Origin of the sequence: Corynebacterium sp. NML140438, assembly GCF_001875725.1 — a bacterium.
Taxonomy (GTDB): domain Bacteria; phylum Actinomycetota; class Actinomycetes; order Mycobacteriales; family Mycobacteriaceae; genus Corynebacterium.
Genome location: NZ_MLCQ01000017.1, coordinates 172,685 through 229,250 on the forward strand (window position 1 = coordinate 172,685; position 56,566 = coordinate 229,250).

55 protein-coding genes and 7 tRNA genes (1 of these 62 only partly in view) are annotated in these 56,566 nt (G+C 55.5%); 31 read left to right on the forward strand and 31 right to left on the reverse strand.

The window, feature by feature from the left end; genetic code table 11:
• The 15 genes from yajC to BJP08_RS03885 all read right to left on the reverse strand — a co-directional run.
• Nucleotides 1-94, reverse strand: partial view of a preprotein translocase subunit YajC gene (yajC, locus tag BJP08_RS03815; RefSeq protein WP_071568341.1) — the 5' end (the start) only. Its footprint begins 215 nt before the window's first position; the window shows 94 of its 309 coding nt (coding positions 1-94); its start codon is at nt 92-94; its stop codon lies beyond the left edge, outside the window.
• A 24-nt stretch (nt 95-118) separates the two neighbouring features.
• Nucleotides 119-1,198 carry a Holliday junction branch migration DNA helicase RuvB gene (gene ruvB / locus BJP08_RS03820; RefSeq protein ID WP_071568342.1) on the reverse strand — a complete coding sequence of 360 codons (1,080 nt, stop codon included), beginning with the start codon at nt 1,196-1,198 and terminating at the stop codon, nt 119-121.
• 9 nt (nt 1,199-1,207) lie between these two features.
• Nucleotides 1,208-1,819 (reverse strand): Holliday junction branch migration protein RuvA, encoded by a 612-nt coding sequence (ruvA, locus tag BJP08_RS03825; protein ID WP_071568343.1) that lies wholly within the window; start codon nt 1,817-1,819, stop codon nt 1,208-1,210.
• Between the two features lie 3 nt (nt 1,820-1,822).
• Nucleotides 1,823-2,353 carry a crossover junction endodeoxyribonuclease RuvC gene (ruvC, locus tag BJP08_RS03830; protein WP_143110004.1) on the reverse strand — a complete coding sequence of 177 codons (531 nt, stop codon included), beginning with the start codon at nt 2,351-2,353 and terminating at the stop codon, nt 1,823-1,825.
• A 107-nt stretch (nt 2,354-2,460) separates the two neighbouring features.
• Nucleotides 2,461-3,213 (reverse strand): YebC/PmpR family DNA-binding transcriptional regulator, encoded by a 753-nt coding sequence (locus BJP08_RS03835; RefSeq protein ID WP_071568345.1) that lies wholly within the window; start codon nt 3,211-3,213, stop codon nt 2,461-2,463.
• Nucleotides 3,214-3,316: 103 nt separating this feature from the next.
• Nucleotides 3,317-3,769 carry a hypothetical protein gene (locus tag BJP08_RS03840; protein WP_071568346.1) on the reverse strand — a complete coding sequence of 151 codons (453 nt, stop codon included), beginning with the start codon at nt 3,767-3,769 and terminating at the stop codon, nt 3,317-3,319.
• The gene (locus BJP08_RS03845) at nt 3,766-4,863 is read right to left on the reverse strand and encodes a glycosyltransferase family 4 protein (protein ID WP_071568347.1); all 1,098 of its coding nucleotides are present in this window, start codon (nt 4,861-4,863) and stop codon (nt 3,766-3,768) included. Before BJP08_RS03845 ends, BJP08_RS03840 begins: the two co-directional genes overlap by 4 nt.
• 7 nt (nt 4,864-4,870) lie before the next feature.
• Nucleotides 4,871-5,767 carry a phosphatidylinositol mannoside acyltransferase gene (locus BJP08_RS03850; RefSeq protein WP_071568348.1) on the reverse strand — a complete coding sequence of 299 codons (897 nt, stop codon included), beginning with the start codon at nt 5,765-5,767 and terminating at the stop codon, nt 4,871-4,873.
• A 7-nt stretch (nt 5,768-5,774) separates the two neighbouring features.
• Complete coding sequence (gene pgsA, locus BJP08_RS03855) at nt 5,775-6,428, reverse strand: phosphatidylinositol phosphate synthase (RefSeq protein WP_071568349.1); 654 nt, start codon at nt 6,426-6,428, stop codon at nt 5,775-5,777.
• Between the two features lie 4 nt (nt 6,429-6,432).
• Nucleotides 6,433-6,984 carry an HIT domain-containing protein gene (locus BJP08_RS03860; RefSeq protein WP_071568350.1) on the reverse strand — a complete coding sequence of 184 codons (552 nt, stop codon included), beginning with the start codon at nt 6,982-6,984 and terminating at the stop codon, nt 6,433-6,435.
• A gap of 20 nt (nt 6,985-7,004) precedes the next feature.
• The gene (thrS, locus tag BJP08_RS03865; RefSeq protein ID WP_071568351.1) at nt 7,005-9,074 is read right to left on the reverse strand and encodes a threonine--tRNA ligase; all 2,070 of its coding nucleotides are present in this window, start codon (nt 9,072-9,074) and stop codon (nt 7,005-7,007) included.
• Between the two features lie 127 nt (nt 9,075-9,201).
• Nucleotides 9,202-10,416, reverse strand: a complete 1,215-nt coding sequence (locus BJP08_RS03870) for a Dyp-type peroxidase (RefSeq protein ID WP_071568352.1) — start codon at nt 10,414-10,416, stop codon at nt 9,202-9,204.
• A gap of 15 nt (nt 10,417-10,431) precedes the next feature.
• Nucleotides 10,432-11,058 carry a copper chaperone PCu(A)C gene (locus BJP08_RS03875; protein WP_083428415.1) on the reverse strand — a complete coding sequence of 209 codons (627 nt, stop codon included), beginning with the start codon at nt 11,056-11,058 and terminating at the stop codon, nt 10,432-10,434.
• 54 nt (nt 11,059-11,112) lie between these two features.
• A complete protein-coding gene (locus BJP08_RS03880; RefSeq protein WP_071568354.1) occupies nt 11,113-11,685 on the reverse strand; it encodes a copper resistance CopC family protein in 573 nt (190 codons plus the stop codon).
• 148 nt (nt 11,686-11,833) lie between these two features.
• Nucleotides 11,834-11,905 (reverse strand) — tRNA-Val (locus BJP08_RS03885).
• A 210-nt stretch (nt 11,906-12,115) separates the two neighbouring features.
• Here BJP08_RS03885 and BJP08_RS03890 point away from each other — a divergent pair.
• The 9 genes from BJP08_RS03890 to msrB all read left to right on the forward strand — a co-directional run bounded on the left by BJP08_RS03890 (nt 12,116) and on the right by msrB (nt 15,038).
• A tRNA-Gly gene (locus tag BJP08_RS03890) sits at nt 12,116-12,191 on the forward strand.
• 18 nt (nt 12,192-12,209) lie between these two features.
• Nucleotides 12,210-12,281 (forward strand) — tRNA-Val (locus BJP08_RS03895).
• Nucleotides 12,282-12,312: 31 nt separating this feature from the next.
• Nucleotides 12,313-12,388: transfer RNA gene (locus BJP08_RS03900), tRNA-Gly, on the forward strand.
• Between the two features lie 29 nt (nt 12,389-12,417).
• Nucleotides 12,418-12,491: transfer RNA gene (locus BJP08_RS03905), tRNA-Cys, on the forward strand.
• Nucleotides 12,492-12,496: 5 nt separating this feature from the next.
• Nucleotides 12,497-12,568 (forward strand) — tRNA-Val (locus BJP08_RS03910).
• A 31-nt stretch (nt 12,569-12,599) separates the two neighbouring features.
• Nucleotides 12,600-12,675: transfer RNA gene (locus BJP08_RS03915), tRNA-Gly, on the forward strand.
• A 39-nt stretch (nt 12,676-12,714) separates the two neighbouring features.
• On the forward strand, nt 12,715-13,401 hold the full coding sequence (locus BJP08_RS03920) for a dihydrofolate reductase family protein (RefSeq protein ID WP_071568355.1): 687 nt from the start codon (nt 12,715-12,717) through the stop codon (nt 13,399-13,401).
• Between the two features lie 82 nt (nt 13,402-13,483).
• A complete protein-coding gene (locus BJP08_RS03925; RefSeq protein ID WP_255364752.1) occupies nt 13,484-14,680 on the forward strand; it encodes a glycosyltransferase family 87 protein in 1,197 nt (398 codons plus the stop codon).
• Complete coding sequence (gene msrB, locus BJP08_RS03930) at nt 14,619-15,038, forward strand: peptide-methionine (R)-S-oxide reductase MsrB (protein WP_071568357.1); 420 nt, start codon at nt 14,619-14,621, stop codon at nt 15,036-15,038. The genes BJP08_RS03925 and msrB overlap by 62 nt, the downstream gene beginning before the upstream one ends.
• Before the next feature lie 58 nt (nt 15,039-15,096).
• Here the strand turns inward: msrB and hemQ are convergent, their stop codons facing one another.
• On the reverse strand, nt 15,097-15,798 hold the full coding sequence (gene hemQ, locus BJP08_RS03935) for a hydrogen peroxide-dependent heme synthase (protein WP_071568358.1): 702 nt from the start codon (nt 15,796-15,798) through the stop codon (nt 15,097-15,099).
• Nucleotides 15,799-15,989: 191 nt separating this feature from the next.
• Between hemQ and BJP08_RS03940 the strand changes: the two genes are divergently transcribed.
• Complete coding sequence (locus BJP08_RS03940) at nt 15,990-16,565, forward strand: DUF3000 domain-containing protein (RefSeq protein WP_369816395.1); 576 nt, start codon at nt 15,990-15,992, stop codon at nt 16,563-16,565.
• 17 nt (nt 16,566-16,582) lie between these two features.
• The gene (locus BJP08_RS03945) at nt 16,583-17,779 is read left to right on the forward strand and encodes an HRDC domain-containing protein (RefSeq protein WP_071568360.1); all 1,197 of its coding nucleotides are present in this window, start codon (nt 16,583-16,585) and stop codon (nt 17,777-17,779) included.
• Between the two features lie 5 nt (nt 17,780-17,784).
• Here BJP08_RS03945 and dxs read toward each other — a convergent pair whose 3' ends face one another.
• From dxs to dut, 4 genes are all read right to left on the reverse strand, one after another.
• Nucleotides 17,785-19,716: a 1-deoxy-D-xylulose-5-phosphate synthase gene (dxs, locus tag BJP08_RS03950; RefSeq protein WP_071568361.1), complete on the reverse strand. Its 1,932-nt coding sequence runs from the start codon at nt 19,714-19,716 to the stop codon at nt 17,785-17,787.
• Between the two features lie 73 nt (nt 19,717-19,789).
• Nucleotides 19,790-21,043, reverse strand: coding sequence for a class I SAM-dependent RNA methyltransferase (locus tag BJP08_RS03955; RefSeq protein WP_071568362.1), 1,254 nt, complete (start codon nt 21,041-21,043; stop codon nt 19,790-19,792).
• Nucleotides 21,043-21,909, reverse strand: a complete 867-nt coding sequence (locus tag BJP08_RS03960; RefSeq protein ID WP_071568363.1) for a DUF3710 domain-containing protein — start codon at nt 21,907-21,909, stop codon at nt 21,043-21,045. Before BJP08_RS03960 ends, BJP08_RS03955 begins: the two co-directional genes overlap by 1 nt.
• An 84-nt stretch (nt 21,910-21,993) precedes the next feature.
• Nucleotides 21,994-22,467 (reverse strand): dUTP diphosphatase, encoded by a 474-nt coding sequence (gene dut, locus BJP08_RS03965; RefSeq protein WP_071568364.1) that lies wholly within the window; start codon nt 22,465-22,467, stop codon nt 21,994-21,996.
• A 98-nt stretch (nt 22,468-22,565) separates the two neighbouring features.
• Between dut and BJP08_RS03970 the strand changes: the two genes are divergently transcribed.
• Complete coding sequence (locus tag BJP08_RS03970) at nt 22,566-23,072, forward strand: DUF3093 domain-containing protein (RefSeq protein WP_071568365.1); 507 nt, start codon at nt 22,566-22,568, stop codon at nt 23,070-23,072.
• 28 nt (nt 23,073-23,100) lie between these two features.
• On the opposite strand, the gene BJP08_RS03975 is transcribed toward BJP08_RS03970, so the two are convergent.
• Nucleotides 23,101-23,394, reverse strand: a complete 294-nt coding sequence (locus BJP08_RS03975; protein WP_071568366.1) for a DUF4193 domain-containing protein — start codon at nt 23,392-23,394, stop codon at nt 23,101-23,103.
• 291 nt (nt 23,395-23,685) lie between these two features.
• Here BJP08_RS03975 and ppgK point away from each other — a divergent pair, with 291 nt between their 5' ends.
• Together ppgK and BJP08_RS03985 are read left to right on the forward strand one after the other, a co-directional pair.
• Nucleotides 23,686-24,468: a polyphosphate--glucose phosphotransferase gene (ppgK, locus tag BJP08_RS03980; RefSeq protein WP_071568589.1), complete on the forward strand. Its 783-nt coding sequence runs from the start codon at nt 23,686-23,688 to the stop codon at nt 24,466-24,468.
• A gap of 164 nt (nt 24,469-24,632) precedes the next feature.
• Nucleotides 24,633-26,090 carry an RNA polymerase sigma factor gene (locus BJP08_RS03985; RefSeq protein ID WP_071568367.1) on the forward strand — a complete coding sequence of 486 codons (1,458 nt, stop codon included), beginning with the start codon at nt 24,633-24,635 and terminating at the stop codon, nt 26,088-26,090.
• Nucleotides 26,091-26,154: 64 nt separating this feature from the next.
• Here BJP08_RS03985 and BJP08_RS03990 read toward each other — a convergent pair whose 3' ends face one another.
• The gene (locus BJP08_RS03990) at nt 26,155-27,867 is read right to left on the reverse strand and encodes a DEAD/DEAH box helicase (protein ID WP_143110021.1); all 1,713 of its coding nucleotides are present in this window, start codon (nt 27,865-27,867) and stop codon (nt 26,155-26,157) included.
• A 65-nt stretch (nt 27,868-27,932) separates the two neighbouring features.
• Nucleotides 27,933-28,187 (reverse strand): DUF3039 domain-containing protein, encoded by a 255-nt coding sequence (locus BJP08_RS03995; protein WP_071566389.1) that lies wholly within the window; start codon nt 28,185-28,187, stop codon nt 27,933-27,935.
• Nucleotides 28,188-28,238: 51 nt separating this feature from the next.
• On the opposite strand from BJP08_RS03995, the gene BJP08_RS04000 reads away from it, so the two are divergent.
• From BJP08_RS04000 to BJP08_RS04020, 5 genes are all read left to right on the forward strand, one after another.
• A complete protein-coding gene (locus BJP08_RS04000; protein ID WP_071568369.1) occupies nt 28,239-28,715 on the forward strand; it encodes a DUF3099 domain-containing protein in 477 nt (158 codons plus the stop codon).
• A gap of 5 nt (nt 28,716-28,720) precedes the next feature.
• Nucleotides 28,721-30,274 (forward strand): class I SAM-dependent methyltransferase, encoded by a 1,554-nt coding sequence (locus BJP08_RS04005; RefSeq protein ID WP_071568370.1) that lies wholly within the window; start codon nt 28,721-28,723, stop codon nt 30,272-30,274.
• Between the two features lie 2 nt (nt 30,275-30,276).
• Nucleotides 30,277-30,711, forward strand: a complete 435-nt coding sequence (dtd, locus tag BJP08_RS04010; RefSeq protein ID WP_071568371.1) for a D-aminoacyl-tRNA deacylase — start codon at nt 30,277-30,279, stop codon at nt 30,709-30,711.
• Nucleotides 30,712-30,803: 92 nt separating this feature from the next.
• Nucleotides 30,804-31,799 (forward strand): sigma-70 family RNA polymerase sigma factor, encoded by a 996-nt coding sequence (locus tag BJP08_RS04015; RefSeq protein WP_071568372.1) that lies wholly within the window; start codon nt 30,804-30,806, stop codon nt 31,797-31,799.
• A 135-nt stretch (nt 31,800-31,934) separates the two neighbouring features.
• Nucleotides 31,935-32,621 carry a metal-dependent transcriptional regulator gene (locus tag BJP08_RS04020; protein WP_071568373.1) on the forward strand — a complete coding sequence of 229 codons (687 nt, stop codon included), beginning with the start codon at nt 31,935-31,937 and terminating at the stop codon, nt 32,619-32,621.
• Between the two features lie 17 nt (nt 32,622-32,638).
• Here BJP08_RS04020 and BJP08_RS04025 read toward each other — a convergent pair whose 3' ends face one another.
• Nucleotides 32,639-33,796 (reverse strand): DUF4192 domain-containing protein, encoded by a 1,158-nt coding sequence (locus BJP08_RS04025; protein WP_071568374.1) that lies wholly within the window; start codon nt 33,794-33,796, stop codon nt 32,639-32,641.
• A gap of 135 nt (nt 33,797-33,931) precedes the next feature.
• Between BJP08_RS04025 and BJP08_RS04030 the strand changes: the two genes are divergently transcribed.
• Together BJP08_RS04030 and BJP08_RS04035 are read left to right on the forward strand one after the other, a co-directional pair.
• Nucleotides 33,932-34,972 carry a PAC2 family protein gene (locus tag BJP08_RS04030; protein WP_071568375.1) on the forward strand — a complete coding sequence of 347 codons (1,041 nt, stop codon included), beginning with the start codon at nt 33,932-33,934 and terminating at the stop codon, nt 34,970-34,972.
• A 15-nt stretch (nt 34,973-34,987) separates the two neighbouring features.
• On the forward strand, nt 34,988-37,552 hold the full coding sequence (locus tag BJP08_RS04035; protein ID WP_071568376.1) for an RNA helicase: 2,565 nt from the start codon (nt 34,988-34,990) through the stop codon (nt 37,550-37,552).
• A gap of 35 nt (nt 37,553-37,587) precedes the next feature.
• Here the strand turns inward: BJP08_RS04035 and BJP08_RS04040 are convergent, their stop codons facing one another.
• Both BJP08_RS04040 and BJP08_RS04045 read right to left on the reverse strand, forming a co-directional pair.
• Nucleotides 37,588-38,112 (reverse strand): carboxymuconolactone decarboxylase family protein, encoded by a 525-nt coding sequence (locus BJP08_RS04040; protein WP_071568377.1) that lies wholly within the window; start codon nt 38,110-38,112, stop codon nt 37,588-37,590.
• 76 nt (nt 38,113-38,188) lie between these two features.
• The gene (locus BJP08_RS04045; RefSeq protein WP_071568378.1) at nt 38,189-38,785 is read right to left on the reverse strand and encodes a peroxiredoxin; all 597 of its coding nucleotides are present in this window, start codon (nt 38,783-38,785) and stop codon (nt 38,189-38,191) included.
• Between the two features lie 136 nt (nt 38,786-38,921).
• Here BJP08_RS04045 and BJP08_RS04050 point away from each other — a divergent pair, with 136 nt between their 5' ends.
• Entirely contained in the window at nt 38,922-39,878 is a 957-nt protein-coding gene (locus BJP08_RS04050) for a hydrogen peroxide-inducible genes activator (protein ID WP_071568590.1), read from the forward strand.
• Nucleotides 39,879-39,893: 15 nt separating this feature from the next.
• Complete coding sequence (gene hrpA / locus BJP08_RS04055) at nt 39,894-43,799, forward strand: ATP-dependent RNA helicase HrpA (RefSeq protein ID WP_071568379.1); 3,906 nt, start codon at nt 39,894-39,896, stop codon at nt 43,797-43,799.
• Nucleotides 43,800-43,814: 15 nt separating this feature from the next.
• Here hrpA and nrdR read toward each other — a convergent pair whose 3' ends face one another.
• Both nrdR and BJP08_RS11385 read right to left on the reverse strand, forming a co-directional pair.
• On the reverse strand, nt 43,815-44,276 hold the full coding sequence (gene nrdR / locus BJP08_RS04060; RefSeq protein WP_071568380.1) for a transcriptional regulator NrdR: 462 nt from the start codon (nt 44,274-44,276) through the stop codon (nt 43,815-43,817).
• Nucleotides 44,277-44,324: 48 nt separating this feature from the next.
• Entirely contained in the window at nt 44,325-44,717 is a 393-nt protein-coding gene (locus BJP08_RS11385) for a hypothetical protein (protein WP_143110005.1), read from the reverse strand.
• A 204-nt stretch (nt 44,718-44,921) separates the two neighbouring features.
• Between BJP08_RS11385 and lexA the strand changes: the two genes are divergently transcribed.
• The 5 genes from lexA to BJP08_RS04090 all read left to right on the forward strand — a co-directional run bounded on the left by lexA (nt 44,922) and on the right by BJP08_RS04090 (nt 50,077).
• Complete coding sequence (gene lexA, locus BJP08_RS04070) at nt 44,922-45,605, forward strand: transcriptional repressor LexA (RefSeq protein ID WP_071568382.1); 684 nt, start codon at nt 44,922-44,924, stop codon at nt 45,603-45,605.
• Between the two features lie 139 nt (nt 45,606-45,744).
• Nucleotides 45,745-46,530, forward strand: a complete 786-nt coding sequence (locus BJP08_RS04075) for a DeoR/GlpR family DNA-binding transcription regulator (protein ID WP_071568383.1) — start codon at nt 45,745-45,747, stop codon at nt 46,528-46,530.
• Between the two features lie 158 nt (nt 46,531-46,688).
• Entirely contained in the window at nt 46,689-47,657 is a 969-nt protein-coding gene (locus tag BJP08_RS04080; protein WP_071568384.1) for a 1-phosphofructokinase family hexose kinase, read from the forward strand.
• 22 nt (nt 47,658-47,679) lie between these two features.
• The gene (locus BJP08_RS04085; protein WP_071568385.1) at nt 47,680-49,740 is read left to right on the forward strand and encodes a fructose-specific PTS transporter subunit EIIC; all 2,061 of its coding nucleotides are present in this window, start codon (nt 47,680-47,682) and stop codon (nt 49,738-49,740) included.
• 67 nt (nt 49,741-49,807) lie between these two features.
• Nucleotides 49,808-50,077 carry an HPr family phosphocarrier protein gene (locus BJP08_RS04090; protein ID WP_071566173.1) on the forward strand — a complete coding sequence of 90 codons (270 nt, stop codon included), beginning with the start codon at nt 49,808-49,810 and terminating at the stop codon, nt 50,075-50,077.
• 58 nt (nt 50,078-50,135) lie between these two features.
• On the opposite strand, the gene BJP08_RS04095 is transcribed toward BJP08_RS04090, so the two are convergent.
• Nucleotides 50,136-51,428, reverse strand: coding sequence for a uracil-xanthine permease family protein (locus BJP08_RS04095; protein WP_071568386.1), 1,293 nt, complete (start codon nt 51,426-51,428; stop codon nt 50,136-50,138).
• Nucleotides 51,429-51,490: 62 nt separating this feature from the next.
• Between BJP08_RS04095 and nagB the strand changes: the two genes are divergently transcribed.
• Nucleotides 51,491-52,252, forward strand: coding sequence for a glucosamine-6-phosphate deaminase (nagB, locus tag BJP08_RS04100; RefSeq protein ID WP_071568387.1), 762 nt, complete (start codon nt 51,491-51,493; stop codon nt 52,250-52,252).
• 28 nt (nt 52,253-52,280) lie between these two features.
• Here nagB and hflX read toward each other — a convergent pair whose 3' ends face one another.
• Entirely contained in the window at nt 52,281-53,801 is a 1,521-nt protein-coding gene (gene hflX, locus BJP08_RS04105) for a GTPase HflX (RefSeq protein ID WP_071568388.1), read from the reverse strand.
• Nucleotides 53,802-53,918: 117 nt separating this feature from the next.
• Between hflX and BJP08_RS04110 the strand changes: the two genes are divergently transcribed.
• Nucleotides 53,919-54,683 carry a hypothetical protein gene (locus tag BJP08_RS04110; RefSeq protein ID WP_071568389.1) on the forward strand — a complete coding sequence of 255 codons (765 nt, stop codon included), beginning with the start codon at nt 53,919-53,921 and terminating at the stop codon, nt 54,681-54,683.
• Nucleotides 54,684-54,699: 16 nt separating this feature from the next.
• Nucleotides 54,700-55,215 (forward strand): hypothetical protein, encoded by a 516-nt coding sequence (locus BJP08_RS04115; protein ID WP_071568390.1) that lies wholly within the window; start codon nt 54,700-54,702, stop codon nt 55,213-55,215.
• On the opposite strand, the gene miaA is transcribed toward BJP08_RS04115, so the two are convergent.
• Entirely contained in the window at nt 55,216-56,133 is a 918-nt protein-coding gene (gene miaA, locus BJP08_RS04120; protein WP_071568391.1) for a tRNA (adenosine(37)-N6)-dimethylallyltransferase MiaA, read from the reverse strand. It lies immediately after the preceding gene.
• Between the last annotated feature and the right edge of the window lie 433 nt (nt 56,134-56,566).

The window sequence follows — 56,566 nt, forward strand, 5'->3', positions numbered from 1 at the left end:
GGACCTGCTGTTGACGCTTCTTCTGGCTCCGCATCATTAACATAGACGGCAGCATGAACACCAATAGGACGAGCAAAATAAGGATAAATTCCATAGCTCCATCTTGGCATACTGACCACTACGAAGAAACGCCCACCTGCCCAAGCGCATCTGGTGGCGGATCAATTCCAAGGTGCTGCCATGCTGTCGCCGTCGCGACGCGGCCTCTTCCGGTCCGTGCCATCAGCCCGGCTCGAACGAGGTAGGGCTCGCACACTTCCTCAACGGTAGAAGGCTCCTCGCCCACAGCAATCGCAAGAGTGTTGACGCCAACGGGCCCGCCACCGTGACCTCGAATCAATGAATTCAGGACGGCTCTATCAAGCCTGTCAAGCCCCAATTCATCAACATCGAAAACTTCCAACGCTGAGCGGGCTGCTTGAATGTCTATCCTTCCGCTGCCGTGTACATCCGCCCAATCGCGAACTCGTCGCAACAGGCGATTGGCAATACGCGGTGTGCCACGTGAACGGGACGCGATTTCGACTGCTGCATCCCGATCAATCTCAACGTGCAGAATCTTCGCGGCCCGCTCCACGACGTGGCGGAGATCCGACACCTCATAAAATTCCATTTGCGCTGTAAACCCGAATCGGTCCCGCAATGGCCCCGTGAGCATACCTGCGCGAGTCGTTGCTCCCACCAGGGTAAACGGTGGGATTTCCAGCGGAATTGATGTTGCGCCAGGGCCTTTTCCAACAATTACATCAATGCGAAAGTCCTCCATCGCCATGTACAGCATTTCTTCCGCTGGTCGCGCAATGCGGTGAATCTCATCGATAAAGAGTACATCGCCCTCCATGAGGTTCGACAACATCGCGGCGAGGTCACCTGCTCGCTCAAGAGCTGGGCCTGACGTCATGCGCAGAGACGTCCCGAGCTCCTGCGCAATAATCATCGCCATCGTTGTCTTCCCCAATCCAGGAGGCCCCGACAACAGGATGTGGTCAGGCGTAACGTTTCGCTGGCTCGCCCCCGCAAGAACAAGGCTGAGCTGTTCGCGCACCTTCGGTTGACCAATGAATTCGTCAAGCGACTTCGGCCTGAGAGAGCGTTCGATATCATGCTCGTCGTTGTGCGCATTGGCACTGACAGGTGCCCCATCGGGGCGCGAAAGGTCATTGGGCAACTGAAATACAGTTTTTTCAACGTCAGACATACTTGCAACTTACTTCTTCGATAGCGTTCTCAGCGCTGCACGCAGCAGGCTTGATGGGTCCGTATCCGGCTGATCCGCGACCAACGACTCAACCACCGACCGCACACCACGTTCGGTAAAACCGAGCCCAATCAAAGCCTCTACGATCTGTTCGCTAACTCCTGAGGTCGAAGAAACTGGCGCACTCGAGCCCTGGTTTGACTCGCCGCCCATTTCAAACAGGCCGACGACCTTGTCCTTCAGCTCCAGCACTATTCGCTCCGCCATCTTCTTACCGACGCCAGGGATCGTTTGAATCTTTTTTGCATCTCCAGACGCAATGAGCTCCGCCAATTCCCCTGCTTGAAAGACAGCCAACGAAGCCATCGCAAGTTTTGGCCCTAAACCGCTGACCGTCTGAAGTTTGTGAAACATTGTTCTCGAGTCCTCGTCTGCGAACCCAAACAACGTCATGCCGTCATCACGAACTACAAGGGCCGTGACAACATCCGCGTGCTCCCCACGAGTGAGACGGCCAAGGGTTGGTGGCGTCGCTAAGAATCGGTACCCAACACCTCCGCAACCAATGACAGCATGATCGAGGCCGATCGAAAGTACTTCACCGTGGAGGGAGTCAATCATGTTCTAGCTCTTTCTGAGTGTTTCGTAGGCGGAAGCTCTTGCAAGTAGTGGCGCGCGCCAGCAATGACACACTGCGATCGCCAGCGCGTCGGCTGCGTCCGCCGGTTTCGGTGGCTCACTCAGGCCAAGGATACGTGTAATCATCGTAGTCATCTGTTTCTTATCAGCCCGACCGTTACCGGACACAGACTTCTTCACTTCCGATGGGGTATACATGTGCACAGGGATGTCGCGTTCGGCCGCAGCGAGGACCATCACCCCCACCGCATGTGCGGTGTGCATCACGGTTGAGACGTTACTGCGTTCGAAAATTCGCTCCATCGCAACAACATCAGGCTTGTACTCGTCCATCCACTCAGACACGGACCGCGAAATGCGCAGAAGGCGCTCGGTGAGGTCCACATCGGAAGGAGTACGAGCGACTCCAACCGCGATTGGAATGACCTGACGGCCTCGCCCGGCCTGTACAACCGAAAGTCCACAGCGAGTCAACCCCGGGTCAATCCCCATTACCCGTAAACCTTGAAGGTTCACCACGTGTCCTTTCACCGCAGACTGTACTGGCACATATGTTCTACCATAGTTTCGAAAAGAACCACCACTCGTCGCAACGAATGGTGGTCAAAACCGAAGCTGAACGCTTACAGATCGAGCTGCGCAGCTACCTCGTCCGAAATAGACATATTAGAGAAGACATTCTGAACGTCATCGGAGTCTTCGAGGGCATCGATGAGCTTGAGGTTCTTCTCCGCACCGGCAACATCCAGCTCAACTTCTACGTCGGCGCGGAAGTCCTGCTCCGAGCCTTCTACCTGGATTCCAGCTTCGACGAGTGCTTCTCGTACAGCTGAGAGATCTGTCGGCTGGCACGTAACCTCGAATTCCTCACCAAGGTCTTTGACCTCTTCTGCGCCTGCATCAAGCACAGCCATTAAAACATCGTCCTCAGTAAGGTCATTCTTTGCAACCGTGACGACGCCGACTCGGTTAAACATATAGCCGACAGAACCGGTTTCGCCTAGGTTGCCACCGTTCCTCGTCATCGCGGTGCGAACTTCAGTCGCTGCGCGGTTACGGTTATCCGTCAAACACTCAATCAACAGGGCGACGCCGTTGGGGCCATAGCCCTCGTACATCACCGATTCCCAGTTAGATCCACCGGCTTCTTCACCCGAACCACGCTTACGTGCGCGCTCGATGTTGTCATTAGGCACAGATGCCTTCTTCGCCTTCTTGATCATGTCATCGAGCGTCGGATTCGCAGCCGGGTCCCCGCCGCCAGTCCGTGCTGCCACCTCGATGTCCTTGATCATTTTCGCCCAAAGTTTGGAGCGCTTTGCGTCGTTAGCGGCTTTCTTATGCTTAGTAGTAGCCCACTTTGAGTGGCCAGACATCCGGTATCCCTTCGCTTAAATTGTATTAACCAGCAGTAATTGAACGTCAACCTACTATACGCCTGAACCACCTGAGCTGCAGAACCGCAACTTTTCCGCGGCGCTATAGCGAGAGAGAGGCATATGCAGGCAGTGCGGCTGTGCCGCCCAAACGCAGTAGGCGCACCGCTGGCCGCAAGCGTAGCGAGCGGACATCACTCACAGCATCGTTGTAAAATCTCAACGCGATTGCTACCCGAGTATCCACAGCATCTATGTCGTTGGAAGCATCCCCCGCTTGCTCCCCAACGCGCTTGCGCAGGTCTTGTTCAGCGCGCAGACGAGGTTCCACCTCGGTTGGTGTCAATCGCAGCGATTCGACGCCCCTGCATTCATCACGAAAGTCCGGATGCAGCACCGCGATGACTGCACAACGTTGATTTAAGGCAGCCTCTAATGCGTCACGGGAGCGATCAAGCCGGATGTGGAGGCGATGCAATCGTTGCGCCGTAAAATAAGCCCAGGCAAGCAGCAAGGTTATAAAAGCAGCAAGTAATGCCAACGCAGTAGTTATCATGCGAGCGTCACCTTTTCACCGACGGATACAGCTTCGTACACTGCCAGGATCTGCGCGGTGACAGTCGACCAATCGTACTGTGCTGCTCGGCGCTGTCCGCGCCTCCCCAATTCCAAACGTGCATCTGGGTCATCGACCAACGCCTGTAATGCTTTCGTAAGTTCGGTAACATTGCCAGATGGAAAAAGGATTCCTGCTGGCTCAGGGTCCTCAGCATCACACACCAACGAAAATGCCTCGAGATCACTGGCGACTACCGCACATCCAGCAGCCATTGCCTCTACCAGAACAATGCCGAATGATTCGCCGCCAGTATTCGGCGCAACGAAGATATCCGCGGCCCCAAGAAGCCTGGCCTTCTCTACTTCGCTCACACGACCAACGAAATTCACACCTGGGATTTCTTTCGGCTCACCTCCACCAATGACGGTGAGCTCGACTCGCCCTTTGAGATTGGAGAACGCTTCAAGGAGCAGTGGTAGTCCTTTCCGAGGCTCGTCGATACGCCCCAAGAAAGCAACCCGAACTGGTTCTTCACTGTTCTCACGCGCAGGTTGTCGAGCCACCACGAACTTCCGAGTATCGACCCCATTTGGAATAACAATTGGATCGACGCCAATTTGCTCGACCTGCCATCGACGAGCAAGCTCACTGACCGCAATTCCTCCGCGGATCTTCTCCAAATACTTGCGCAAAAAAGGCAACGCTACCCGTAGCGCCCGAGATCCCGTCGTGGATGTATGGTAGGTTGCCACGATCGGTCCCGAAGCCAGCACGAGAGCTGCAAGTGAATAGCTCGGAGAATTTGGCTCGTGAATATGCAACACATCGAAGTTGCCGTCACGTACGAACGCGCGAGTGTTCTTTATAACTTTCCTGCCGAACGACAGGCGAGCGACAGAACCGTTGTAAGGGATAGGGATCGAACGTCCACCCTTCTTCACAAACGTAGGTAGTGGCGCGTCTTCACGAGCAGGGCCAAGGACTTCAACTTCGTGCCCTTGCTGCAGGAGCGCCTGCGCGAGGTCAAGGATATGTGCTTGAACACCACCAGGTTCGTCAAAGGAATACGGACATACGATGCCGACTTTCACTCCTGCCCTACTTTCTCTTTCGGTCCGCAATCCAAAACGGTTGGAGCACATGCCAATCTTCGGGATAGTCCGCGATGCATCGCTCGAACCAAGTCGCAAGCTGCTCTACTCTGCCGGCAACCGAGTCTGCGATAATCGGTGCAGAAACACGAGTTACCCAACCATTTGCGCTGCCAGGGCCTTCATAAGCGCTGTGGACTCCAAGCAAGGTCGCGCCAGTTCGCTCCGCTAAGACTGCCACGCCGGCAGGCATCGTCGTCCGCTCGCCGAAAAAGTCAACGGGCACCCCGTGTCCACCGAGGTCCCGATCCGCGAGCAAACAGACAACCCCTCCCGTATCAAGGACATCTTCGAGCAACTCTAACGGTGGTTTCGACGCCCCCTTAGAGGGAATGACGTCGACACCCAAACCCTGCCGAAAATCTACAAATGCTTCGTACAGCTTTTCTGGTTTGAGGCGTTCGGCGACCGTAGAAAATCGACCGTACCGATGAGCTAACCATGCGCCTGCTAAATCCCAGTTTCCTGAATGAGGAAGGGCGAGAATTACGCCCCCACCGCGCTCAATCGCTGCATCCAGGTGTGCAATCCCCTGTATCGAAGCGGCGTAATTTTCGTAAAAGCCTTCGTCGGAAACAACTTTCTGCAAACAGAAAACCTCAAGCCAATACCGCATGTAAGACCGCATTGAGTTTCTCACTAGCGAACGCGTGACGTTCTCGGGCCCGACCACACGCGAAAGGTTCTTCCTGAGCTGCTCAGGCTGCTTGCCGCTACGTGTATAAACGTCTGCGAACAGCATCATCAAGCGGTACGTCAGCGGGTACGGCAGTAGGGACAGCAGCTTCCACCCCAGCCAGTAGCAACGAAAGACGCACTCATTCTTCAATGTTTGTATGCGCATCGCGGTCCTAACTGGCGTCGAAGGTCTTTGCCCCTGCCGGCGCTGCGATCCGTCGTTTCGCCGCAGGATCCTTGGCCGCGATAACAAGGCGCTGTGCAACGGTATAGGCCGAACCGAAGAACAGCAGCCAGAGACCGCATTCAATTGCGTATGGCACCCCAAATCCTTCCAGCCCCAACGCGACAAGCCCGATGAGCAGGCGCTCTGGCCGCTCAACAAGCCCGCCTACGATCTTGATGCCACCAGCCTCTGCACGCGCCTTCACATAACTGATCACCTGCGAAAACACGAGAACTGCAAGACATACAGCAACGTGCGCTGGGGAGGCTTGATCGACGTACACGAGCCAGAACGCGATGGCGCCGAAGAGCGCACCGTCGGTAATCCTGTCGCAACTCGCGTCAAGCGTGGCTCCGAACGCGGTCCCTCCGCCGCGAAGACGCGCCATTGTCCCGTCGACCATGTCGAACGCCGCAAAAAGACCACTCAAAATAGCCGCCCAGACGAGGTGGTCAGTTGGTATGAGCACGATCGCGACCAGAACGGTAAGCAACGTGCCCCCGAGCGTCGTCCAATTCGGAGTCAACCCCACCTTGAGGAGCGTGGCTGCCAGTGGCTCCACAACAACGGCTGCAGGTTTACGCCCATGTACGCTAAGCATCTACTTACTCCTCCCCGGTTTGCTCGGCAGCTACTTTTCTCCAACCTTCGGCAAGCAGCTCTCGCGTGTCTCGTAACAGTTGCGGAAGCACCTTCGTGCCGTTAATTATCGTCATGAAATTTGAGTCACCGGCCCAGCGTGGCACCACATGCATGTGCAAGTGGTCACCAATCGAACCGCCAGAAGCACGGCCGAGATTCAGTCCGACGTTAATTGCTTCAGGGTTCGAAACAGCTTTAAGGGTTTTTACCGCGAGTGTAAGAAACTGCATCAGCTCTGCAGACTCGTCTGGTGTAAGCGCTTCGAGCTCTGCCACCTTGCGGTAAGGCACCACCAAAATGTGCCCAGCATTGTACGGGTAAAGGTTGAGGACTGCATAGACAGTCTTTCCCCTCGCCACAATGAGGCCATCTTTATCATCCATCAAAGGGATCTGGACGAAGGGATCAGATGACCCCTTCTCATCGCGTGGCGTTGACGCGATGTACTTCGAACGGTACGGCGCCCAAAGACGCTGAAGTCTGTCTGGAGTACCTACTCCGATGTCCTCATACATGTTTGAGCGCCTCTCCCCTTCTAGTGCGCGCCCTGGCGCTGTTCCACCAACTCTTTTGTTGGGTGCTCATTGAACTTCTCGTTGACCCAGTTGGTGATCAACGCAACGGCTTCATCAACACCGACGCCGTTGATCTGAGTACCGTCGAGGAAGCGGAAGCTCACCGCGTTCGCTTCTACATCGCGAGCACCGGCCAGCAACATGAACGGCACCTTGTGAGTGGTGTGCGTCCTGATCTTCTTCTGCATCCGGTCGTCCGAGTGGTCGACCTCAGCGCGAATCCCACGCGCCCGCAGCTGCTGGATGACGCCATCGAGGTGTCCAGCGAAATCGTCAGCGACAGGGATACCTACAACCTGGTGAGGTGCGAGCCACGCTGGGAATGCGCCAGCATAATGCTCGAGCAGCACGCCAAAGAACCGCTCGATCGATCCGAATAGTGCACGGTGGATCATCACTGGGCGCTTCTTACTTCCGTCAGGAGCGGTGTATTCGAGGTCGAACCGCTCTGGCAAGTTGAAGTCCAGCTGCACGGTCGACATCTGCCAGGTACGCCCGATCGCGTCGCGCGCCTGAACCGAAATCTTCGGGCCGTAGAAAGCTGCGCCAGCTGGGTCCGGTACGAGCTCGAGCCCAGATTTCGTAGCAACTGATTCGAGGATGCTCGTGGAACGCTCCCAGATCTCATCGTCACCGATGTATTTTTCGGGATCCTTGGTGGACAGCTCCAAGTAGAAATCATCGAGGCCGTAGTCCCTGAGCAATGAGATGATGAACTCCAGTACGCTCGTCAGCTCGTCCTCAAGTTGTTCCTCAGTGCAGTAAATGTGCGCATCGTCCTGGGTGAACCCGCGAGCGCGCGTCAGCCCGTGGACCACACCGGACTTTTCATAGCGGTAGACGGTACCGAACTCGAAGAGTCGCAGCGGCAGCTCACGATAAGAACGACCACGTGAGTCGAAAATAAGATTGTGCATCGGGCAGTTCATCGGCTTGACGTAGTAGTCCACCGCCTGCTTGGTCACATTGCCTTCGTCGTCAGTTTCACCGTCGAGCTGCATCGGCGGGTACATGCCATCCGCATACCAGTCCAAGTGGCCGGATTTTTCAAACAGCTCGCCCTTAGTCAAGTGTGGTGTGTTGACGAAGGAGTAGCCTGCCTCGAGGTGACGCTGACGGGAGTGCTCTTCCATCACCATACGGATGATTCCGCCGTCCGGGTGGAACACTGGCAGGCCGGACCCAACTTCCTCCGGGAAGGAAAACAGGTCAAGCTCATTGCCCAACCGGCGGTGGTCACGCTTCTCCGCCTCAGCGAGCATCAGCATGTGCTCATCGAGCTTTTCCTTTGACTCCCAAGCCGTACCGTAAATGCGTTGCAGACCCGCGTTGTTTTGGTTGCCACGCCAATATGCAGCTGATGAACGAGTCAGCGCGAACGCCGGGATGTACTTCGTAGTAGGAACGTGCGGTCCGCGGCACAGGTCACGCCACTCAACCTCGTTCGTCCGAGGATTCACGTTGTCGTAGTGGGTGAGCTCACCATGGCCAACCTCGGTCGCTTCATCCGAGTCAGGATCAACGTTTCCCTTGTCCTGTACGAGCTCCAGCTTGTACGGCTCGTCGGCAAGATCCTCTGCCGCTGCCTCTGCTGTTGGGTAGACCCCACGAACGAACTTCTGCCCCTGCTTGATGATCTTTTTCATACGACGCTCAAGAAGCTTTAAGTCTTCAGGAGTAAACGGTTCTGCCGCATCGAAGTCGTAATAGAATCCACCATCGATAGCTGGGCCGATGCCCAGCTTCGTCCCTGGGAACTCAATTTGTACAGCCTGCGCCAACACGTGAGCACACGAGTGGCGAATCACAGACCTGCCCAACTCAGTGTTCGCAGCAACAGGTGTGACGGTGGTATCCACATCCGGAGTGAATGACAGATCTTTGAGTTCTCCGGCCGCAGATTGCACACAGACAATCGCCTCCGGCCCCTTGTTCGGCAGCGCAAGCTCACGCATCGCGACACCGGCAGGAGTGTTTGCCGGGACTGTGAAGGCCTGACCTGCGTTGTGAGTTTGGTCGTTATTCGTCATGTTCGTGCGCTCCTTTGCGCTTCGTTGGGGTACGTCATACCTGGACGCACCCAGCTGGATTCGTACTAGCTCGCCGGAGCCTTAAAAACTCAGGACGGCAAACATGGCAAAAATCATACCGCTTCCACTACGCAAGTAGTGACTCGGCCCAATAACCCAGCGATCCATCTTCCAGCTGTGTACCCGGCGGGATCCAGTACACCGCAGAGCCGATATGCGTGATCCACTCGTTGAGACGATCCGCCTCATCGAGCCGTTCGAGCACCGGGGTGAACTGTGTATCTGGGTTTTCCTGGAAGGCTATGAAGACGAGCCCTGCATTGGAAAGCTGGTCCTGACCTGGTTCTGGTGGGAGGTTGTAGTTGTATGGGCGTCGCTTGAACTTCTGTTCGGGGTGCCCTTCAGGTGCCATAGACCGAGCGACATGCGAGTTTCTGTCCACCCTGGGCAACCCATACTCGTCCCGAGCTTCCAAGTCTACCGGGGTAAACTCTTCGCCCCCTGATAGAGGCGCGCCGTTATCCAGCCGACGCCCGACGGCCTCTTCACGAGATGTCCGGTCGAGCATTTCCCAAGTGTCAAGGTTCATCGCTATACGACGAACCACCATCGAAGTCCCACCTTCAAAACCTGCGGGACCGTCGGCCCATACTTGCTCATCGTATTCCTCATCAGTATGTGGATTGACTGTTCCGTCGATCTGCCCGAAGAGGTTGCGCGGCGTAGTGCCCTCGCGATGAACCGCGGGATTATTCATGAACCCCTGCTGGACCCACGCAATGGATACATAATCGACGCCCGCCCGCACCATATGACGCATTGCCCAGGCACACATCAGAGGATCATCCGAACAAATTTGAAGAACCAGGTCGGTCTGGCCCCATTCCGGGCCAAGTCGGTCGCGCGAAAGGGTCGGTATTTCGTGCAACCAGGCTGGCTTTTGCGCGGGGGCAGCAATATCGAAAAACTTCTCGCCCAGTCCTACCGTGATGGTGAGGTTCGCAGGGTGTTCCGTCATTTCCGGTTCAAGGCTTGCCAGCGGGTTCTCGCCGGCAGTCAACGCTCTGGCGTCCTCAGTCCACAACCGCATCAAACGCGCAATCGCAGGCTTATCGACGCCATCTTTAAAATTGAACCCAATCAGGTTCAATGAGGCCTGTTGGGGCGTCGAAATGCCTGCCTGATGTGCGCCGTCGAACGGGACTAGCGCGGTTGCAAGATCTGGCGCAGGTTCTTGCTGAGCACTCCCCGCAGCATCGCCTTGATCTGCGCACGATGCGGCCGCGCCAGCGGCGGCAACACCCAGCGTCCCGGCGAGAAAATGACGGCGGTTGACAGACATTCGACGATCCTTCATTTAGTGATTATGACCTTCTTGCATGGAACCATGCTGGTGGCCCTGAAGCTCTCCATGCTCACCGTAGTCTTCATCACCGGGAAGCATCGAACGTACTGCGACGCCAGGAATGTCTTCCGTAGTTCCGTCGGCGAACTCGAGCATCACGTCGACCACATCGCCTGCAGGAATTGCAGGTTCAAAGTCCATAATCATGAAGTGATCTCCGCCAGGCTTGAGCTCGTAAGTCCCCCCGGCGGGGATCTCGACGCCACCTTCCTTCTCACGCATGACTCCGTCTACGACCTCGTGGATTTCGTAGGTGGCGTCACCAAGTGACGTGGAGAACCCAACGATATGGATGTCCTTATCCGACACGTTGTGCAACGTGCCGAAGAATCCAGTCATGGATTTGCCGTCTTCCGCGCTTGCCTCAGCTTTGGCACGGATGGCCGCAGATTCAACGCGGATATCGCCATCGCCCTGGAGTTTTTCACTGTCTACAGGAGTGGTGGTGCTGGAAGCGACGGTCGTCGTCTCAGCAGCACTTGGCGTCGCAGTCGACGGGTTCTCCTGCGACGGCGAACAGGCGGCCACAGTGAAGGCAGCAATTCCGAGAGCGGAAGCTGCTGCGATTCGGATATTCATCATCATTCTCCCTATAAGTTGTTCAAGCGTTCAAGCTGTGTGGAAACTACTGGTTTATTCTCGTTCTGATTTACCGCGGCGCAACAAGAAGACTGCCGAGACTGCACCCACCAATAAGACACATGCACCCACGCCTACCCAGGTTGCCGAGGTGAAAGAGGAACCGTTTTCTTGGTTTTCCGTACCAGAATACGAATCACCTTCGCCGACAACTTCCGCCCCCTCGGGCATGTAGGTAAACGTCGTCATTCCTTTCGTAGCGTGCCCATCTGATGAAACGATCTGGAACCCAATTCGATACTCACCGGGAACCTCATCAGCAGCGGCGTGCACTGCTCCAGGAAGCTCCAAGGACACGAAACGGCCGTCAAGCGTTGGTTCCCCCGTGAATAGAATCTCGTTGTCGGACACCCGAGACAGCGCGAACGTGTTAAAACCATCCTGCGGCTGCCCTGAAAACTCAAGCGTCAAGACACCCGGAAAGTCCGTAACAACAGACCCATTTGCAGGGTCTCCACCAATTACAGCGTCATGCGCTTCAGCCGTTCCCGCCAAAGCTGAAGCTGCGCTTACGGCGCCAAGAGCGATCAGCGTCGCTTGCAGCGCCTTTCGCCATGCTTTGGCCATTACGAACCCTCCTGCAAAATCAGCCGACAGAAACCAGTACAACATTAGTCGTAACGAACTTCGGTTTAGTTCCCGGATGTACCGAGCTTACAGGCTTAAGCCTCGGCAGAGGAGAAAAGACAAAATGCCCGCTACCGCGGGCATTGAGTGGTCCTAGCTGGGATCGAACCAGCGACCTTTCCGGTGTGAACGGAACGCTCTTCCACTGAGCCATAGGACCGGACGCGAACTACTTTACACCCCCAGCCCTACTGCGACGAATCCGCAGGACAGTGTCAGTTTCGCGTCCTGCGCCAAAACAACATGACTGCGCCGACTGTCTCGCCCACTACACGTCCAGAGACCGCCCATATCCTGGCGATTTGAAAAACTTAAAGCCACCCGATAATGTTTGTTCTCGCACAACGGAGGCTAAGCTTCCGAAGAGCATGCGGATGTAGCGCAGTTGGTAGCGCATCACCTTGCCAAGGTGAGGGTCGCGAGTTCGAGTCTCGTCATCCGCTCCAAGTGTCTTAGCACACTCCGCGCGATTAGCTCAGCGGTAGAGCACTACCTCGACACGGTAGGGGTCACTGGTTCGATCCCAGTATCGCGCACAGAGCGGCACAGCTCTTTCAAAATGTGCATGCGGATGTAGCGCAGTTGGTAGCGCATCACCTTGCCAAGGTGAGGGTCGCGAGTTCGAGTCTCGTCATCCGCTCCAAGTACTTTCAGTACTTCGGAGGTACCCACGGTGGATTGGTCGAGTGGTTAGGCAACGGTCTGCAAAACCGTGTACACGGGTTCGATTCCCGTATCCACCTCCAACCTCGCGCGATTAGCTCAGCGGTAGAGCACTACCTCGACACGGTAGGGGTCACTGGTTCGATCCCAGTATCGCGCACAGAGCGGCACAGCTCTTTCAAAATGTGCATGCGGATGTAGCGCAGTTGGTAGCGCATCACCTTGCCAAGGTGAGGGTCGCGAGTTCGAGTCTCGTCATCCGCTCCACTTAGCCCGCGCACTGTGCGTGGGCTACACTTTTCAGCCATGTCAAGCTCTTTCTCGCTCCGCGAAGCCCTCGGCCCTCCTACCCCGCTGCCATTCGAAGTTCGCGCGATCATGATCACGTCCTTATTTGGAGCCTTTTCCAGGGACGGCACATCCAGCGCCCTTGGCAACGACAACGACTCCCAACTCTTGGGTACACTCCGTGATTGGTCCGACGTTGTATTGGTCACCGCAGGGACTGTTCGCATGGAGCATTACGGGAAGACTAACTCGCAACTTGCGATCGTCTCCCACTCACTAGAGCTAGACCTCACTTCAGCAGTCTTTTTTGGCACTGCACCAATTATCTTCACCGACCGCACCGCTCACATCTCGTCGCTTCGCCAAAATCGCATCACCAATCTACGTAAGGCAGGCGCCCACGTGATCGAGGTTCCCGACACAAAACCACACACCCTGATTAGTGCTCTCAAAGATTTAGGGTTCACTCGGGTGAGTTGTGAAGGTGGTCCCAGTCTGTATGCGAGTCTGCTATCGGAAGATCTTATCGACGTTATCCACCTCACCATCACACCTACCGTGTCGAGCTGTGATGCCACCTTCGGACTTAAGCTGGAGTCGGATACCCCTTGGACCAAACGCTTTAAGCTAGAATCCGCGCTCGCTGACTCCGACGGCACTCTGTTTTGCCGCTACCGCAAAAAAGCCACTGACGTCGGTGCTTAAACGGTACAGTATGGGCGTGCATTCTTTTTGGACAAGTCCCGCTCTTGCATCGAATCGGAGTTCGGGCATGACCCTACACTTAATGAATCGAGCCACCTGGCCACTGGCGCTTCTGCTCATCATCCACCGCGTTGCTGTTCTTGCAAGGCAGGGCTCCCAGACTGACGACTTCACCACCGTGTGGGCAGCCACCCGGCGCTTTGTCGAGCGCGTCCCCGTCTACAACGAGGTGTACCATCACGTCGACCCTCACTATCTTTACAATCCTGGAGCAACGCTGCTGCTCTCCCCCTTGGGACTGTTTAGTGACGCCACGCTCATCCGCTCACTTTTTATTCTTGCGAACGCAGCCGCCATACTTGTAGCGCTTGCGCTCCTTACGAGACTCAGCGGCAAGTCGCTTACCCACCCGCTATTGCCCATCAGCATTGCGCTGAGCTTCTGCACTGAATCGGTTGTCAACACCCTCGTTTTTTCCAACATCAATGGTGTTTTGCTGTTCCTCTTCACTGTTTTCCTCTACAGCTACACCAAAAAGCGCTTTGTGCTCGCCGGCATGTGCCTGGGCGTTGCGATCCTCGTCAAGCCGATGTTCGCTCCCTTGATTGTGCTGCCACTGATGCAGTTATGCTGGCGTTGTGTCCTGCCAAGTGTTGTAACTCCGGTGTTGTTCAACCTCGTCGCTTGGCCGCTCACTCCGGGCGCTCGCAACTATATTGACGTGGTCGTCCCGTACCTGGCTATAACCCGCGACTACGCAAATTCATCATTGGCCGGATTCACGACATATTTTGGGCTTCCAGCACGGTTCTACGATGCACTGTTTATTGTCTTTGGCACCGCTGTTGCAATCGCGGTGCTTGGACTCGCACGCTGGCGATGGTCAGACGAGTACTTGTGGCTCACGATGAGTTCCACGGTGTTACTCGCGGGAGTGTGCTTACTCTCTTCACTCGGCCAGGCCTACTACTCAATGATGCTTTTCCCTGCAGCGTTTACCGTGCTAGCTCCACGAAGCCCTATGCACACCAGCGGTCCCTGGATCGGGCTTATGCTTTGCCTCGCACCGCTACAATGGACAACACTTCAAAACCCACTTATCGGCAGGTGGATCACCACGTTCCTCCCCACGTTGGGGTGGGCGTTGTTCATCGTAACAACGGCGACCTGGGTGCTTACCACGCTGCTGATTGCACAGAAAGGCGAACACAACACTCATGACAGAGAATCGTTTTCAGAAGATAACGGACGCGGAGTGGAAAGCTCGCCTCACCCCTGAAGAGTTCCGCGTACTCCGGCAAGCAGGAACTGAAGCACCTGGCGTTGGAGAGTACACCGATCACTTCGCAGAGGGCATCTACGTCTGTCGCGCTTGCGGCGCGGAATTGTTTCGTTCCAGCACCAAGTTCGATGCCCACTGCGGCTGGCCAGCGTTCTACGCCCCCGAGGGCGAAGCCGCCGTCATCAAGCGTGCGGATCACTCCCTCGGAATGGAGCGTACTGAAGTGCTCTGTGCGCAATGCCGCTCACACCTTGGGCACGTATTTGAAGGCGAGGGATTCAATACACCGACTGATCAGCGCTACTGCATCAATTCGATCGCGCTGAAGTTCGACGACTCTAACAACGCCAACTAAAACAACTCCCCCAGCGCCCAGAGGTGCTGAGGGAGTTCGTTCAGGCGCGAGCTACCGGCTACGGCAGTACCTTGATGACGTCGGCGATGCTCGCGACGCGGCGACCCGTCTGGAACGGGATTTCCTCACGAACGTGGAGGCGCGCCTCTGTGTAGCGCATCGTCTTCATAAGCGATTCAATGCGCTCTAGCGTGTCCGCCTCGAACGAAAGCATCCATTCATAATCTCCGAGAACGAATGCTTCGACGGTGTTCGCGCGGACATCTGCGTAGTCACGAGCAGCCATGCCGTGCTCCATCAGAATCCGGCGACGTTTCTCGGCTTCCATCACGTACCAGTCGTAAGAGCGGACAAATGGGTACACCGTGATCCAATCCTTCGGCTCCTCCCCCATGATGAAGCTCGGAAGGTGGGACTTGTTGAACTCCGCAGGGCGGTGAATACCGTTACCAAGCCAGGAAACTTCCAACAGCTGACCGAACGCAGTGTCACGGCGGAATCGTGCAAGCGCATCTTGGATGTACTCAAATTCTTCCGCGTGCCACCAGATCATGAAGTCTGCATCAGCTCGGATCCCGGTGTTGTCGTAGATACCACGCACGACAACCTTGCCTTCTTCCTTGAGCTGGTCAAAGAACTTTTCTGCCTCCGCGATGATGTCGTCGCGTTCGGTGCCCAATGCACCGGGAATCGCGCGAAAGACTGCATACTGCAGGTAGCGCTGGGTTGCGTTCAACTTTTCGTAATCAAGCTTCGCCATTTAAAACTCTCCTTTAGCGATTCACTGTACGTCTGTCGTGACAAAATATGCCCCAACCACCGAGATACTACATACCTCCAACGAAAGTACTAGTTCAGTCTACACTTCGAGACGCGGAACGAATCGATTCTTCCAACATACGGCGCGCCTCACCCTCCATGAGCTCCAACATTATTAGCTTGGTGAACGTGATGAACCCGGATACCACCTCCCAAAGTGAGAGCGCGTCGACTCCAGCTGAGTTCACCGCTGCCGTCGAATCAATGCATAGGGCTCAATTGCGCCCGGAAATCTCCATTGGCGCTATTCGACCACCCCAGCGTCCAGCGCCCTACAGTCATGCCGTAGGCCTCGAGGTTATCCAGACCAAACCTGACCAAGGCGACGCCTTCGGGCGACTGATCCTGCTTCATTCCCCCGATGCCGAAGAAGCCTGGGAAGGCTCTATGCGGCTCGTCGCTTACATCCAAGCAGATATGGACGACGTCGTCGCGGCTGATCCGCTCCTGCCAGATGTCGCATGGCAGTGGCTCAACGAGTCACTAGACGGAAACAACGCAGGGTTCACAAACCTTGGCGGCACCGTCACGTCCACGGCGTCCGTTCGCTTCGGTGAGATTGGCGGTCCTCCACGCGCGTACCAGCTGGAAATGCGAGCCTCCTGGACCGCCGACGGCCTCGACCTGTCATCACACGTTGAGGCTTTTGCGAATGTTCTCAGTTTGGTGGCTGGCTTACCACCCGAAGGTGTGCGGACCATTTCGTAGCATTAGTATGTTTACGCATGGAAACAAATCTGTCCTACACCTTTGTGGACCGGCCCTCCCAGTTTGCTGGAGTCGCTGATCGCCTCGCTAACGGACTCGGCCCGTTCTGTATTGATACTGAGCGCGCTGGCGCATACCGCTATGACGACCGAGCTTTCCTCGTCCAGATCTATCGCAAAGATGCAGGGACGTTCCTCATTGCCCCTGAGCACCACAGGGAGGAATTCCAGCATTATTTCGCACCAGTCTGTAACAACCAGGAATGGGTGATTCACGCAGCGAGAGAGGACCTTCCCTGCCTCGCACAGCTAGGTCTACGGCCGTACACGATATTTGATACTGAGCTCGCTGCTCGTTTTGCTGGATATCGCGCGAGCAACCTGGGAGTTTTAGTTGAGGATATCTGCCAGATCTCGCTGCCGAAACAACATGGCAACGCTGACTGGTCGCAAACACCGCTTTCCCCCTCGATGCTCGACTACGCAGCACAGGACGTTGTCTACCTGCCTCACCTTGAACAGGCGTTAGTGCATCTCCTCGATATGCAGGGCAAACTGGAGTATGCAAACCAGGAATTCGCACATCTTGTCAACACCCGTTCGGATCCCGACGCAATGCAGCATTCTTGGCTTAATACTCCTTATCTCTCAGACAAGTTGTCGGATCTAGAACTGACCCTCACCAAATGGTTATGGGACGCACGTGACTGCTTTGCTTATGACCACGACATTGCCCCGGGTTTGGTGCTCCCGACAAAACTACTCGTACCGATGGCAAAGCATTGTCCAACGACAGTGAATGAGCTTTTGGAGTTCAACCGCTCATTAGAATCTTTAACAGACTTCCCCTATTTTTGGTTGGAAACCATCAATGACGCGCTCATATCGCCACTGGAGACCTCCCTCAGGGAGCAAGTGCGCCAACCAACTCCAAAGAGTATGTGGGAATGGACACAGCACAATCAAACCGCTTGGCGTATCCGTCAAAATATCAACAAGCGCGTCATAGAACTCTCCGAGTACCTCGGGATCCGCAAGGATCTTGTTTTGACAAACAAGGTCCTGAACAAAACGCTCTGGACAGCGTTTCACGAGCGTCTCGACTGGCCAATGGAATACACCCGTCCACTGTTGCATAAGATGGGGCTGCGTGAATGGCAGATTGACTTCCTAGCGCCTATTTTCGTAGCAGAGCAACCGGAACGACGCCGCTAAGTACCTTATTGATCGCGGTCCTCAAGCCCCTTGAGCCATCCACGAATCTTTTCGGTCGCCGAGGACTCGTCCATACCGTACTCTTCAAACACCTCTTCACGGGAAGCGTGCTCTGGGAAAACTTGAGGAAACGCAATGTGCCGCAACGGTGTATCGATCTCAGCGTAGGAGAGGGCCTCAGCGACCGCTGAGCCAACTCCGCCATGGATGATTCCGTCTTCATACACGACGACGAGATCCGCCTCGACAGCTCTCTCAAGGACATCTGGAGAAACCGGCATCACCCACCGAGGATCGACAACGCTCACCCGGACATTGTCCGCCTCGAGATTCTTGGCAACACGCAGCGCAGACTCCGCAAATACACCTACGGCCACAATCAGCACATCAATAGTTGCATCATCTTCTCCACAATCCAATGTGGACTCGAAGAGTACATCTACGCCGCCAGGCAGGCGTTTGAGTGCCGGCACGTCTTCACCCACACTGCCCTTCGGAAAACGGACAACGGTTGGGCCGTCTTGAACGCTCAGCGCCTCCCTGAAAAGCTCCCGCAGTCGCTGAGGGTCACGCGGAGCCGCGACACGAATGTTCGGAATAATCGACGTTAGTGCCATATCCCACACACCGTTATGGCTCGCCCCGTCCGATCCGGTCACACCTGCCCTATCCAGCACAACGGTCATCGGCTGTTTGATGAGCGCCGCATCCATCAACAGCTGGTCAAACGCTCGATTCAAGAAGGTCGAGTAGACGGCAACAACCGGATGCAGCCCCCCGAGCGCAAGCCCGCTAGCAGAAGCAATCGCGTGCTGCTCCGCAATACCGACATCAAAAAAACGTTCCGGAAATTCTTCAGCAAACGGCGCAAGTCCGGTGGGCCCTGCCATCGCAGCTGTGATGGCAACAATGTCTTCCCTCGTTCTACCGGCGTCGAGAAGCTCCTCCGTGAAAATCGAAGTCCAACCCGGCTTCGATTTCTTCAGAGATTCCCCTGTCACAGGATCGATGGCTCCGGTGGAGTGCATCTGGTCAGCAACATTGTTCACCGCAGGTGCAAAACCATGCCCCTTTTCAGTCACAACGTGCACGATCAGCGGGCCTTCGTAGGTTTTCGCGTACTCAAAAGCGCTAAGCAGAGCTGTAAGATCGTGGCCCTCTACTGGTCCTACGTACTTCATTCCTAGCTCAGGGAACATCTCCGTCGGAATGACTTGAGCTTTGACGCCTTCTTTCAGCGCGTGCAATGCCTCAAAGGTCCGCTCGCCGACCCAACCCATCGATTTCAGCGTCTTCTTGCCGGACTCCATGACATCGTCATAGCCCGGCTTCATACGTAATGCCGCAAGTTGATCACGCAGACGCGTTAGGTTATTCGCAAAACCACCAATCGTCGGAGAATACGAACGACCGTTGTCATTGACAACGATAACGACATTGCGCTCGGCAGCAGCAATGTTGTTGAGCGCTTCCCAGCACATACCACCGGTGAGCGCTCCATCCCCGACAACCGCAATGACGTTTTCATCGCCCTTGCCTTGGATGTGCTTCGCTTTTGCCAATCCATCGGCGATTGATAGAGATGCGCTTGCATGCGAAGACTCGGTCCAGTCATGCTCCGATTCCGAACGCGAAGTGTAGCCGGACAATCCGCCCTTTTGACGCAAGGTATCAAACTGGTGAGCACGGCCAGTCAATATCTTATGCACATACGACTGGTGGGAAGTATCGAAGACCACTGGTTCCGTCGGCGAGTCGAAAATATAATGCAGCGCAATAGTAAGCTCCACAACGCCAAGGTTTGGCCCCAAATGCCCACCTGTTGCTGAAACTTTCTCAATCAAAAGCTGGCGTACTTCGTCGGCAAGATCTGATAGTTCCCCAGGCGTCAACGTCTTTAAATCCGCTGGCGAATTGAGTTCGTCTATCAGTCCCACGGTCCTCTACTTCTCCTTTAGAACAAGCAATAATTGACGCCAGTTTACACCCTGTATAGCCTGCACCCCATTCCTATTGGAGATGCACAGGCTCCAGGCAGGCAAGGGTTTCAAAGTGGTGTGTCCCCGGGAACGCATCAATGGCTTTCAACTCGGATACGCGGTAGCCGTAAGTTCCCCAGCTCGCTAAATCTCGAGCAAAGGTCGCAGGGTCACAACCAATATGGATGATCCGCTGCGGGCGCGTCGCAGCGATGTCTCGTACTACTCCATCCCCTGCACCGGTTCGTGGAGGATCAAGCACAACGAGTCCCGCAGGAGGCAACGACGCAATCCCCGTTTCAACACGTGCGTTTACCTTGGTGACATCGAGCGATTCGAGTGCCGGCTGGGGATGCGCCATCGCCGACTTCGAATAATCAACAGATGTGACCGGTCCTCCGCCTAGCGCTTCAGACATTGAAGGGACAAAGAGTCCAACTCCGCCGTATAGATCCCATCCGGCAGCCCGCTGATACGGTTGTCCAGCTATTGCCCATGAACGCACCTGCTCCGTATAGGCCACAGCCGCATTGCTGTGAGCTTGCCAAAACGCGGTCGCGGGGAACTCAAACCTGCCGTTGCCAACAATTTCGACAACATTGCCGGAACCTTCAACTGTTCGGTGAATGCGCTCAACCCGCCGTCCACGTTGGACTTTGCGAGATTCAACCACGTGACGATTTCCAAGAGCATCTATAACGACGATGACCTCAGATCCTGGAGTGAACCTCTGCGCTCCGTCGCCAACGATTCCTTCAAACAATGCCGGTATCGCTTGCGTACAACGCTCGGAAACGACCTCATTAGAACGTGCTTTCCTGAAACCAGCTCGTCCTTGGGTATCGGTGCCAAGACGGATACGAGTCCGCCAACCCGTAGTCGGCTCTAGAGCTTCGACGGTCACCGAGGAAACATCGACGCCATCGAGTACACCCGAGGGCCCCGCGATTTTGTCAAGCTGACCAACCAGCACTTCTTGCTTTGCTTTCCGCTGTGCAGTCAACCGCATATGGGAAAAATCGCAACAACCTGCACCTGCCCTGGCTGCTGGACACTCAACCTCCACTCGATCTGGTGAAGTGGTCTCGAGGTGCACCAACTCGGCTCGGGCCCAACGCTTCTTCACTTTTAGCAGCTTGACGGTTGCTGTTTCGCCCGGCAATGCGCCCTGCACGAAGACAACGCGACCATCTTGCGCTTTGGCAATCGCTTCCCCACCATGAGCGAAAGCATGGAAAGTTACTTCAATGCTGTCACCCGGTTTCAGTACTGGTTGGTCACTCATCAATTGTTTTTATTCGCTTCGTTGTTCTGCGCGATGATTTGCTTCAACGCGTCACTCAGGGCATTTGGGTTTCCGGCCTGTGGACTCTGCTGCGACTCTTGAGCGGCACGCTCCTGAACCGCCTGTTGTACCTGACGAGCCAACTGTGCAGGCAACACGACTGGCAAGGAGTTGCCGGCCAAGATTGGATCTGGTCCACGGTAGACGAAGCTGCGAGCGACGACCTCGCGCCCGAGCTCTGCCAGCTCGTCTTCCATACCTGTTGGGGCAGCCAGCGTAACACGGTAGAGCCAACGTGGCGCTTCTACACCAATGATTCGGATGACGCCGTTTGCCCCGGTGCCTACGATTTCGGTGCCCCACGGGCCCTCTTCAAACGTAACTGGCATGTCTTCGCTCCGCATGCCTTCAGCGATTTCTGCTGCAGATTCGGCCCACAAACCGCCGTTTCGTGGCGCAGCGAACGCAACAGGTGTGATCCGGCCATGCCGAGTCACAATGTGGACCATCTTGGGACCGTTTTCCCCCATCTCGACCTGCACCTGAGAATCCTTGGGCAGTGGGATCTGCATCGAACCAAGGTTCAGGTTCACCTGGGAAAAGTCCGAAAAGTCAAAGTCTTCAATGGCGACACTATCTCCGTCAAACGGACCTGTCGATCCGCTCACTGGGTCGTAGTCAGTAAGTGTGCCACTTGACGATGGAGCCTGTGCAGGTTCGACAGGGGCCGCTGCTTCCTCGACCTGTGACTCTGCACCTGTAACAGTGCTCTCGTGGACATCGTCGGCTGCTACCTCCGGCTGTACTGCGGGAGAGGCCTCCTTCTGTTGTTCCTTCTTCTTTTTCCCAAATGGCCACCATGCCATGGATGATCACCTTCCGTGTGGATTTGTGTAGCTAAAACGTTTCCTCGACTGCGGTTTACTCTAGTACGGATCTCGTTGCCGCTCTTATGAGAGTCCCGTCGACCCATAACCTTGGGCGCCTCGCTGCGTATCGTCAAGATCTGTAACTTCGACGAATTCGACCAACTCGACTTTCTGGACCACAAGTTGAGCAATCCGCATTCCACGCTCGACCGTGAAGGGAGTTTCACGATCAGTATTCAGAAGACAAATCTTCAACTCTCCGCGGTATTGGGCATCGATCGTGCCTGGGGTGTTCACGATCGAAATACCGTACTTCGCAGCGAGGCCTGACCGCGGGTGAATAAGCCCTACAGTGCCCATTGGAAGCGCGATAGCGATTCCCGTACCGATCAGCGCGCGCTCCCCAGGAGCAAGCGTGCAGGTCTCAGCGGCATAAAGATCTGCCCCAGCGTCACCAGCGTGTGCACGCCGGGGCAGAGGCATTTCTGGATCGAGCAGCTTTACTGAAATAGGTTCAAGTGAAGTCACTTCATACACCTTACGGGATTCTGTCATGTGCGGAGTTTCGGGACATTGTCCACACTTAGGCATATCGCCTAAAGTGTTTCAGTAACGTGTTGGGGAGTACATCGATTTGGCGAGTTGAAGAGGGCATGGAAAACAACAACAGCGCATCGAAAACCAGTAGTTCCAAGGTCTTGTACCGGGAGCGTCAATGGGTGCCTTGGTATTGGTGGATCATCGGCTTGGCTTTTACCCTGCTCATCGGGGCCCAACTTAAGCTGAACAGGAATATTTGGTGGTTCATCATCCCCGTCCTCGTCATCGGAAGCCTCGTATTCTGGTTCCTGACATGGCTTTCTAAAACGACGATCGCAGTCGAGCAGGATAGCGATGGCACACGGTGGCTAGTAGTTGACGACGCCAATCTACCCAACAACGTTGTCAGTAGATCTATGGTCGTACCTGCTTCAGCAAAGCGCAATGCATTGGGGCGTCAGTTGGACCCTGCAGCGTTTCTGGTCTCCCACGGCTGGGTAAAAGAGCACATTTTGCTTGTCTTGGACGACCCCCAGGACCCAACACCTTATTGGCTTATTGCTGCAAAAGAACCTGAAAAGGTTCTCGGAGTTTTCCTACCAGAGCAGCGCCCTGCCTAGAGCGCTGCTTCGACGTCGACTTTGGCCCTTATTCACAGTCGAGGCAAATCTTTTGCCCGTCCTCAGTTTCGTAGGCCAGGCGGTTCTTCTTCTGCACCAGGTAGCACGAAGCGCAGGTGAATTCATTTTCCTGGCGAGGCTTGACCTCAACGTTGAGCTCCTCCCCTGACAGATCCTGCAGTGGCGGTTCAAACGGCTCCACAATTTCGCCATCATCGTCCATGCTGCTGCCAGCCACCTCTGCGGCTTTCAGGCCTTCAAGGGAATCAGTCTCAAGCTCATCCTCTGCGCGCTTACGCGGTGCATCATAATCGGTCGCCATGGTGGTGGTGCCTCCAGGGGTAGTGAAATTCAGCGTAGCCGCGACCCGTTTTGGATATGTATTTCCTGTAGCAGGCCCCAGCCTATTAATAGGTTTGGAGCCGAATAATAAAGCACTCGACGCTGTATGTCATATTACGAGGTCAATACGCTAATTGGAGCTTTATCCTGCACGTACATCTTAAGGAAAGACGACAGTTTTTGGGCCGCGACGCCCCAACGTAAGCAAAAGCCGAAACGGAGCGACGAGTTCAGCATGCGCAATGAGCACACCTTTTGTATGCTCATTGTTATGACTACAACAAGTACAAATGATTGTGCCAACGAGCACTACGGCATGGGAGTTGATGTCGGAGGCTCCGGCATAAAAGGCGCCATCGTCGATCTCCAGACCGGTGAATTCGTCGGCGACAGGATTAAAATCGCAACGCCGCAGCCGGCAACCCCTGAGTCAGTAGCTTCTACCGTGGCTGAGATCGTGCGTCTCCATGAGTGGGACGGCCCAGTCGGGGTGACTTTGCCGTCAGTGATTCAGCACCAGATCGCGAAAAGTGCTGCCAATATTGATCCGTCCTGGATCGACACCGACGTTCACGAGCTATTCGGGCAGCACCTCCCCGACCGCGCGGTCACCGTTCTTAACGACGCAGACGCCGCTGGACTCGCCGAAGTTGCGTTCGGCAACGAGCGCGCACGTAGCGGCTCAGTCATCTTCTTGACGTTCGGTACAGGTATCGGATCAGCATTCCTTGTAGACGGCCACCTCTTCCCTAACACGGAAATCGGACACTTGACCGTCAATAAGAAAGAGGCGGAACATATTGCATCGTCTGCAGTGAAGCAACGCGAAGACCTCAGCTTTAAAAAGTGGGCGAAGCGCGTCGATAAGGTACTGCACGAATATGAGCGACTCTTTAACCCAGAGTGCTTTGTTGTCGGTGGCGGTATCTCCAGAAAGTCAGACAAGTGGATTCCGCTCTTGACCGTCGAGACTCCTGTTGTCGTCGCTACACTCCGCAACCGCGCAGGTATCGTTGGAGCTGCGATGGCAGCTTCGGAGCACCTAGCACCGTAGAATTCGCAAACCGACGCCTATCGGGAAACGGCTTGACATTGCTGTTAAGATAGGCGTTCTGAAAATTCAGCACAGTTTGCGTACGCTAGGAAAGCAGGCCGGCAGGAGCTGGTCTGCTTTCACCAGAGTGGCTTCCCGTCAACCCTTGTTGTAAGGAGGCTACGGTGTCCGCACAAGCATCAACCAGTTCACAAGGCGAAAGGGCGTACGTGGTAGCCAGCGAAGCTTCAGGCAAAAACTCCGTCAACGATGCAGCAGAGAGCACCTCTGGCGGCGTAATTGACGGCTCAGCGACCGCCAAAAAAGCCGCCAAAAAAGCGGTGAAGAAAACCGCTAAAAAGACTGCTAAGAAGACTGCAAAGAAAACGACTCGCAAGACTGCAAAGAAGACGGCCAAGAAAGCAAAGAAGTCGGTCAGGAAGACCGCTGCGAAGAAGGCTGTATCTCCAGAGACTGATGAGGTCACATCTGACGGCTCCACCTCGGAAGAAATAGATGAATCCTTGGAGGATTCCGGCCAGGAGCAAGAGTTCGACCCACTGACTGCCGAAGATGACGACGAAGAGTTTGACGAGCACCTCGGCGATGAAGACGAGGACGACGACGAGAACGACGGCTCTTCGGTCTGGGACATTGAGGAATCTGCTGCCCTTCGCCAAGCCCGCAAGGATGCGCAACTCACTGCTTCAGCGGACTCCGTGCGCGCATACTTGAAGCAGATCGGCAAAGTGGCGCTTCTCGATGCTGAACAGGAAGTGTCGCTCGCTAAGCGCATTGAGGCTGGGCTGTACGCACAGCACCGTCTCGACGAAATGGCCCGCGCGGCAGAAGAGGGCGACAAAGAGGCACGGCTCACCCCTGCTGTGAAGCGCGACTTCCGCGCCGTCGCACGCGATGGACGGAAGGCGAAGAACCACCTGCTTGAGGCTAACCTTCGTCTCGTTGTCTCATTGGCAAAGCGCTACACCGGGCGCGGAATGGCGTTTTTGGACCTCATCCAAGAAGGCAACCTTGGCCTGATTCGTGCAGTTGAGAAGTTCGATTACTCCAAGGGCTATAAGTTCTCCACCTACGCAACGTGGTGGATTCGTCAGGCCATTACACGCGCGATGGCGGACCAGGCCCGCACGATTCGTATTCCGGTCCACATGGTCGAGGTCATCAACAAGCTCGGCCGCATCCAGCGTGAGCTTCTGCAGGACCTCGGACGCGAACCGACGCCACTCGAACTGGCGAAAGAAATGGACATCACCGAGGAGAAGGTACTGGAAATCCAGCAGTACGCCCGTGAGCCAATTTCGTTGGACCAGACAATTGGCGACGAAGGTGACAGCCAGCTCGGCGACTTCATCGAGGACTCCGAGGCCGTCGTGGCCGTTGACGCGGTTTCGTTCACCCTACTGCAGGACCAGTTGCAGGACGTACTTCACACTCTTTCTGAACGTGAAGCCGGCGTCGTGCGTCTCCGGTTCGGCTTGACGGACGGTATGCCACGCACATTGGATGAGATCGGCCAGGTCTACGGTGTGACGCGCGAACGTATTCGCCAGATCGAATCGAAGACGATGTCGAAACTTCGCCACCCATCTCGTTCGCAGGTGCTGCGTGACTACCTCGACTAGGAAACGTCGCGACGAAGCAACGAACCCGGTAGGAGACCAGCTCTCTCCTACCGGGTTTTAGCTTTTACCAATCACGCAGATATGCAATGCGCGCGCGAAGCTGCTCCGCATTGCAAAGCGCCGTCGGAGGGCCACCACACGCCTTGCGCGCTTCTGTATGAATCGCGCCATGCGGGCGCCCGGTCTTTCCCGCAACGATTGCAACGCGAGCGTTGAGTTCCTTTCTCAACTGCGGTATCTCGTCGGCAGCCACCGATCCGTCTTCACTGCTCCCCGGCGCGACTGCACGGGTGGCTGCCCCAGATGGAGTGGGGCGCTCCCCGAGCACTTCTGCGCGTTCGCGGGCTTCGCGCTCCGCTGCCTTTCTTGCCTTTTCTTCGGCTTCGCGGGCGTCGAGTTGATCGCTCTGCCGTTTGCGAAGCAGCGTTTTGACTTGCTCTTCGTCGAGTAGGCCCGGAAGGCCGAGGAAGTCTTGTTCCTCGGCTGATCCGGCCAAGGTTGGTGTGCCGTAGGTGGAGCCGTCGAAAATTAGTGAATCGAGCTCTGCGGAGGCGCCGATGGCCTCGTAGGAGGGGTTGTCGTCTGGTTCGTTTTGCACTTGGTTTGCTTGTGCGAGCAGTTCGTCGGACCATCCTGACTCTCGATGGGGTTTGCCCAAGACATGGTCGCGTGACACTTCCATTTCTTCTGCAAGACGGAGAAGGACTGGCACGGAGGGCAAGAAAACTGATGCTGATTCGCCTGGCATTCGAGAGCGGACGAATCGTCCAATTGCCTGGGCAAAAAACAGCGGTGTCGAGGCTGATGTCGCGTAGACGCCAACTGCCAATCGGGGGACGTCGACGCCTTCGGAGACCATCCTGACTGCGACCATCCATTCGTCGGTGGAGGCAGAGAACTCGTCGATTCGGTCGGATGCCCCGGCTTCGTCCGAGAGAACAACGGTGACGGGTGTGCTCGAGATCGTTGAGAGGATCTTCGCGTAGGCTCTTGCTGTAGTTTTGTTTGTTGCGATGACGAGGCCTCCGGCGTCTGGCATGTTCGCACGGAGTTTTTTCAGTCGAGTATGTGCTGCTTGCAGGACTGCTTTAATCCAGTCCCCTTTCGGGTCGAGAGCGGTTTTCCAAGCGCGTGCGGTTTGCTCGGCGTTGAGAGGCTCCCCGAGCCGGGCAGAGTATTCTTCCCCCGCAGAGTCTTTCCACTGAGCTTCGCCGGAGTATGCCAGGAAGACGACGGGGCGGACGACGCCGTCGGCCAGTGCGTGAGAGTACCCGTATGTGTAGTCCGCTTGTGAGACCAGATGCCCCTCGCCATCTTCGACGTATCGGACGAACGGGATTTGGGAATCGTCGGAGCGAAATGGTGTGCCTGTGAGGGCTAGGCGGTGTTCGACGTCGTTGTATGCCTCGTATACACCATCTCCCCAGCTTTTTGCATCGCCTGCGTGGTGGATCTCGTCGAGGATTACCAGGCTTCGACGCGCAGTCGCTACAGCGTGATGCTTGAATGGGTGCATCCCGATCTGTGCGTATGTAACGACGATGCCGTCGTAGGCAGGATTTACGGCTGATGCGTTGGTGAAGTTCGGATCTAGTGAGAGTCCAAACCTCGCGGCCGACTGTGACCACTGGTGTTTTAGGTGCTCCGTGGGCACAACAACGATGATGCGCTGGACCGCTTTTGTGGCGTGGAGTTTGCTGGCAAGGGTTAGTGCAAATGTCGTCTTACCTGCACCAGGGGTTGCCACTGCGAGAAAGTCTCTGGGCTTGGTGCGCATAAATGAATCGAGGGCCTCTTGCTGCCATGCTCGCAGCTGAGGCCCGGCCGACGTACCCGAGGCTGTCACTTCCGACGCAGCCCCTTATAGATGCGTTCGCAGTCAGGGCATACTGGTGATCCTGGCTTCGCTTGCTTCTTTACGGGAAATGTTTTGCCACACAGTGCGACTACGACTTTGCCTGAAATCGCGGAGTCGAAAATCTGGTCCTTCTTCACGTAGTGGAAAAACTTCGGGGTCCCATCGTCGTTACTAGACGATGTGTCTTCCCGGAGGTCTGTGCGCTCAAGAGTCTTCGTCGTCGTATTCACGACTCCCATCATGCCCCACTTTGGCGAAGTTTTTAAGCTGAGGCGCTAACCTGTGTATTTATGAACGAGAGAAAGGGCGAGGCGCGAGAGCATCCCTCAATCGATGCGGAAGTCGAAATCAATGACCGCAAGCATTTCCTTTTTCACGGTCTTCGCTCCAGACGTCGACGTGCCTTGATCACGGATGCGAAGCGGAGCCCGGAGCAGAACCTTCAGAGCAGAGAGGCGCAGTACCTCTGGCTGCAGGCGCTACGTGTTCCGTTCATCTTGTTATCAATCGCATCGGCTTGGTGGCTCGGTAACTGGTGGATCGCATCGATCCTTTTCATTGTGTCGGTTCCATTGCCGTGGATCGCGGTGATGTTGGGCAATGCGAAGGGTGAGGCACGGGACCCACGAGAAAAGAACGTCTATAAGCCTGCGTTGAGTCGCGCTTATGCTGCATTGGAGGAACAGTCGCAGCAACAACTATCCTCGCATGACGCTTCGGTCGATATGCCACCAGCGGTCATCGACCATGAATCTCAATCGGAGTAACAGATATGACAGAGACTTCTTGTACAGCGTTCGGCCAAAACCCTGGCCTTGCGCGAGAGCTTGGCGAGTGTTTGCGCGCACTTCCCTATACGACTTCATCAATCGGAAGCTACCTCGGACCAAATGCCTATAACGCGTTGTACCGAGGCGAAGTTGGCGCCGTCCTGCGTCGTTGCAACGCCGATGACGAGGTCGGTCTTGCGATATCTACGTTGTTGCTGCGCCGACCGACAGCCTTGAACGAGCTCGAAGCATTGTTTGGCGCGCCTCTTACTGAACGGCTGATCAGCGCCGGTGTATTTCGCCAAGTCTCTGAACAGCAATACGAGGTTACGTACGATGTCCGTCCCCATCTGCTATCGCAGCAGCATCAGATTGTTGTTTCAGATCTCGACGCCTCTACGTCTGCGATTGTTCCGGGCAAGGATCATGTACTCGGAGTAGGCGCAGCGTCGAAGTCACTCATGCACGCTATCCCGAGCACACCGGTTGCGACTGTTTTAGACCTTGGGACAGGATCGGGCGTGCTCTCGGTCGCACAATCTGGTTTTGCAGGCCGGATAGTCGGAACGGACATTCATCCACGGGCAATCGAGCTAGCGCACGCTACCCTCGAGATGAACGGAATCACGAACGTAGAGCTGCGCGAAGGCTCCTGGTTTGAGCCAGTCGCAGGCGACAAATTCGACAGGATTATTGCAAACCCGCCGTTCGTTGTTGGGCTTCCAGAAGTTGGCCATGTATACCGAGACTCAGGCATGCCACTCGACGAAGCTACCCGGCTCGTGACGGAACAAGCACCCGAGCATCTCGCCGACGATGGTCTGCTGTGCATGCTCGGCGCATGGGCACATGTTGATGGAGAGGCGTGGCAGACGAGGGTTGCGAGCTGGATCCCTTCAGAAGGGGTGAGCGCGTGGGTGCTTCAGCGCGAGGTTGTCGACCCCGAAACCTACGTTGCAACGTGGCTTAAGGATGAGTCGGTCGATCTGAGGAGAGACGAAGGCATTGCCCGTGCACAACAGTGGTTGGACTACTTCCAGTCAGCTGGTGTTCGTGCTATCGGGTTTGGCTGGATTTTCATGCACCGTACCGGGAATCTATCTTCGGAGATTACTGCCGAGGAATTGACCCAACAATTCACGGACCCCCTGGGACCTGAAGTAGAAGAGTACTTCCTGCGCCAAGCTTGGCTTCGCCAAAACACCACCGCCGACGTATTGGATGCCACCTATCTGGTCCGACCGACTGTTGCGATTGAAGATATCAGGATTCCAAACGCTGCGGAAGGGATGGGGTTCAACCGCGAACAGCTTCGCATTACGCGAATGGACGGGCCACGTTTCTCACATTCGCTGGATGATGCACTTCAAACTGTGCTGGCAGGCCTGCACCCAGCAGGCTTACCGCTGCGTGACGTGATCGGAATCTTGGCTGTATCTCGGGGCATTGACGCCCCGGAGGACCTGGAAGAGTTAGAAAACCAAACGGTTGCAGCCGTCGTGGACCTTATCCGCCACGGCGTCGTGCTGCCATCAGAAATTGCAGAGGTGGAATAACAGTGAAAGCAGTACTCTCACGGGTTACGAGCGCGAGCGTCACCGTCGATGGCGAAGTCGTAGGTGCCATTGAATGCCCAGACACAGGAGGGGTTTTGGCGCTCGTCGGGGTTGGGCGCGATGACTCTGACGATACTTGGGAAACGGTAGCACGCAAGATTGCCGAGTTGCGGATCCTTGAGGGCGAGAAATCGGTAGAGACCGCAGAAGCCCCAGTGTTGCTCGTCAGCCAATTTACGCTCATGGGCAGGACCGCCAAAGGGCGGAGGCCCTCATGGAGTGACGCTGCCCCTGGCGATAAAGCGGCACCCATCATCGAAAAAATAGCAGCGTACCTGCGAGAGCGCGGTATCGCCGTCGCCGAGGGAAAGTTCGGGGCTCATATGAAGGTGCACAGTATCAACGATGGACCGTTCACGGTAATTGTCGAGGCCTAGCACGGTTTTCGCCACCGGGAACAAAAATGTGGCCAAGATCGTTGAGCATGTAGAAGATTACCTGTTCCACTCGTCCAAGGAGGCAGCGCTCAATGACGTCGCAGAGTCAGACCTTAACAGCGGACAATGAAGAAAAGGTTGACCGCGGTAGTCGTCGTAACCAGACGAACGACAACCCGTCGGCTGACCTTGTTCGTGTGTACCTTAATGGCATTGGCAAGACTGCCCTGCTCGATGCGGAAGAAGAAGTCGAACTAGCCCAACAAATCGAGGTTGGCTTGTATGCCCAACAGCTGCTTGACGACCCCGACTGCAAGCTTACCCGCGCCCAAAAGCGCGACTATAAGATTCTTGCAAAGCAAGGGCGCAAGGCTCGAGCACATCTCCTTGAAGCGAATCTCCGTCTGGTGGTGTCGCTTGCGAAACGCTACACCGGGCGCGGGATGCCGCTGCTTGATCTGATTCAAGAGGGCAACCTTGGCCTGATCCGTGCGATGGAAAAGTTTGATTACGCCAAGGGCTTCAAGTTTTCGACGTATGCAACGTGGTGGATCCGTCAGGCCATCACTCGCGGCATGGCGGATCAGTCTCGCACCATTCGCCTACCCGTGCACCTCGTGGAACAGGTCAACAAACTCTCACGAATCCGTCGCGAAATGTACCAGTCCTTTGGCCGGGAACCTACCAATGAGGAGCTCGCAGAAGAGTCAGGTATCGAAGAAGAAAAGATCGAGTTGCTTCTTCGCCAGTCTCGGGACCCGGTGAGTCTTGATATGCCAGTTGGAGCCGATGAGGAAGCTCCACTGGGCGATTTCATTGAGGATGCGGAAGCTACAGATGCCGAAGACGCAGTCGTCTCCGTGTTGCGGCATGATGACATCCAGGATGTTATCAACGGTCTGGAACAACGCGAGCAGGACGTGATCCGTATGCGATATGGATTGACCGACGGCGTCCCACGAACGTTGGACCAGATTGGCCGAAAGTTTGGACTTTCTCGCGAGCGAGTACGCCAGATTGAACGTGAGGTTATGGCAAAGCTTCGCGTTGGTGATCGTGCAGAGCGCCTCAGAGACTATGCAATGTAGCTGTCAATGCGAAGCGTTCCGCAGCCAATAATTTTTTGGGTTACCATAGCAATCATAGATGAGCGTTGACCTAGCGGCTGCGTGAAGCGCGGCGCCAGGCATTCACAACAAGTTATTGAAGCAAGGGAGTTTCACGTGCGTGATCTCGTAGACACAACAGAAATGTATTTGCGTACAGTTTACGAACTTGAGGAAGAGGGCATCGTCCCGCTCCGCGCACGGATCGCGGAGCGGCTGGAACAGTCGGGACCGACTGTCTCTCAAACCGTTGCGCGCATGGAACGAGATGGCCTAATAGTAGTTGAAACAGATCGTTCATTGTCGCTTACTGACGAGGGTCGCGCCCGCGCGACTGCTGTGATGCGCAAGCACCGCCTCGCAGAATGCTTACTCACCGATATTCTCAAGTTGAACATTGAGCAGGTTCACGATGAGGCTTGCCGCTGGGAACACGTGATGAGTGAAGCTGTCGAGAAGCGCGTGTACGAGGTGCTTGATCACCCCCAGGTCTCCCCATTTGGAAACCCGATCCCAGCACTGGACAAGATCGGTGCGCCGCAGGCTTCGAATCCTGAACTTGGAACTCGCGCAACCGATCTGGATCTGTCTCACGAGCGCGAGGGCGTTGTCGTCCAGATCAGTGAGATTCTACAGCTCGAGGCAGAGCGTGTGCCAGAGCTCGTCGGCTTGGGCGACATCGTTGGCCAAAAGGCCGAACTGTCCGCGCTTGAAGACGGTGGAGTGCAGTTGCGCCTAGCGGACAAGCGCAGTTTCATCATCCCCGACGATCTTGCACACGCGGTACGTGTCGAGCTGGTGTAGACGCCTGTCACTCAACGTTAACAGTCTGCGAGCAGTTCTAACTGCATCCAAACTGCTTCCCCGCCCTCCTGCACTGCGTGCAACAAGCCTTCATACTGACCAATAGCAAGCAGTTGTAGGAGCACATCGCTCAATGAGTGGTCTGGCATTTCTTGCAATGCGCACTGCAGCGCAACTCCTGCCCAAGACCCTAGCTCGCAGCGCACCGCAACGATCGCCCATAGTGCAAGTGCGTTTGCCCTTACGGTGCCTTCAGCGTGTCGCGCTAAGAACAAAAGCGGCCCAGCCACACGCTTTGGGTGTTTGAGGATCGCAGGGATCAGCGTATCCCGCAGGAGCGCATGCGTAAGCAGCGCCGCTAGTCCTTCCAGTGCGTTACGCATAGGTTCTGACATCTCGCTCGGCGGTGGAACATCACGCTGACCGATCAAGCATGATTCCGGTGATCGAAGCAGATCGTCGATGGTGTTTTCAATCTCGTGCTTCGCCAGTTGCGCTGATGATTTTCCCTGCTCCTGGATGCTGCTTTCCCACAAGTCTTTGAGAAGTCGAAGCCCATTTTTACGTGTCTTCTCTTGGATTTCCTTTGCTACATGCACTGACTCAGTATCAATTGGTTCAAAATATTCAAAGGTGTCTCCCCGATCAAGCTCTGGCAAAATTCCTTGCTCGACGTAAGGACGCATCGACGGGGACGAAATGACTGATGCCACGGAACCGCTAATAAGGGATGCGCTGAGCGTATACTCTCCATCTGGTACTTCCGAAGGCCCGAATAGCAATGTGTATGGTGTGCCCTGTGCGATTTCAGAAACATGCCAACAAAGATCGATTTTGAAACCGGTTTCTTCTTCCAGGTAGTGCAAGCGCTCAGTTGCTCCTATTACAAGATCCGAATCTGGGATACGGCTCACAATGATCCCTAGATACGCAAGGACATCATCGCCTAGCAGGTACTGCGATGTATCGGTTTTAAGGTTTTCTACTAATGCATCGAGACGGGCAAGATCGACGCGCACTACCGGCCCTAGCTGAAGCCCGCCTGCGTCTTGACTGTCCGGCAATATCCCGAGCACGACGACAGATTCTTGTGGGTAAAAGCCTAAGACCCCTGGCAGGGCGGCAATGATGTCTGATGGGCCAAAAAGTGATGAATTAGCTGCGTTTATTTTCATACAAGTTAGACGTAGCTAGTACGGGTTCGGTTCCCTCTTTGCTAGAATCCGTTATCTTTAGCAGGAATATTTGTTCACACAAAACGTTGTGCGTAACGACGAAGAAAACCTTATTTAGTAATGCTAGGAGCGGTCATGCCAACGAATAATCGCATGTATGAACTTGAGTACCCGTCTCCCGCGGGTCTCGGCGAATCCTCCGAGGGACCGACGTTAATCGTTGCGTTACAGGGATATGCGGACGCCGGACATGCAATTGAAGGGGTATCGAATCACCTCAACGCCGCGTTAGAAACCCGCACATTAGCGACCTTTAATAACGATGAGCTCATCGACTACCGTTCGCGAAGGCCCGCAGTGACTCTTGCGAACCATTCGATAGCCGACATCGAGGAAATCGGCATCGATCTTCGTGTGGTGCGTGATGCCGTTGATACCCCGTTTCTATTGCTTAGTGGCCCGGAGCCGGACCTACGGTGGGAAGCGTTCAGCAAATCCGTAGCAGATTTAGCGGTTCAGTTCGGTGTGGAGCAGACACTCTGCCTCTACGCTGCCCCTGTAGCCGCACCTCACACACGTCCTGTAGTCGTCTCTACGCACGGTAATCACGAGAGCCTCGTGAAAGACAAGTATCTGTTCGACGGCATCATTACCGTGCCCGGGGCTGCGTCAATCATGATTGAGCGGGAGCTGGACAAGCGAGGGGAAAAGGTCGCCGGTTTTACCGCACATGTCCCCCACTACATTGCGAACTCGCCGTACCCGATGGCAGCGTTCCAGTTGATGCAGGCAGTCGAAGATACTGCTGATCTCCAGTTGCCTCTCCGTGCGCTTGAGCAGGAGATTACGAATGTCCAGCGGCAGCTTGCAGAGCAGACAGGAGCTTCGAAGGAAATTGCTCAAGTCGTTTCGGCACTGGAGCAACACTACGATCGTGAGGTCGAGGAATATCGCAGAAGCAACCCAAACGCAAAAATGCCTGGTGAAGCGCAGGTTCCTTCCGGTGAAGAAATCAGCGAAGCGTTCGAGAACTACCTGACCGCAATTGAGGACCAGCAAAGTCGACCGATAGTCGATGGGCAACGCGGATTACCTTTCGGTAATGATCTCAGCGAGGCCTTGCAGGATTTTTACTACATCGATCCAGCTCAACCGACGGATGAGGATAACGAGTAACGGCTTTTCGCAGCGATGTCGGCTACGGTAGGTGGCGTGACTCTTTCTACTTTTCTTGCAGACCTCGACGACGTTCCCACGGACCTTTTTGAAGAGGCAGTCTGGGATTCCTTCACTGCATGGACGAAGAGTCGGGGGATTTCCCTGTACGAGGCACAAGAAGAGGCGTCGCTTGCGCTGCTCTCGGGGGACAACGTGATCCTGGCTACGCCCACCGGGTCGGGAAAGTCTATGGTGGCAAATGCTGCGCATTTCATCGCCATGGCGCGTGGGCAACGCTCGTTTTATACTGCGCCGATTAAAGCACTCGTGAGCGAAAAGTTTTTCGCTCTCTGCGAAATCTTTGGCGCGGAGAACGTTGGCATGATGACTGGAGACGCTACCGTCAACAGTGGCGCTCCTATTATCGCCGCCACCGCCGAAATCGTCGCGAACATTGCGCTGCGCGAGGGCGAGCATGCCAAGATCCAGCAAGTCGTTATGGACGAGTTTCATTACTATTCAGAGCCTGACCGAGGATGGGCTTGGCAGGTGCCTCTATTAGAGCTACCCCAAGCACAGTTCCTTTTGATGTCCGCTACCCTCGGAGAAACTGATTGGATCGAAAAAGATCTCACAAAACGCACCGGCCGACCAACCACGTATGTTGGTGGATCGGAGCGTCCAGTGCCACTCGATTTCAGTTACGTCTTCTCCCCCGTGCACGAGACGATCGAAGAGCTTTTGGCGGATAACAAAGCGCCGATCTATGTTGTCCATTTTTCACAACGGGAGGCTGCTGAACGTGCTCAGGCTCTCACCAGTATGAAGTTCGTCAACGCTGAGGAAAAGCAACGCATCGCGGATGAGATCGGGAATTTTAGGTTCACCACTACTTTCGGCAAGACGCTATCAAGATTGCTCCGAAAAGGGATCGGTATTCACCATGCGGGAATGCTGCCGAAGTATCGACGGCTCGTCGAAAAGCTTTCTCAAACCGGACTTTTGAAGGTGATCTGCGGGACGGACACGCTCGGTGTGGGGATCAACGTGCCGATTCGTACGGTATTGATTACCGGTCTGGCGAAATATGACGGAACGAGGCAACGCATCCTCAAGTCGAGAGAGTTTCACCAGATCGCCGGCCGCGCTGGTCGGGCAGGATATGACACGGAAGGCACGGTGGTCGTCGAAGCACCAGAGCACGAGATTGAAAACGCGAAGCTGCGACGTCGCGCGAATGGCGACCCGAAGCGACTCAAGAAGCTCAACAAGAAGTCAGCTCGCGATGGCGAGGTGACATGGTCGGAGAAAACCTTCCAGCGCCTCACAACAGCAGAGCCGGAAGAGCTCACTAGCCAGTTTCAAGTCTCGAACTCGATGCTTCTCAACGTAATTGCTCGTCCGGGGGACGGTTACGAGCACATGAAGCACTTGATCCGCAGCAACCACGACACCCGCGCAAAGCAGAACCGCGATATCCTCACCGCGGTCGACTTGTTCCGCGGTCTTATTCAGGCTGACATTGTAGAACGCACCCCTGATTCTCCTGCGTACCGCCCTTATACGCTCACTCGAGAGCTGGACAGGGACTTTGCGCTCAACCAGCCACTGTCCCCTTTTGCACTTGCGTTTCTCACTGTGCTTGACCCCGAATCTTCGACGTACTCGCTGAACGTTATCTCCGCTTTTGAGGCAATCTTGGACGACCCTCGCCAGGTGCTTCAGGCTCAGCAGTCAGCAGCTCGTGGCGAAGAAATCGCAGCGCTGAAGGCAGACGGCGTTGATTACACAGAACGCATGGCGCTCATCGAGGACGTGAGCTACCCGCAGCCTCTGGCTGAAGAGTTAGAAGAAGCGTTTGAAACCTACTGCTCGAGTAACCCGTGGGCGAAAGAATGGCAGCTTTCTCCAAAGTCAGTAGTTCGCGACATGATCGAACACGCGATGACGTTCTCTGACCTTATCGCCACCTACGGCCTTTCTCGCTCAGAGGGCGCGGTGCTTCGATATCTCACCGACGCATGGAGGACTCTTTCTCATTCCGTGCCCGAGGCTTACATGACAGAGGAGCTTGAAGACATCATTGTGTGGCTCGGCGAGCTTATTCGGCAGGTGGACTCTTCGCTCATCGATGAGTGGGCTACCTTAGCTGACGACGACGCCCCAATCTCCCAAGATGTGCTCGAACGTGAGCTGGCGTTCGGAGTCGAAGATCCCACCGCGCTCACTGCTAATCGCAGGGCATTTAAGATCATGGTCCGAAATTATTTCTTCAGACTTGTTGAATTGTTCGCGTTCGAAAAGGAAGAAGCGCTTGACTCCATGCTCGACTACCTGGAGACAGATGCGCGGCCCGACTGGCCTTCAATTCTCGACGCCTACTTCGACGAATACGATGACATCATCATCGATGCGGATGCACGTGGGCCAGAATACTTCCGGGTGAAAGACGAAAGCTCGCGTCTCTGGGAGGTTGTACAAATACTCAAGGACCCGAGCGGAGACCGCAGCTTTCAATTCCACGGCGTTGTTGACCTCGACGCTTCTGATGAGGCGGGAGAGGTGCGGCTGAGGGACCTGAACGTGCTTCAGATGTAGTCCCCCAGCCGGTTGTAGTGAAGAAGCAGTCGCAGTTAGCGTGCGTCTTCCACTTCTACGGTCTGTGCGATTGCCTGGACAACTGCTGCGACCTTTACCGCTTCCCAGACCTGCTCCTTCGTCAGGCCTTCTTCGCGCACGACATTGGAGTGTGCAACAGCACAATGCTCACAACCGTTGATTGCCGAAACAGCAAGTGACCAAAGCTCGAAATCGGCCTTTTCGACGCCCGGCTTCGAGATAATGTTCATGCGAAGCCCAAACTTAACCTGCGCAAAGTCATCGCCGAGCCAACCCTTCGCACGGTAGGCAACGTTGTTCATCGCCATAACTGTCGCAGCACCGAAGGCGGCGTCGAGAGCCTCTTCAGACAGGTGCTCTTTCGCTTCATCAGTAATTTCAGAGATGACGGTCGCGTTCTTCGTCGCTGCCGCGGATGCTACGAGGGTGCCCCAGAGCTGCTGCTCGTTGAGCTCGGTCGAACGCGTCAGGGAGCCAAGATTCAGCTTCTGGTCTTTTGCGTATTCGGGCAGTGCATTGCGTAGATTCTCAATCGACATGTGTTTCCTCTCAATCGTTTATGAATAAATCCCCGCCACGTCGTATTGAAACCAGTGACGGGGATTCGGGGTGCATTTACTTCAGGGATTCCTGCACAACGGCCAACTTGTCAATGTTCTTAGTTGGGTCGTTCTTCTGCCAGTCGCAAGCACAAACTTCCTCGGACTGGAGCGCGTCCAGAACACGAAGGACTTCTTCTACGTTACGGCCGACAGCATCTGGGGTAACAGACACAAACTGAATGATGCCGTCTGGGTCGATAATGAACGTTGCACGGTCTGCGACACCAGCCTCGTTCTCGACGCCCAGCGCGCGGATCAGGTCGTGGCGGACATCAGCGAACATCGGGAACGGCACGGTCTTCAGCTCTGGGTGCGTTGCACGCCAGTTGAAGTGGGAGTACTCGTTGTCGGTGGAGCCACCGAGAACCTGCGTATCACGATCTTCAAACTCTTCGTTCAGCTTGCCGAACGCAGCAATCTCGGTTGGGCAGACGAACGTGAAGTCCTTGGGATAGAAGAAGACGACCTTCCACTTACCCTCGTACTTCTCCAGGGATACGTTCTCGAAGTAGTCCTCTGGGCTAGTCGCGTCGACCTCATGAAGGTCGCCACCTTTCAGCGCAACCAGATCGAACTCAGGGAAACGCTCGCCTACAGTCAGAATTGCCATAGCTTAACCTCCGAATGTGAGATGTCGTAGAAATACGGTCTTGGAATGCAATCGCTCGCACTCTGATGCACATTGTGCCAGAAACACCGGCTAATTTCAACAGCAAAACCTATTACGATGAAGTATGGTTATAAGAATGAACAATAAAGAATATAAACCGACCCTGGCTCAGCTCCGTACATTTGTCACCATCGCCGAAAACCGACACTTCGGCACTGCCGCGAGCAAACTCAACATTTCCCAGCCGTCTTTATCGCAGGCATTAGTGGCACTTGAGGCTGGTTTAGGCATCCAGCTCATCGAACGGTCGACGCGAAAAGTCATCGTTACCCCAACTGGAGAGGCGCTGCTCCCCTACGCAAAGGCAACGCTCGAAGCAGCGGACTCTTTCGTCGCACACGCACGTGGCGCCCACGGGGTACTGTCCGGCCCACTGAACATAGGCATCATTCCTACTATCGCGCCGTACATTTTGCCTACCCTCCTACACCTCCTGCAGAGCGAGTTCCCTGACCTAGCTCCACGAATTATCGAAGAGCCCACGAAGCATCTGCTCGCAAAACTCCGCGACGGCAACGTCGATGTGGCCCTACTCGCCCTACCCACCCATGCACCTGGAGTAAGTGAAATCGAACTTTACGACGAAGAGTTCATCGTTGTAACGAACAAGAACCACAACCTGTCGGGGCGTAAAAACCTGACCCTTGACGCCCTAGAAGAGCTCGACTTACTGCTTCTCGACGACGGCCACTGCCTGCGAGACCAAATCGTTGATCTTTGCAAGAACGTCCAAACGACACCTACTAGCCCACACCAATCCGACACGCGCGCGGCGTCGCTCACTACAATCATGCAGCTCGTCGTGGCTGGGCTCGGGTCAACGCTTGTTCCCAAGTCGGCCATTGCCGCTGAATGCACCCGCCCTGGTTTGGGACTGTCAACGTTCCAGAAGAGCGTAGATGCAAAACGCACGATCGGCTTAGTCTATCGATCGTCTTCTTCCCGCCTGCATGAATTCGAAGAACTCGGTGACCTATGCAAGAAGGCGTACAAAGAGGTAGCGAAAACTAGTGATGCGATATTGTCCCGCTAGACTGTAACGCTAACTATGAAGCATCAGGATCAAACAACTAAGAACGACCTCTTCCGCCAACTCGACAGCGTTGAACTCCGCGATGTACGGCGCCTTCGTCGACGAATCCGCCAAGCGAAAAACGCCTCGGAATTAAGCAAAATCGAGGAAGCAATTGCTCGCAGTATTGACACCGTTCGTGCGAGAAACAAGCAGATTCCTAGCATCGAGTACCCCGAAGCGCTTCCCGCTTCACTTCGCAAGGATGACATCTTAGAAGCTGTTGCACATCACCAAGTTACCGTGATTGCCGGTGAAACTGGTTCCGGTAAAACCACCCAAATACCAAAGATGTTGCTCGAACTCGGGCGCGGTCGACGAGGACGCATAGCTCATACACAACCGCGGCGCCTCGCTGCTCGAACAGTCGCCGAACGCATCGCAGAGGAGCTTGGCCAAAGCATCGGGGAGTCAGTAGGCTACGCCATTCGATTCGATGACAAGGTCAGCCCCACTACTTCAGTGAAGTTGATGACCGATGGAATCCTGCTTACTGAAATTCAGCGCGACCGGTTCCTCAACGCATACGACACCATCATCATCGACGAGGCACATGAGCGATCCCTCAACATTGACTTCCTGCTGGGATACCTGAAGCAGCTCCTCCCCAAGCGTCCCGATCTTAAAGTCATTATTACATCAGCCACAATCGACGTTGAACGCTTCGCTCGGCATTTCTGCGACAGTGACGGTAATCCGGCGCCCGTCATTGAGGTATCCGGCCGCACCTACCCCGTCGAAGTTCGGTATCGACCGCTCGTCAGCAATGTCGGAGGTCGTGAGATCGACGTCGATATGATCGATGGCGTAGTCAACGCGATCAAGGAGCTGATGGCTGAGGGCGATGGTGACATTCTGTGCTTTTTCGCGTCAGAACGAGACATTCGGGATTGCATCGAGGCCATCGAAAAACAGCATTGGAAAAACGTAGAAGTCGCTCCACTTTTTGGGCGCCTTTCAAATACTGAGCAACATCGCGTCTTTTCTCCCCACAGCGGGCGAAGGATTGTCCTTTCAACCAACATTGCGGAAACGTCCCTGACAGTCCCGGGAATTCACTACGTTGTGGACACTGGTCTTGCTCGCGTCTCACGGTATTCCACGCGTACGAAAGTTCAGCGTCTCCCCATTGAGGAGGTGTCGCAGGCTTCAGCAAATCAGCGGTCAGGACGCTGTGGGCGTGTCGCAGACGGCATCGCTATCCGTTTATATTCCGCGGAAAACTTTGAAGCTCGACCAGAGTTTACGGATCCAGAAATTTTGCGGACTAACCTGGCAAGCGTCATTTTGCAGATGATTTCCCTCAACCTCGGGGACATGCGTCACTTCCCGTTTGTAGAGTCCCCAGACGATAAAGCGGTACGGGATGGTCTTGTACTCTTGCACGAGCTCGGAGCAATCAAGGCGCTGCCAAAGGACGAGCTGCCGAAACTTACGAGGATTGGCCATACTCTTGCAAAGATCCCGGTTGATCCAAAGATGGCTCGTATGCTCGTCGAGGCTGAACGTTACCGTGTACTCGGTGATGTCACGGCAGTCGTAGCCCATATGTCGATTCAAGATGTGCGTGAACGCCCACTCGATTTTCAAGCACAGGCAGATCAGGCGCATGCCCGCTTCAAGGATAAAACCTCTGATTTCCTCTCTGCGCTCAAGCTCTGGGACTACGTGGGAGGACTTCGCGAAGAGCTATCAGGAAATCAGTTCAGGAAGCGCATGAAGCGGGAGTACCTGCATTACATGCGAATTCGGGAGTGGCACGACCTGGTACGCCAGCTTCGCGACGTCGAACGTAAACTTGGCTGGGACGTTGGCAATGAGACAACCACCAAGCGTGACGCTGACTCCATACACCGAGCTTTACTTACCGGTCTGCTTTCAAACGTGGGTGCCCGCAACGGAAACAGCAAAGAATACCAAGGGGCCCGTGGCACCCAGTTCATGATCTTCCCAGGGTCCTCTTTAGCAAAGACACCTCCGGAGTTCCTGATGGCGAGCGAACTCGTTGAAACTTCCCGCCTCTGGGCTAGAGATGTGGCAAAAATCGAGCCCTCGTGGATTGAGCACGCCGCTGGGTCGCTTCTCAAGCACGTGAATTCCGAGCCATTTTGGTCGCGTAAACGTGCGTGCGCGATGGTGCATCAGAAGTCGTTGTTGTACGGGATCCCGATCATTCGAGACCGACTTGTCTCGTACCATCATGTGGACCCAGCCGCGGCACGCGAAATGTTTATTCGCCATGCTCTCATCGAGGGTGACTGGACGCGGACGCATAGGTTCCTCGAACACAACGATTCACTACTTAGTGAAGCAGCAGAAGTTGAGGAGAAGCTCCGTCGAAGGGGCATTGTTGTAGATGAAGATACGCTCTACGAGTTTTACGACACAAAACTACCAAGCTCTGTAACTACTGCCATTAGCTTTGACAATTGGTGGAAAAAGCAGCGACGCGATGACCCAGAGTACTTACATTTCGACCCGAACAAGCTCGTCGACGATTCAGCGCAAAACATCACCGCAGAGGACTTTCCGACCTCTTGGACGCAAGGTTCGATGCAGTTCAACGTTTCCTACAAGTTCGAACCTGGAAATACCTACGACGGGGTCACTATTGCAATCCCGCTACCCTTGCTCGCCAGCGTAGAAGCAGAAGGTTTCGATTGGCTCGTCCCTGGGCTGCGCAAGGAGCTACTGACTGAGCTCATCCGGTCACTTCCAAAACCACTGCGAAAGAGCGTCGTTCCCGTCCCCGATTTCGCAGATCGAGCATTTGAACGCATGACGTTTGACCCCCACACCCCGGTGACAGAAGCACTCGCTCATGCGCTCACTGACATAGGAGCCAGTGGCATCAGCGGAAGCGACTTTCGGACTCAGCTCCTTCCTCCCCATTTAGCAGTAACATTCGCTGCCATTGATAAGCGCGGTAAAATTGTCGACGCCGACAAGAGCCTACTCGCGTTGAAGAAGCGCCGGGCCCCACAAATACGATCGTCGGTCGCGAAGGCTAGCCGTCATTCCGAAACAGCAGTTGTTGCTGAATGGAGCACGGACACGCTTGGCACTATTCCGGAAACTACAACCACAATTATTGATGGAAACAAGGTAGAAGCCTACCCAGCGCTCGAAGCTGCTCCCGGTGGTGTTCGCGTTGCGGTCCACCCGACACGAGCAAGCGCGGATGCATCAATGATGACCGCAACACTTACGTTACTGCTGCGTTCCATCGAGGTTTCCGCGTCTCAGATGACAAAGGGTCTTCCGCTCCAACAGCGCGTTGCGGTAGACAGGTACCCACATGGTGGAGCAGCTGGACTCGTCGAAGATGCGCGAGTCGCAGCCATCCGTGATGCAATGATTCATGCCGGTGGGCCAGTAAGAACTCCCGAGTTATTCGCAGAGCTTTGCGACACAATAAAACCGACTATTCCCGGTGCAGTCCGGAGGGCAATTGTCTCAATTGCACCAGGCCTCGCGGCGTATTCGAATGTCGTGCAAGAGTTAAGCGGTTGGGAAGGCCCAGCAATAGACGATATACGACAGCAGTTGGCATTCATGCTTCCGCAGAACGCCATCACTGTCCATGGGATGCAGAATCTTCAACACCTTCCCCGCTATATCGAAGCAATCCGCGTTCGACTTGAGCACTTAGAAACGGAACCGGAGCGCGACGAGGAGCGTCAGTCGGAAGTGGCGAATGCGAGGAACTATCTTGAGCAACACATGGACCGGCTTCCAGCTAATCGGAGAAAAACGCGCGCTTATAAAGACGTAATGTGGCGGATTCAGGAGTTGCGGGTCAGCCTGTTTGCACAGCACCTGGGCACACAAAAGCCAGTGAGCGTGCGACGGATTGAAAAGATGGTGGATAAACTGCGCTAATGAATGGGACGCGCGTTAGTCCAATCCTTCTCGCTCACGGCGTTTCATCAAGCGGATTTCGGACTGGAAGTCTTCAGCACTTTCAAACGACTTGTATACAGAGGCAAAACGCAGGTAAGCCACCTCGTCAAGTGCGCGCAACGGTTCTAGCACGGCCAAACCAATGTCATTCGCCGCAACCTGCGAACTTCCTTGTGCGCGGACGGTCTCTTCTACCTGTTGCGCAAGTCGCTTCAACGCGTCGTCGCTAACATTTCTACCTTGGCAGGCCCGTCGAACTCCGACGATAAGCTTTTCTTTGTCAAAAGGCTCAATGACGCCGTTACGCTTCACCACAGTCAGTATTGCTTTCTCAACTGTTGTAAAACGGCCGCCACACGATGTGCACTCTCGTCGGCGCCGGATAGCGGAGCCTCCATCAACAACGCGAGAATCCGTGACTCTTGATTGCTCGTGATGGCAAAACGGACAGAACATCTACACCCCAAAGTTTCGAAGAACAGTTACCCCCCTTACTCTAGCGACTTAGCGTTGGGACGCAGAAGCGTCTTCATAACTAAGAGCAATATCCGAATTACTTCCTTGTGCTGGGTTCCAATCGCTCTCGCCGAAATCTCCCGAAATAAGTACAGCAACAAACATCGTCAGTCCAAGAAGCGCACCCATTAGAACACTTGCTCTCTGATCTTGGGGGTGACTGGATGACGCATCCACGGTTCGGGGATCGTCAAAGGTTTCTCGGTAGCAACGAAGATTATGCTCCTGAACTTGCCAACGCCGTAGCGGCAAACTGCCACTACCAACCTGGTCAGGGCCAACATCCCAGACTTCGGCAGGCATCGTCGCTTCAGGAGCGAGGGCCGCCCCTCCTTTGCCACCAAAGATAGAATTCATTTTCGTCTGTTTGATCGCGTTCACGAGTTACTCCTTTTCTTGCAGCATATATACCGATTCAGCCCTGCGACATAGCAATATATTTAGTGCGTGTGTTCGAATCAGTCTCTATGTTCGATTTATACCATCCCATATCGACTCCCCACAACACCCCTTGTTATCGAACACATTTGCCCTCTTTGCTATATTCTTTATATGTAGCAACAACGAGACACAAAGTGAGGACCTATGGCACGGAAAAACAGCAGCGGCGAAAAGTTCGACATGAGCGTTCTTTCGGACCGGCAAAAGCGAATTCTTCAGGTAATTCGCGATGCCGTCGTGCTACGTGGCTACCCACCTAGCATTCGCGAGATCGGCGATGCAGCTGGGCTCCAATCCACATCATCTGTGGCATATCAGTTGAAAGAGCTCGAAAAGAAGGGTTTCCTTCGCCGCGACCCGAACAAACCTCGTGCCGTGGACCTACGGCATTTGCCCGAATCAATGGGGGGCACCGTCTCCACCAAGGGAGGTTCGGAACTTGATGGCGCCTCCCCCGCTCGGATGATCCCGGTCCTTGGCCAGATTGCAGCCGGCTCCCCCATCTTGGCGGAGGAAAACATTGAACACTATTATCCGCTTCCTGAAGAGCTACTCGATAATGGGGATCTCTTCATGCTTCAGGTCGTCGGCGAATCAATGCGCGATGCCGGCATCCTCAACGGCGACTGGGTCGTCATCCGATCCCAGCACGTTGCCGAGGAGGGCGAATTCGTAGCCGCCCTCATTGACGGCGAAGCAACCGTCAAGGAATTCCATAAGGATTCCTCTGGAGTCTGGCTTATCCCACATAACGATGCTTTCTCGCCGATTCAAGGCAACGACGCCGAAATCATGGGCAAAGTCGTGTCAGTTTTCCGTACCCTGTAGCTTACGTTCGCCATATCGCCCCCCAACCGGGGGCGACCAAACACATGTAAAAACATTCGGGCGCACGGTTTTGCAACAATAGGGGCAACCTACAATTGTTTATTTTCACTGGTTCGTGGTGGTCCCACGGAGGAGCTGTATGTACGCCGAAGAGAGAAGAAGGCAGATCGCGTCACTGACCGCAGTAGAAGGGCGCGTGAACGTCACCGAACTAGCCGAGCGTTTTGATGTAACTGCTGAAACCATCCGGCGAGACCTAGCGATCCTTCATGATGAGGGAATCGTGCACCGCGTTCACGGTGGTGCCGTCGCGAGTCAGTCGTTTCTCACTACCGAGTTTTCCCTTGATGCCCGCTTTCGGTCCGCACCCACAGCTAAATCTGCGATTGCACGGGCTGCGATGCAATTTCTCCCAGACGATCCCGGGGCCGGTGTGTTTCTCGACGCTGGAACAACGACCAACGGCCTTGCCGAACTCATAGCAGCAGCAGGAAAAACCCAGCATTGGTCTATCGTTACCAACTCCCTTCCCATTGCCCTAGATCTCTCCTCCTGCGGGCTGAACGATGTCCAGCTGCTCGGAGGAACGGTTCGCGCAATTACACAAGCCGTCGTAGGAGATACGGCACTTCGCACTCTGGCGCTCATGCGTGCCGATGTCGCGTTTATAGGCACGAATGCGCTCACCATCGATCACGGGCTTTCTACCGCCGACGCCCAAGAGGCCGCGGTCAAGTCCTCAATGGTGACCAACGCGCGCAAAGTAGTTGTGCTCTGCGATTCCACCAAACTCGGAAATGACTACTTAGTCAGTTTCGCTCCGCTCGATGCTATTGATGTTGTTGTCACCGATACGGATGCTCCAGAAAGTTTCGTCAACGAACTTCGCGAACGCGGCATCCACGTAGTCCTCGCTGAAGAGTGAAACCAAACACAATAATGTCCGATTGTGTCCGTTTTATTGCAAAACCAGACACACTCGGGCATTATGTTGTTAGTAGCGCTTTTCGAGACTGCAGCTGCACAACAGACATTCGGTAGGCGCTACCTCACAGAGCACCAATCACTCTAAGGATGCGCCATATGATTCTGACGTTTACTCCGAATCCCAGTACAGACGCCACGCTTTCTGTCGAAACTTTGCGTCGAGGCGAAGTCGCACGAGCAATATCAGCTACACGCGAGGCAGGAGGCAAAGGGGTCAACGTTGCCCATGCTGTCGCAAAAGCTGGACAGCCTACCCTTGCAGTAGTCCCCTGCGGAGATAATGACCCGTTCAAGCTGGCTGCTGACCGACTTGGTCTTCCAATCGTAACGATTCCTGTCGAGGGGACGATTCGTACTAACACCGCGATTACAGAGTCCGACGGAACGACGACCAAAGTCAATGAACCCGGGCCCGAATACACCCCCGATATCCAGCGCGAGTTTCTCGAGACTATCGACGCGCATAGCAGCCAATGCAAGGCCGTCGTCATGGCCGGATCATTGCCAAGTGGAGCGCCGACAGACCTTTACGCGACGCTCACGCGCGAACTCCGCTCGAGGCTTGATGAACACGTGCTGGTCGCCGTCGATACTTCTGACGAGCCGCTCGTCAAGCTAGGACAACAGCTTGAATCTGCGGCACCTGATGTTTTAAAACCCAATGCCTTTGAGCTTGCTCAGCTGGTTGGCGCCGACGGTAATGCTCTCGAGTCCAGCGCTGCAAACGGAAACTACACAGAGATCATCGAAGCCGCGAAGACACTCATCCGTCGAGGTGCAAAGGAAATCCTCGTTACACTCGGAGGTGCCGGCGCCTGCCTCGTCACTGCAGATTCGGCATGGGCAGCAACTCCCCCACCAACTGACGTCAAATCTACCGTCGGCGCTGGTGATAGTTCGCTCGCTGGTTACATCATGGCCCGTACCCAGGGTTTGGCGTTCGATCAATGTCTCCGCACCGCCGTTGCGTACGGATCAGCTGCAGCCGGTTTGCCTGGCACAGGCATCCCAAGCCCAGACGATATCAACCTGGCACAGACCCGGGTTGTCGCAATCGATTCATAATTTAAGAGAACAGGAGTCCACCATGAGTGAGAACATCATCACTCCACAACTCGTTAGTCTCGATGTTGACTACGGGTCAACACCACGAGAGGTCATTGAGCACCTCGCCCAACAAGCCCAGGATGCTGGACGCGCGAGCGACAGCACGAAGCTTGCCGACGCCGCCTTCGCCCGCGAACAAAAGGCCGGCACCGGCGTAAACGGCAGAGTTGCAATTCCTCACTGCCGCACCGAAGCAGTCGAGGTTCCTACTCTGGTGTTTGCCAGGCTGCAGCGCCCGGTTGATTTCTCTGGGCCAGATGGCGACGCAGAGCTAGTGTTTTTGATTGCTGCTCCTGAAGGGGGCGGCAAGGCGCACTTGAAGATTCTGTCGAAACTCGCTCGTGCGCTGGTCCGCGGTGACTTTGTCACGAAGCTTCGCGAGGCCAAGGACGAACAAACCGTTGTCGATGCAGTCCTGGGCGTCGTGAATGCAGCGCCGAAAAAGAAAGCCGCTCCTGCGCCTGCCCCGGCAAGCAAATCAGACGGGGCGAAAAAGTTGAGAATCGCCGCGGTTACCTCGTGCGCGACTGGTATTGCGCACACGTACATGGCAGCCGATGCGTTGGCACAAGCTGCGCAGGCCCGCGATGACGTCGAGTTCCAGGTAGAGCCGCAGGGCTCCACTGGCGGTGATCCACTGGATCAGGCCTACATCGACAGTGCTGACGCTGTCATTTTCGCCCACGATGTAGCAGTTCGTAACAAGGCGCGTTTTGCTGGCAAGCCGGTCGTCGATAGTCCGGTGAAGCGTGGCATCAACGAACCGAACAAAATGATCGATGAGGCCATCGCTGCTGCGAAGGATCCAAACGCCCCACGGGTGACAACCGCGGGTTCAGAGCAGCGAGAGGACTCCGCTTCCTCTGGTGAGACCTGGCCGAAGAAAATTCAGCAGGCTGTGATGACTGGTGTCTCTTACATGGTGCCGTTCGTAGCAGCGGGTGGCCTGCTCCTTGCGCTTGGGTTCCTCTTCGGCGGCTACGACATGGCGAATGGTTGGCAGACCCTTGTCACAAACTTCTCCCCCGCCCACTTGCCGGGTCATAGCATCGACGTTGACGGCGAAATGATGACGTTCCAACGTTCTGGTTGGCTGCTGTACCTCGGCGCTGTCATGTTCGCTACTGGCCAGATGGGCATGGGATTCGTCGTCGCGGCGCTCTCCGGCTACATCGGTTACGGCCTCGCAGGGCGACCCGGCATCGCGCCAGGATTTATTGGCGGAGCTATTTCTGTCATGGTCGGCGCCGGCTTTATCGGTGGCCTTGTCACTGGTTTGCTTGCGGGTCTCATCGCGTACTGGATTCAAACGTGGAAGGTGCCACGCTGGCTCGGTTCCCTGATGCCGGTGGTCATCATCCCACTGCTGACCTCTCTTACTATCGGCCTCATTATGTTCCTGCTGTTGGGGCGTCCACTCGAGTCGCTCATGCTGGGTCTGCAGGGCTGGCTTGAGTCAATGAGCGGGTCCTCCGCAGTCCTGCTCGGCGTCATCATCGGTCTCATGATGTGCTTCGATCTCGGAGGACCGGTCAACAAGGCGGCGTACCTCTTCGGCACCGCCGGACTGTCTGCCGGTACCGAGGCAAGCTTCGAGATCATGGCAGCAGTAATGATTGCTGGGATGGTTCCGCCGATCGCGCTGTCGATCGCAACCTTCTTGCGTAAGGGACTGTTCACTCCGGCAGAGCAAGAGAACGGCAAGTCCGCATGGCTTCTCGGCCTGTCCTTTGTCAGCGAAGGTGCTATACCGTTTGCAGCCGCCGACCCATTCCGCGTGATTCCATCGATGATGCTCGGTGGTGCTACGGCTGGCGCGATCAGCATGGCACTCAATGTGGGTGTCCAGGCTCCACACGGTGGTCTCTTCGTCCTCTTCGCCTACGATCCTTGGTGGGGATTGTTCATCGCGCTAATTGCCGGTGTGGCCGTCGCGACGCTGGCAGTTATCCTCGCTAAGCAATTCTGGCCGAACGAGGAGATCCAGAAGGCTGCAGCCGAGGCCTCCGCGCAGGCAGAAACCGCAGCGGTGGCGAACTAAGGGCACAGGAACCTAAACTGAATACCGAAACTCGATAGATACTTTCAAAACAGAAAGGATGAAGCACATGGCTTCAAAGACAGTGAAAGTCGGATCCACCGTTGGACTGCACGCACGCCCCGCAACCATTATTTCCGACGCAGCAGGCGAATACGATGACGAGATCATCCTGACCCTCGTTGGTGATGAGGATGAGGAAGAGACCGACGCTGCTTCTTCGCTGATGATCATGGCGATGGGCGCTGAATTTGGTGACGAAGTCACCGTTACATCGGACAACAGCGACGCTGTTGAGAAGATTGCTGCGCTGATCGAGAAGAACCTCGACGAAGAGTAACAATCGCAACAAAAAGCCCGAGCGCTGTACCTGAGTGCTCGGGCTTTTTGGTGCCTATTTACTTCCTAGATGAGATATTGAACTGCCCCTCGCCGACAGCGTTATAAATCCACTTCAGCAACGGGTAGAACACAATGATACCAACCGAGCCCAACGCGATGCCCTCAAGCGTGACCTGACCGACCGTGAACGACAGATTGCCGATGCCGACAATGAGTGCCACAGCAGCGACAGTCAGGTTCACCGGATTTGTGAGATCAACCTTATTGTCCTGCCAAATGCGAACCCCCAGCATCCCGATCAGGCCGTAGAGCACCAAGCATGCTCCTCCGAGGACACCGGCTGGGATAGTGAAGATAACAGCACCGAACTTCGGGATGAACGCCAAGATGATCGCAAAGCACGATGCAACCCAGTACGCGGCCGTCGAATAGACCTTCGTCGCCGCCATCACGCCGATGTTCTCGGCGTAGGTTGTTGTGCCTGAACCACCAAATCCGCCGGCGAGCGTCGTCGCGATGCCGTCGCCGATGAGGGCCCTCCCCTGGTAAGGGTCTAAGTCGCGTTGGGTCATCTCGGACACTGCCTTGACATGGCCGATGTTTTCCGCGATCAGGACAACGATGACCGGGAGCGTCACGAGGATCGCCGAGAGGTGGAACTCCGGTGTGTGGAACTGCGGCAGGCCGATCCATGGACTTGCCCCAATGGTGTCTAGAGCATCTTCCGACAGCCCGCCAGTCAGTGCCGCGAACACCCACCCGACGATAACGCCGATCAAGATGCTCAGGCGCGAGAGCATCCCTCGCGCAGCCACAGTGAGCAATGCAATCGTTCCAAGCGTGACAAACGCGACGCCCGGCTGGGTCTCCACGTTGGAGACCGCGGTTGGGGCAAGGTTGAAACCGATCAGGGCAACGATTGCGCCAGTGACCGTTGGGGGCATGACGGCGTCGATAACTTTCTTGCCTGCAAGCTGGACAATGAAGCCCACCGCAATCAGCATCAGACCTGTGATGAACACCCCGCCCAACTGGGAGCCAATCCCGTACTGGGATGACGCGGACAGCGGCGCGATGAACGCGAATGACGATCCAAGATAGCTTGGCAGTTTGTTCCTGGTGATCAGCAGGAAGATGATGGTTCCCAGTCCTGAAAACAGCAGCGTCGTGTTCACGGGGAACCCGGTCAAAGTGGGAACGAGCAAGGTGGCCCCGAACATCGCTACGACATGCTGCATGCCGATACCGATCGTTCGAGGCCAGGAAAGGCGTTCATCGGGGGCAACGACTGCGCCGGGCAGAACGCGACGCCCGTCGCCGTGCAAGGTCCATCCAATAGTTTTACTCACAGGCTCATATTATGTCGTTAGATAATTGCCGAAAGCGAATTGGGCAAAGTAGCGTATTCCTTATGGAGATTTTCATTCGCCGCACGGCTGACGAAATCGGTGATTTCGCTGCAGACACGATCGAACCATTCGTCAAGCAAGGTGCAACACTTGGGCTTGCGACAGGTTCGACGCCGAGCCCGACGTATCAGGCTTTGATCCGCAAGCACCGCGAAGAAGGCTTAAGCTTCGCCAACTGTGATGCTTTCCTACTCGACGAGTACTACGGGATCGATCAGCAGCACGAGCAGTCCTACTGGTCCACGATCCGCCGCGAGCTGACCGCCTCAATCGACATCGACGACGCGGCAGTCCACTCGCTGAGCAGCACTGCCACAAACCCCGCGCAGGAAGCTGCGGCGTATGAGACGATGATCAAAGACGCCGGTGGCGTCGACATTCAGCTGCTCGGAATCGGCGCAAACGGACACATTGCGTTTAACGAGCCAACCAGTTCGCTAAGCTCTCGTACACGACTCATTGATCTTCGCCCGCGCACTATTGCCGACAACGCTCGCTTTTTCGATTCGGAAAACGAGGTACCGCGCCAAGCCATGACGCAGGGCATCGGAACCATTCTGGAGGCGAAGAAAATTATCATTATCGCAACGGGCGCCGCGAAGGCCGACGCCGTACAAGCGATGATTGAAGGTCCACTAAGCTCTTTCTGCCCCGCATCGTCGCTGCAAATGCACAACGACGTGTGCGTGCTACTGGACGAGGACGCCGCAGCTGGCCTGGGCGATGTCGAGTTTTACAAAGAGATCGACGCTTACTGGCGCTAAGCGCACCTTGTCGGCCAGCAGGTGCGGCTTAGTACACTTGCTGGATGAACTCCCCATACTGGCGAGCCAGAACTCGTGGTAGGCGGACATCGATTCTGGTGCCGACGGTTTCGTATTTTTCAGAACGAATCGTCCCGTGCTCGTGCACGAGAGAGACAACGTCACCTCGCGTATATGGGATCAGCATGACCACGTGCTCATCGAGCGTATTCAAGAACATCTCGATTTTGCCCTCAAGCTCGGCTATGCCCTCGCCGGTCAGTGCTGAGACAAACACTGCTTCCCTACCCGTCGCATCAAACACGTGGCGAAGCTCCGCCAAGACCACCGGGTCAGCAGCATCAATTTTGTTGACGACGACAATCTCCGGCGGCAATTCCGTTGCCTGATCGCGCGTGATCTCCGCCAAAACCTCGCTGACAGCAGCGATCTGTTTCAGTGGGAACTCGTCTGCCCCGTCGACAACGTGCAGCAGTAAGTCCGCGTTACTGACTTCTTCCAGCGTTGACTTGAACGCTTCCACTAGCTGCGTCGGCAAGTGGCGCACAAACCCGACCGTGTCCGTCAGCACGACGTTGCGACCGTCGGCCAGTGTCGCGCGCCGCGTAGAAGGGTCCAGCGTTGCAAACAGCGCGTCCTCAACCAGGACGCCAGCGTCCGTCATCGCGTTAATGAGCGAGGACTTCCCCGCGTTCGTGTAACCGGCGATGGCGATCTTAGGTGTCGTCGAACTCTGTCGCTTTGCGCGCTTGATCTGCCGGACGGTCTCCATGTCTGCCAATTGATGACGCAGCTTCGCCATTTCAGAACGCAGCCTGCGGCGATCCGCCTCAATCCTGGTTTCACCAGGACCACGAAGCCCCACGCCGCCGTTGGATCCAGCTCGACCACCAGCCTGACGTGACAGGTTGCCTCCCCATCCACGAGTTCGCGTATAAAGGTATTCCATCTGGGCGAAGCTGACCTGCGCCTTGCCTTCCTTACTCTTCGCGTGCTGCGCAAAAATATCCAAGATGAGCATCGTGCGGTCGATCACCTTCGAGTTCAACGCTTCCTCCAAGGCCACCATCTGACCTGGGGAAAGCTCACCATCAAACACGACGGTGTCGGCATCGCTGGCGTCGACAATCGCGCGTAGCTCCTTGACTTTGCCAGAGCCGATGTATGTTCCTGGGTCCGGCTTATCCCGTTTTTGGTAGAGCATGTCGACGACGTCGGCGCCAGCAGTTTCTGCCAACGCTGCAAGTTCCCGCATGTTTGCTTCCATTTCAGCGGTTGAACCCTCAGTCCATGCCCCGACGAGGATCACACGCTCGAGGCGCAGCTTTCGATATTCGACCTCGTAGATATCTTCACGGTCTTCGTTGCGTAACTCGGTTGTCGTGTTCACTCGGCGAAACGCGTTACGCTCCTCGAGCTCCAACGCTCCCTGCGTTGGCGTCGTTGAATCGGTAGGCGCTGTGTCGACATCGCGTGTCGAAGCGTTATGACGAAACGCTTCGTTCAGCAGCGCCTCATGCGAATCGTGCGTGGTTGATTTCGAATTCATGCAAGCTTTCAAAAACTATGGTTCTACGTAGTGCTCTCTTTGTTCAACGGTAGCCCACCAATTTTTCTTCCACCACATTTCTTCACCTCAAGAGGCATTCGACTAGGCTTCACTCTTATGAACCAACAACCTCTGACTGAAAACAATGACCTGACCGCAATCGGTCTGAATTTCCCGAAGTGGCAGGACGCTGTCGAAGCCGCAATTGCATCCGGCCGCCTGGGCGTCATCGGTGAGGTACGCGGGGGGCAGATGGTTCAATACCAGGACCGTTCTGGCGCACAGCTCAATATCTTGGCCGTCGAGCCCTTCGCAACGTTTGCTGGCTTCGAAGGAATCACACGCACTAATGCGCATATCACCCCAGCCACCGACGTTGTAGCGCTTGCAGAGGTCGTGGATCCACACGGCAATCCAATCGCGTCCTTGACGTTGAATCTCGCGCAGGAACCTCTGATTGTTGACGAGCCGACGATTCAGTGGCAGGAGCTCAGCGTGACCGCACTCACCCTTGACTCCCGAGTGTACGAGTCCACCTCCGCTTATCTTGACGAGCATCCTGGCTCCACGGTGGGAACAATTACATCAGAGGGTGCCGAGGCCATCGAAGCCGGTGCGGCTACGTCTCCGGATGCAAGAGCAAAGTTTTCCGCGCGTGTGCTGGAAGCCGAGTACCGAACGTCGGAACTCACCGGTGACCGCTTTATCCATGTCTCCGTTGACGGTGCGTTCCCGTTCGATGTTTGCCTGCCTGATGGCGAACTTCCTCAGCGAGATCAGGTGATCGCTGGCACGGCGGTCATGGTGGGCACCATTCCGGTGCCAACTGGTGGTGGTTGCGGCGGCTGCGGTGGCTCCTGCGGTTGCGGTGGCGGCTGCTAGACACAAGGCACTGTATATGGATTCAGCACGTCGAGACCTTTCGATAGCACTGTGGGGAGCGCTTATTTTCGCTGTCATGGTGCTACTCGTGCTACTCCTCAAGCTCCCCGGTGCGATCATTGCCGGTCTCCTCGGTGTCACGGCTTTGCTAACTCGCAGACGGTTCATTCCTAGTCCGGAAGTTGAGTCGCTCCGATCATCGCTGATGATCGCGTGTGACGATATTCGCGACATCGTTGAAGCGTTCGACAATTTGCAGCATGGTAGTTCGACTCAAGCGTTAGCGGACCGCACACTGCACTTTCCTGCGCTGGCGAACACTGATCTCTCCGTGCCTGAGGTCAGTGACTTCCACCTCAAATACGGCGCAGCGCAGCGCTTTCTCGCTCGCGTCGACGCCTACCTGCAGTCCCCGGATCTCGAGCGGGTCCAACTTGAGAAACTGATCCGCATTGCCGATGAGCGTGCCCTCGAACTAGAGGACGCCTGGGTAGCGGCCCGTAACGCCGCTCGGGAAATCGGCCCTTCGTAATCAGCCACCGAGCTGCGCAAGCACCTCATCAACATCGATGTTCGCTGCATCAACCCAGGTAATACGTTTGTCGCGCCTAAACCAGGACTTCTGGCGTCGCACGTAGCGCCTCGTGCGCAGTTTCGTGTCCTCGCAGGCTTCGTCGATGGTGAGGCGGCCGTCGATAACATCCAGGCCCTGGGAGTATCCGATTGCCCGACCAGCTGTCGAGTCTTTCACGAGCCCCTGATCCACGAGTCGTCGGACCTCATCAATCAGCCCTTGCTCAAACATCGTGTTTGTGCGCAATTCAATGCGTGGGTTCAACCATTCCGGGGTTGTTGCTAGCCCAATCATGTGTGTGCCCCAGCGAGTGGGCGCATTTTTAGGTGGCTGTGATGCCTGAAAAGGCTTGCCCGTCAGCTCGATCACCTCAAGTGCACGTACGGTGCGCCGAGGGTCGCGGTCTTCAATTATCGACGCCGCCACAGGGTCAATTTCTGCGAGCTGCGCATGTAGGCGGTCTATCCCGATTTCATTCAGGAGTGACTCGTAGCGGCTGCGAACTTCTGGATCGGTGGGCGGGAACTCCCAGGCGTCGACAAGTGATTGCATGTACAGCATGGAGCCACCGACGAGGATCGGCAGCTTTCCGCGGCTGGAGATCTCTTCAACTGTCTCCACCGCACGCTGTTGGTACTCAGCGACGCTAGCTGTCTTGGTTACTTCCCAAATATCAAGCAGGTGATGCGGAATGCCCTCTCGTTCGTCAAGCCGCAGCTTAGCGGTGCCGATATCCATGCCTCGATAAAGCTGCATCGAATCTACGTTGACGACTTCTCCATCGAGCTCATGCGCAAGCGTGAGGCTCAAGGACGACTTCCCTGACGCTGTGGGGCCAACAATGGCGACCGGCCGGTGTTGAAGTTCATTGGTCACAGCGATACCTCCCAGTATGCAACATACCTACCTACACCCAAGCTATCGTCTGTGTCCAAGAGCCTCGCGCTCTCAGGCTGTAACGTTTGGAGCTCACACCATAGCCGCGGTTCGATCACGCCAGCTTCAAGCATCTCTGCCTCACCGATTGGTTGGTGTTCTTTTCCTGCCAACAGCAGTTGCAGTTGCTCGTGCACTCGGTGCGCGTTTGGAAGCAGTGACAACGGCGCACGAGGAGTCAAACCAGCTGGACCGTCGACGACTACAACCGTCAACGCAGAAGGGGACATGGGCATCAGCGAGTCTCGGCTAGCTTGCACGTTTTTGCCCGGCAGACAGTAGCGTGCAATGAGTTCGCCCAAGACGTGACCATCTCCAACGCAAACGTCGGGTGCTCCCCAAGCGCCAAAAGACCCAGGTTGCGCTGTTGCCC

Excerpts from the sequence above, each read along its gene's own strand:
- BJP08_RS04025 (WP_071568374.1), bottom strand. The coding sequence starts at position 33,796 with ATGAAAATAAACGCAGCTAATTCATCACTTTTTGGCCCATCAGACATC.
- BJP08_RS03990 (WP_143110021.1), bottom strand. The coding sequence starts at position 27,867 with ATGCGCACCAAGCCCAGAGACTTTCTCGCAGTGGCAACCCCTGGTGCA.
- ruvB (WP_071568342.1), bottom strand. The coding sequence starts at position 1,198 with ATGTCTGACGTTGAAAAAACTGTATTTCAGTTGCCCAATGACCTTTCG.
- BJP08_RS04005 (WP_071568370.1), top strand. The coding sequence starts at position 28,721 with ATGACAGAGACTTCTTGTACAGCGTTCGGCCAAAACCCTGGCCTTGCG.
- BJP08_RS03870 (WP_071568352.1), bottom strand. The coding sequence starts at position 10,416 with ATGTCTGTCAACCGCCGTCATTTTCTCGCCGGGACGCTGGGTGTTGCC.
- BJP08_RS04110 (WP_071568389.1), top strand. The coding sequence starts at position 53,919 with ATGAACCAACAACCTCTGACTGAAAACAATGACCTGACCGCAATCGGT.
- ppgK (WP_071568589.1), top strand. The coding sequence starts at position 23,686 with ATGACTACAACAAGTACAAATGATTGTGCCAACGAGCACTACGGCATG.
- hrpA (WP_071568379.1), top strand. The coding sequence starts at position 39,894 with ATGAAGCATCAGGATCAAACAACTAAGAACGACCTCTTCCGCCAACTC.
- BJP08_RS03945 (WP_071568360.1), top strand. The coding sequence starts at position 16,583 with ATGGAAACAAATCTGTCCTACACCTTTGTGGACCGGCCCTCCCAGTTT.
- ruvA (WP_071568343.1), bottom strand. The coding sequence starts at position 1,819 with ATGATTGACTCCCTCCACGGTGAAGTACTTTCGATCGGCCTCGATCAT.
- BJP08_RS03975 (WP_071568366.1), bottom strand. The coding sequence starts at position 23,394 with ATGGCGACCGATTATGATGCACCGCGTAAGCGCGCAGAGGATGAGCTT.
- BJP08_RS04085 (WP_071568385.1), top strand. The coding sequence starts at position 47,680 with ATGAGTGAGAACATCATCACTCCACAACTCGTTAGTCTCGATGTTGAC.
- msrB (WP_071568357.1), top strand. The coding sequence starts at position 14,619 with ATGACAGAGAATCGTTTTCAGAAGATAACGGACGCGGAGTGGAAAGCT.
- BJP08_RS04040 (WP_071568377.1), bottom strand. The coding sequence starts at position 38,112 with ATGTCGATTGAGAATCTACGCAATGCACTGCCCGAATACGCAAAAGAC.
- BJP08_RS03970 (WP_071568365.1), top strand. The coding sequence starts at position 22,566 with ATGGAAAACAACAACAGCGCATCGAAAACCAGTAGTTCCAAGGTCTTG.
- BJP08_RS04045 (WP_071568378.1), bottom strand. The coding sequence starts at position 38,785 with ATGGCAATTCTGACTGTAGGCGAGCGTTTCCCTGAGTTCGATCTGGTT.
- BJP08_RS04115 (WP_071568390.1), top strand. The coding sequence starts at position 54,700 with ATGGATTCAGCACGTCGAGACCTTTCGATAGCACTGTGGGGAGCGCTT.
- BJP08_RS03940 (WP_369816395.1), top strand. The coding sequence starts at position 15,990 with ATGAACCCGGATACCACCTCCCAAAGTGAGAGCGCGTCGACTCCAGCT.
- BJP08_RS03850 (WP_071568348.1), bottom strand. The coding sequence starts at position 5,767 with ATGCGCATACAAACATTGAAGAATGAGTGCGTCTTTCGTTGCTACTGG.
- BJP08_RS03840 (WP_071568346.1), bottom strand. The coding sequence starts at position 3,769 with ATGATAACTACTGCGTTGGCATTACTTGCTGCTTTTATAACCTTGCTG.
- BJP08_RS03875 (WP_083428415.1), bottom strand. The coding sequence starts at position 11,058 with ATGAATATCCGAATCGCAGCAGCTTCCGCTCTCGGAATTGCTGCCTTC.
- BJP08_RS03960 (WP_071568363.1), bottom strand. The coding sequence starts at position 21,909 with ATGGCATGGTGGCCATTTGGGAAAAAGAAGAAGGAACAACAGAAGGAG.
- BJP08_RS03955 (WP_071568362.1), bottom strand. The coding sequence starts at position 21,043 with ATGAGTGACCAACCAGTACTGAAACCGGGTGACAGCATTGAAGTAACT.
- hflX (WP_071568388.1), bottom strand. The coding sequence starts at position 53,801 with ATGAATTCGAAATCAACCACGCACGATTCGCATGAGGCGCTGCTGAAC.
- BJP08_RS04050 (WP_071568590.1), top strand. The coding sequence starts at position 38,922 with ATGAACAATAAAGAATATAAACCGACCCTGGCTCAGCTCCGTACATTT.
- nrdR (WP_071568380.1), bottom strand. The coding sequence starts at position 44,276 with ATGTTCTGTCCGTTTTGCCATCACGAGCAATCAAGAGTCACGGATTCT.
- BJP08_RS04090 (WP_071566173.1), top strand. The coding sequence starts at position 49,808 with ATGGCTTCAAAGACAGTGAAAGTCGGATCCACCGTTGGACTGCACGCA.
- BJP08_RS04075 (WP_071568383.1), top strand. The coding sequence starts at position 45,745 with ATGTACGCCGAAGAGAGAAGAAGGCAGATCGCGTCACTGACCGCAGTA.
- BJP08_RS03835 (WP_071568345.1), bottom strand. The coding sequence starts at position 3,213 with ATGTCTGGCCACTCAAAGTGGGCTACTACTAAGCATAAGAAAGCCGCT.
- BJP08_RS04015 (WP_071568372.1), top strand. The coding sequence starts at position 30,804 with ATGACGTCGCAGAGTCAGACCTTAACAGCGGACAATGAAGAAAAGGTT.
- nagB (WP_071568387.1), top strand. The coding sequence starts at position 51,491 with ATGGAGATTTTCATTCGCCGCACGGCTGACGAAATCGGTGATTTCGCT.
- dut (WP_071568364.1), bottom strand. The coding sequence starts at position 22,467 with ATGACAGAATCCCGTAAGGTGTATGAAGTGACTTCACTTGAACCTATT.
- BJP08_RS04035 (WP_071568376.1), top strand. The coding sequence starts at position 34,988 with ATGTCGGCTACGGTAGGTGGCGTGACTCTTTCTACTTTTCTTGCAGAC.
- pgsA (WP_071568349.1), bottom strand. The coding sequence starts at position 6,428 with ATGCTTAGCGTACATGGGCGTAAACCTGCAGCCGTTGTTGTGGAGCCA.
- BJP08_RS04080 (WP_071568384.1), top strand. The coding sequence starts at position 46,689 with ATGATTCTGACGTTTACTCCGAATCCCAGTACAGACGCCACGCTTTCT.
- lexA (WP_071568382.1), top strand. The coding sequence starts at position 44,922 with ATGGCACGGAAAAACAGCAGCGGCGAAAAGTTCGACATGAGCGTTCTT.
- BJP08_RS03920 (WP_071568355.1), top strand. The coding sequence starts at position 12,715 with ATGTCAAGCTCTTTCTCGCTCCGCGAAGCCCTCGGCCCTCCTACCCCG.
- BJP08_RS04000 (WP_071568369.1), top strand. The coding sequence starts at position 28,239 with ATGAACGAGAGAAAGGGCGAGGCGCGAGAGCATCCCTCAATCGATGCG.
- BJP08_RS03880 (WP_071568354.1), bottom strand. The coding sequence starts at position 11,685 with ATGGCCAAAGCATGGCGAAAGGCGCTGCAAGCGACGCTGATCGCTCTT.
- BJP08_RS04030 (WP_071568375.1), top strand. The coding sequence starts at position 33,932 with ATGCCAACGAATAATCGCATGTATGAACTTGAGTACCCGTCTCCCGCG.
- thrS (WP_071568351.1), bottom strand. The coding sequence starts at position 9,074 with ATGACGAATAACGACCAAACTCACAACGCAGGTCAGGCCTTCACAGTC.
- BJP08_RS03995 (WP_071566389.1), bottom strand. The coding sequence starts at position 28,187 with ATGGGAGTCGTGAATACGACGACGAAGACTCTTGAGCGCACAGACCTC.
- hemQ (WP_071568358.1), bottom strand. The coding sequence starts at position 15,798 with ATGGCGAAGCTTGATTACGAAAAGTTGAACGCAACCCAGCGCTACCTG.
- BJP08_RS03925 (WP_255364752.1), top strand. The coding sequence starts at position 13,484 with ATGAATCGAGCCACCTGGCCACTGGCGCTTCTGCTCATCATCCACCGC.
- BJP08_RS03860 (WP_071568350.1), bottom strand. The coding sequence starts at position 6,984 with ATGTATGAGGACATCGGAGTAGGTACTCCAGACAGACTTCAGCGTCTT.